This is a genomic window from Streptococcus australis (assembly GCF_040226615.1).
Lineage (GTDB): Bacteria > Bacillota > Bacilli > Lactobacillales > Streptococcaceae > Streptococcus > Streptococcus australis_E.
In genome coordinates this window covers 57,672-115,342 of the sequence record NZ_JBCOAT010000003.1, presented here as the reverse complement: position 1 = coordinate 115,342, position 57,671 = coordinate 57,672, and the positions used below count along the sequence as shown (strand labels likewise).

The window sequence follows — 57,671 nt, the reverse complement described above, 5'->3', positions numbered from 1 at the left end:
GGGGATTGCCAAGCTGATACACCTGATCCGCTTGCTGGCTCAAAACATCCCAAGGTTCCTTACCAATCCGCGTTACCAAGTCCACTTGACCTTTTAGTGACTTGAGGTGGGCCCGGCCCTTTTCAGTGAAACCCAAGACATGGATAGCGGTCGGCAAGATTTCTTCTCTCGCACCTACTAAAATATAAGTCAAAATGCGGCGGACACGCGCCTTGGTATAGCGCTTGGTTGCCACTTTCTCCACCAAGTCTTCCACAGAACTCGCGCTTCGAATGGCATCCCTTATCCGATTAGCCAACTCTTCATTGACCTGAAAAATCTGTGTCAGATCCGGATGGGTTAGGATTTGATAACGGAGCAATTGATAGTAATCCTCCCAAGATACCTTTGGAGCCGATTGAAAGAGTTGGCTATTGGGCATGAACTGATCCACAAAAGCGTGGTCCTCTTTATGAAGACGAAGGCTGGTGGCAGAAGCATAGGCCACCTCTTTTTCTTCTGAATGGTAGCCCGCACCTTGACGTTGGATAGGCTTGAGCGCAATCCCCTTCCCAGCACAAGCCTTGGCATAAGCCAAGCCCAGGATATGGTTGGGAGTATCCCCTGTGAACTCCACTCCAGCAAAGGTTTCCCACATTTTTTGGGTCTTCTGTGGATAGGATAAATCGTCAGGAAGGCTTCGCAAGAGAACTTCCATTTCCACTTCTTTCTCAGAGTAAATAGTTGCAATCGCTTGGTAATCTATGACCTCTTCTGTCCCAAAGGTCAATTGGTCGATTCCCAGACGGGACAAGATCTCTACCGCTCCCTTGGCAAAATGATCCGCCGACTGAACAGCCACGAGAAAGGGGAGCTCGACCACCAGGTCTGCTCCATTTTCCAAAGCCATCTGCGCGCGAATCCACTTGTCTACAATGGCAGGCTCACCACGTTGGACAAAATTCCCAGACATGGCAACGATTTTCAGCCCTTCTGCCTGTTCCAGCAGGTACTTGTGCCCATTGTGAAAAGGATTAAATTCTGCAATAATTCCTGTAACTGTCATGCTGGCCTACTTCTGTGCTACGAAGAACCAACGTTTGCTGGTCTTTGTTGGCTCCTTATCTTCAAAGTCTGCGAACAATTTGAAAGATTTAAAGCCAGCCTGCTCCAATAAGATGTCATAGGTTAAAACTTCATAAGTGCGTTCCTCATGGACTTCATCGTGCCGACTAAAGGATCCATCTTCTTCTTGGACAAAGAAGGTCAGCTCATGGACGATCGAGTGAGGGGCTTCATCCTCGTAGGTATCCCAAAGCATGGCAAAGTCTTCCGCATTTTCATGATAAGAATAACCTGGGAAGACCTCATCTGTCTGGTAGGTCGAATGGACATCAAAAATAAAGACTCCGCCTTCATTGAGGACATTATAGACTTCCTTAAAGACGTCTCCAACTTCTACCTCGTCCTGCATATAGCAGATAGAATCCGAGTAGCAGGTCACGAAATCATAAGTGCCTGCTTGCGACAGGTCCAGCATATTGCCCTCGATAAAATCAATCTTCTGCTTAGCTGAAGCCGCTCTTTTTTCAGCAATTTTCAGCATGTCAGCACTCAGGTCTAATCCTGTCACATCAAACCCAGCCTGGGAAAAGCGAACAGATTGAATCCCTGTCCCACAAGCCAATTCCAGTAATTTTTTCTTATCTTTTGTCTTTGGGAGATGCCGGAGAGAAAAATCCGTCCACAAATCATACAGACTGTCATCCATGACCGCATCATAGACCGCCGCAAAGGTTTCATAAGTCGCCATATTCATGATACCAAGTCCGCCCGTAATCCGATAGAAAATTAGGAGCACAACGATGGAGCTAAACTCCAAGGAGTGCTATCTATTTTCCGAGGATTACAGGACGGGTTCAAATCCTTTCTAAGATACAAAGAGCGTTAAAAGCAAAGAGAAAATTTTTCTTTTTCTCACAGCTTTTAGCTCGTGTTCAGTTAGAAACCTAACCAAGCACAAGGCTCCATCCTTTCTTTCCATAGAATTTTCAATTTAACCAACAAAACTCAGTTGCTACCAACTGAGTTTACCTGCTTATGCTAGGGCTGCTGAAAGATCGACAGCACTTGCTTCGTGCCATAGCTTTTCTAGGTTATAGTGGGTACGCATTTCTTCTGAGAAGACATGGACCACCACACCACCTAAGTCAAGAAGGACCCAACCTCCAGCTGAGTCACCTTCGACATGGCTAGCATTGCCACCAGCTTCAACGACTTTCTCACGAATATTCTCTGCGATTGCTTCCAACTGACGGCTATTCATAGAGCTTGCGATGACAAAGTAATCTGTCACGCTGGTTAAGCTTTGAACATCCAAAGCCACAATGTCTTCTGCACGTTTTTCATCGGCAGCTTTAACAACAAGTTCAAGTAATTCTTTTTCTTTCATTTAGTCCTCTTTCAAATACTTCACAAAGGCGTTATAGGTTTCAAGGGTTTGGGGATAAATAGGCAATCCTTGATGGGCCAAGTGTTCGATTGTGCGAGCCGTCTCATAGGCCACGGCACGATCCAAAGAGACTTGGGCGATGTCACGTGCTTGCTCTACTCCTGGGAAGGCCCGGTTGTGCTCAATGTAATCTGCCACATAGACAATCTTATCTAAGGTCGACATCTGTCCACTCCCCACGGTGTGAATCTCAATACTGCGAAGAATGGCTGGATCTGTCAGTCCGAGATCTTCCTGAATCTTATAAATGCCGACCATTCCATGCCAGACGTTATTTCCCCAGTTTTTTAATGCTGGATCAAGACTATAGCGATCAATCAAATCGAGAAATTCCTGATCCGATAATTTCTTGGCATAGTCATGCAACAAACCTGCTAGTCCAGCCTGCTCTTCATCTGCTCCATAGCGTTTGGCCAAGTCACGCGCAGCTTTCTCAACCCCTAAACAGTGGGTTAGGCGTTTTTCTGGCAAGATTTGACCCATTTTTTCAAGCAAGACCTCACGAGAAAAGCCTAGATAGTTTTCATAGGTCATTAATACAAACCTTCTTTCTTGATGTAGTCCAAAACTGGTTTTGGCAACATAAAGTTTGGCGTCCGACCTTGGGCGATAAATTCTCGCACCATGCTAGAAGAGATGTCCATAAGAGGAACATCGACCCAGATCACAGGATAGGAGGTTCCCGCCTTGTAACGGGGACGTTGAACACCGACAAACTGCACCATCTCCACTAATTCGTCAATCCGATACCATTTTGGCAGGTAGTCCACCATATCCGCTCCAATGATGAAGTAATAGTCTGTATCTGGGTCTCGCTCATTGAGCAACTTCATCGTATCGTAGGTATAGGAGATCCCTTTACGCTCTAGCTCAATCGTCTCGATCTCCAGACCTTCAATACCCTCAATGGCTAGTTCGAGCATTTTCAGACGATGACCTTCATCTATGGTTTCTTTTTTATCCACATGCGGAGGCTCATATTCTGGCATGAGAAGAACCTTGTCCAAGCCTAATTGCTGGCGGACTTGATCTGCAACTACAAGATGGGCATTATGGACGGGATTGAAATTCCCTCCGAGGATTCCCACTTGTTTGCGTTTCTTATCTTTGATCTCTGGCTCTAACTCCACCTTGGTAAAGGGGGTTAATAGTTCAATGGCCATATACCTGCTCTCCTGTGTCTCTTAGATTTCTTTTACTTTGACTGAAATCTTCCGGTTTTCTTTTTTGCTTGATTGTTTGTATAAGATGAGGATGCGTCCAATTTTTTGAACCGTATCCACACCGATTTCTTCTTCCAAGATTTCCGCTACTTCATGGATATTCTCATCCGTATTTTGAAGAAGGGTCACCTTGATCAGTTCACGCGCATCTAGCGCTTGACGCACACTTGTTTTGATCTGGTCATTGAGACCGTTTTTCCCGATTTGGATAATGGGTTTGAGGCTGTGGGCTTGGCTGTTGAGGAAAGCCCGTTGTTTGGATGTTAATGTCATGCTTTTTTCATTGTTTCTTTTTTGATACTTTTCTGATGTGGTGGCGGTCGTCAGCGACCTCCTAGCGGAGTTCCATGACTTAAATTTGAGCCTAAAGTCTCAAATTTTCCGCGCCTAAGTAGTAAAATATCTACTTAGGCTTTCACCACAGCGAAAAGTATCCTTTCTAGGCTCGTTGCACTCGCCCAGTCTATAAAGAAACTATTTCCTTTCAAATTTTTAAATAATAGCTTTGCGGGTAACGACGGCAACGCCTTCTGGTGCCCAGACGGCTACTTTGGCTTCTCCATTGACGCGGATCCAGCCGAGTCCAGAGATGACCAGGTCTGTCTTGTCCTTAATGGTAAACTCATGAGAAACCAAGGGTGGGAACTCTTCTTTTTCCTTGCTATTAGGAGGCGTTAGTAAGCCACCGACATGCTTGTCATAAAAGGCGGTTGCTCCTTCGAGCTTGGTTCTGTGAAGCTTAAGTTCGTTGTCAAAGAAGGCGGTGAAGCCTTGCTTTTCTCCCTTGATAAAGTCAAAGCGTCCCAAGCCACCCAAGAAGAGGGTTTGCTCTGGATTGAGCTGATAAGTCTTGGGTTTGATTTCCTTTTTAGGGCTGACATACTTGAGGTTTTTTGCCGTCAAGTAATGAGCCATTTGGTGGCGATGGATAATCCCTGGTGTATCGTAGATATAGGACCCATCGTCCAGTGGAATTTCGATCTTGTCCAGTGTCGTTCCTGGGAAGCGAGAGGTCGTGATAATATCCTTATCCCCAGTGATTTCTTGGATAATCGCATTGATGAGGGTCGATTTCCCAACGTTGGTCACCCCCACCACATAGACGTCACGGCCTTTGCGGTACTGCTCAATCTTTTCCATCAAGTCCTTGATCGCACTCTTGTTTTGGGCAGAGGTGAGAACTACATCGACAGGACGCATGCCTTCTTCGTGGGCCCGCTCCATCAACCAATGGGTCACCTTGCTATCTTTAACAGACTTGGGCAAGATGTCTTTTTTATTTCCTACTAAAAGGACATCATTTCCTGCTACAAAGCGTGGTAGGCCAGGAATGACGGATCCGTTAAAGTCAAAAATATCGACTACATTGACCACGAGAGCATCACTATCTCCTACTTCGTGAAGGAGTTTTAGGAAATCATCATCTGTCAGATGCACATCTGTGATTTCATTGTAGTGACGTAGACGGAAACAGCGTTGGCAATAGACTTCGCCTGTTTCCAAGCCCTTTTCAAGAGCTGATTGGGGAGTATAGCCTAGCCCCTCTTTGTTTTCTGTCTGAATGGGCGCTCCACAGCCAATACAGAATAATTCTTCCATTCTTAAATTCCTTTTTTGTATACAATCGGACCATATTTTTCGGCCATTTGCTTCATGACACGGCGTTCACGCGCCCGGTTGATCTGGGTCTTGATGGAGTCATGCTCGACCAAAGGTTTGACCAAAATCGAGCGAATGCCTGCACGATGGGCAGCCCGGATATCCGTCATCAGTTGATCCCCGACCATGACCACTTCATTTTTCTCATAGTGGAAACGTTTGAGGGCCCGATCAATCCCAAAAGTAAAGGGCTTAAGCGACCAGGCTTCATAGTCAATATCAAATTTCTCAACCGCGCGCTTGACCCGTTTGGGGCTATTATTAGACACCACGATGACCCGAATCCCCCCATCACGAAGGTCATGCAACCACTGGCGCATCTCGGGAGTCCCATCCGGATTATTCCAAGCAATCAAGGTGTTATCCAAATCCACAAGGACCGCCTTAATACCCTGTTTTTTCAAATCTGCAACGGTGAGATCATAGGCTGCTTCCACCGCAAAATCTGGTTTGTAATTTTCGATTGACACGTTTTTCTCCATTTTTTATATTCTCTTCATTGTAGCATAAATAGACGTATTTTGCACTTGCTTCGTTGTCTCCCCTTTGTAAGAGGACCCATTCTATCTCTGTGATATTCCCTAAAATAGACAAAATCGTTACAAAGTTCCAAAAACGTGGTATAGTAGAAGAAAAAAATACGCGGAAGAGTTATGATAACAAAAGAAAAAAAATTGAGGGAGGTCTCACCTCTCCTCCAAAAGATCATTAATTGGTCCTCCATCGTTGGAGCCCTGGCAACCCTTGCTTTCTGTATCTGGGCCTACTTTGCTGGTATTCTCCAATCCAAGGAAACCTTGTCGGCTTTTATTCTCCAAGCAGGTATCTTCGGGCCACCTCTCTTTATCTTTCTTCAGATCCTTCAAACAGTGGTCCCTATTATTCCTGGCGCTCTAACATCTGTTGCTGGTGTCTTTATCTATGGCCACATCATTGGGACCATCTACAACTACATCGGCATCGTCATTGGCTGTGCCATCATCTTCCACCTCGCAAGAATGTACGGGCCTAAATTTGTCCAGTCTATGGTTAACCAGAAGACTTACGATAAGTATATTAATTGGCTCAACGAAGGCAAGCGGTTTGATCGTTTCTTCGTCTTCATGATGATCTGGCCCATCAGTCCAGCGGACTTTCTCTGCATGCTAGCTGGATTAACCAATATGACCTTTAAGCGCTATATGACCATTATTATTCTCTGTAAACCGATTACTCTAGTCATCTACACTTATGGTCTCACCTATATCATCGACTATTTCTGGCAAATGACCTAAAAAAGATGTTGGGCAAACACCCAGCATCTTTTTTTATAGAATTCCTTTTTCTTTTTGAATGATGAAGTCTTTCATAGAGATCAGAAGAACTGCTAACAAAATCATCCCCATCCCTATAAAATCAATCGCATAGAACTGATCGTTCATGATCATATAGGCAAAAAATACAGCGGAAATAGGCTCGATAGAAGCTAATAAACTCCCCTTTACTGCCCCGACCATCGAGGTTCCCTTAAGAAAGACCGTATAAGCAAAGATGGTTCCTAACACAATCAAGCCAAAGAGGGCCCAGAGGTTATCCGAAGAATAGTGTCCTTGAAAGGATACCAAGCCACTAAAAGGAAGCATGAGAATCCCTGGCAAGAGCATGCCTACCCCAATGACCAGCATGCTTCCCCATTTTTTGATTAAATTGAGGGGTAAAATGATATAGAGAGCGTAGGCAAAGGCAGAAAATAGGCCCCAGCCTAGACCCTTGGGCGTAATAGCCAATTGATTCAACTGTCCATGGGTGGCAATCAGGAAGGTCCCCCCAATTGCTAACAGCATAGAAGCAATCTCTGAGACAGTAGGCCCAACGCGATCCTTAATGCAGGTATAGGCTAAAACACCAACCGGGCAAACGTATTGAAGCACTGTTGCAGTTCCAGCATTGGTTTCTGCAATAGCAATCAGATAGGTTAACTGAGTCAATAGCAATCCAAAAAAGGCGAAGAGAATCAAAGAGATATAAGAACTTTTATCCTTAAAAAAGGCAACAAACTTCTCCTTGTCAGACAGATAGGCAAAGAGAAGGAGGACGGCACCTGAAATTAGTAAACGAATATTGGTTAAAACGATAGCCGAAAAACCGTGGGCCATCAAATATTGCCCGCTCACTCCAGAAAGCCCCCAGGCAATTCCAGCAATCACAGTCATCAAGGTTCCTTTGAAAGATGTAGACATGTTGCCTCCCAAAATTAATTAATACGGTACGCTACTTCTTCTCTATTCTATCACAAAAACCAGCCCAAAAGGGCTGATTTTTGTTGGATTTATAAACTATTTTTAATCCTAGATAGAGAAGAACTTACTCTTCTTTTCTTCCTTTTTTCGTCATGCCAAATCCAAGACCAGTCAAGAGGGAGAAGCCAGCAAGACTAGCAAGCCAAGAAGATTGTTCTCCTGTAGCAGGTAACTCGTCTGTTTTCTCTGATGATGGTTTTTCTTTGACGATGAAATCTTTGATTGGTTGTTCTAGATCCTGATGAGATAGGGAATCAACTTGAGGAGTCTGATCTTGCTCTGTTATGAGAGACTCTGGTTGTTCTAGAACCTGATGAGATAGAGGATCAACTTGAGGAGTCTGATCTCGCTCTGTTGTGAGATACTCTGGCTTTTCCAAGATTGCAGGAGCTACAAAAGCACCTTGAACTGGAAGTCGCAGAACGGTAGCCGTTAATGCATCCAGTCGAAGTCCTCTTTCTGTCCAGCTAAGACCTTTTGGATCCGTTAAATTGATAACACCTGCGCGTTCCCCATCCACTAGAACATCTGCATTTCTAAAGCGTTCTAGGTCAGTTCCTAGAGCAAAGTCACGCGCTTTGGTATCTGCATTGACCAACACCAAGTATACTTCCCCATTGCTTGCAGTGATTTGGTAGCCAATCACCTGATCCTCTTCTTCCACACCATTCTCACCTGGAATCGTCAAGAGCTTGACGCGACTCTTCACTTCATCCATATTATCCATCCGGAAGGCATCTGTCGACTTACGAAGCGCAATTAACCCTTTGGTGAAGGCCCGAGAGCGTGTATTCTCTGGATAGAGGTCTCCATTGGTTGCTTTTTCCCAATCAAAGTGGTTGATGGCATCACTTGAGTCATAGGAATCATGGATAAAGTAAGGGTAGTCAAATGGTTTTCCGTTTTCATCGACCAACAAATGAGATTTGTTTGGAATCTTGTCATCGGAAACAGGCGTGCGGTAAGCTGGATCCTTGAACTGCTTGGTCCGACCATATTCTTGACCAGAATGAAGGAAAGGTGTCCCTTGAGCTGTCAAGACAAGCAGATTTCCGAGACGCAAGCGACGATGGATCTCTGCATTATTTGCTGGAATGCTTGGATCCTTCTTGATAGACTGAGCGATAATATCAAAGAGGGTCAAGTTATCATGGGCCGCAATGTATTGGATAACATCACCTGGACTATCTGCCTCAAAGTTGGTTGGTTGTGCGATGAGATTCTTAAAGATAGTCGCAATTTTCCGTTTTCCATTGGTGATAAAGGCAGGTTGCCCCTCATTTGGATAGCCAGATTTTAGATTGTTTCGAACATCATCCGAGAATACTGCAACGGTATCTGTTTTCTTCATCCAGGATTGGTCTGCTGGTTGTACAGGACTGTTTTCATCACCTGTATAGGTCACCCAGCCTTCACCCAACATGATGAGATTTGGATTCAGAGCACGGGCTGCCTTGTAGGCTTCTTCGATAGAGGCTGCATCATGGTCTCCCATCATGTCAAATCGGAAACCATCCACCTTATATGTATCCACTAAATACTTGATCGAATCAACCAAGACCCGTTTGGACATGTAGTGGGTTGTTCCCAAGCGTCCACCACCAAAGCTTGTCCGAGGCGTACCGTCCGCATCCATGAAATGATAGTAATTCGGCTCGATATCCTCAAAGATGTCTACGTTAGCTGTGTGGTTATAGACAACGTCCAGTACCACTCCCATTCCACGTTTGTGGATTTCATTGACCAAATTCTTGAATTCTTCAATCCGTTTTTGAGGATTGCTTGGATCTGTTGAATACATCCCTGACAAGGCGAAGTAGTTCTGTGGATCATAGCCCCAGTTGTAGTTGCTATTGCTTGATGCATACTCTAACAAGCGCTCGCTATTTTTTAATTCATTGACATGGTAATAAGACAGAACTGGTAAGAGTTGAACGTGCGTTACACCAAGATCTTTGAGGTAATCCAATTTTTCAACAAAGGAAGCAAAGGTCCCAAACTGGCTCTTAAGCTCTGACGCCAAAGCCGGATCAGAAGTGAAGTCGCGGACATGGGCTTCATAGATGATGGCATCTTCCCGTTTCTTGAAGTTTGGAATGGACGCATAGGTTAAGTCACTCGGACCTAATTTACTTGGATCTACAAAGGCTGCTTTAGCTACCTTATGGACATCATCTGTCTTGGCCAATTCACTGTTCCAAGCTGCTAACGATTTGGCATAAGGATCAAGGACTGTGAAGGTTTTCCCTTGGCGTTCAATTTCATACTGGTAGAAATAGCCCGTATAATCTTGGATATCCAGTCCTGAATCAGCAGAAAGGGTCTGCTTCCAAGTACCTCTCTCCCCTTTTTCTAAAGCCACACGACCAACTAGTTTTTCAGAATCATTCTTATCATAGACGACAACAGATACTTTATCTGCACTTGGTGACCAGAGGGTGAGATCCACTTTTTTCCCAGCTTCATGAAGATGAGCTCCGAGAGTTCCATCATAGCTATAAGCTTCATCCTTGAGGCGCCAGTTCATTTTGGTTGTGAAGCGGTCATTGTCGTATTGTACGGTATAGGATTGATCAACCTGAGAGAAATCCCCTGTATAGGTTACTTTCTTCCCTGCTTCATCTAAAAGAAGGTCCGAGATGGTAACTGAATTGCCCTGAGCATCCGTGATCTTGGTCCGCTTGAGCAACTCCTCTTTTTGTGCTCCTGCCAAGGTCGAGAAGCTGGCTTCAATTTTTTCTTTTCCGACATGTTGGGCACCTGTCATACGGATATCGTTGACATAGTATGGGTTAGTGTAAACAGTCGGATCATCGTCCCGTAAGAAAATCTGGCTATGGTTCTTCAAATCAGCAAATTTATAATCTTCTTGTCGAATTTTCACATCGTCTCCAGACTTGCTCTCGTCCAATAATAAGAAACCAAATTCTTTTGCAGCTTCCTTTAGGGGGATATCGATGTAACGACCATATTTCCCTGTCGCTGTAAAATCTGTCCCATCCGGCCAAGCAGCACTGCTCGGATTCTCTACATCTCCCCAATACCAGAGAGATTTTTTGTCATAGTTGCCATCTGTCCGGTAATAATTCACTCTGACAGTCCCCTCTGCTTGAGGCTGATAAGAATAGACTTTAAATTTGTCGTCCAACCAAGCTTCATTCATTTTTGGCGAGAGCAATTCAATGGACTTGTCGCCAGTGATATTGTCCCCTTTAACATTGTTGATAAGGAAGCTAATCTTCTTAGCCTGCTCATTTTTGAGCTTGACATCTAGGTAATAGCCGTAGTCATCCGTCTTAGCGTCCTTAAAGGATTGGGCACCTGTCGGCCAGTTTTCCGATGGTTTTTCAACATCATCCCAGGTCCAAAGACCTTGAGTTTCCTTGTTTTCTTCCGGTAACTTTTTCACGTGAATCCGGATAGTCTGATCAGCAATCGGCTCTTCTGCCTTCTCAGCCTTAGGAGATGCCACCTCTTCAGTGAGTGCGCTTACATTTTCGGGCGCTGTGACACTTTCATCCGCCACTTTTGGGGTTTCACTTGTCTCAGTGGTCGCAGCTGGTTTCACATCAGATGAAGAACTAACCTCTTTATTAAAAGGGGCTTTCACCACTTCTGAGGCTTGTGCAGAGGGGGTTATCCCTTCATCCGCACTGACCGGACTAGCAAAGGCTGTTAATAAAGCCAAGCTCGTCGCAATCGCCACCGAACCAACGCCATTTTTCAATCGACGAATCGCATAGACCACTTGTTTATCGCCTGTAACAGAAGGTTTCTGTTTCATAAATGTCTCCTTAAAATAATTAGTGTTCTACCAGTATAGCATGTAAAAATTATTTATGCAAGCGTTTTCGTAATTTATACTATCTTTTTATATTGTTCTCCCTCATTAAAAAAACCAGCCCAAATGGACTGGTTTCATACTATAAGTTTAGTACATTACGGCTCAACTAAAATCTTGATTTGAGATTTATCTTGCGTCAATTCAACAAAGCCATCTTGAATAATATTTTCCAATTTGATTTTCTTGGTAACCAATTTTTCAGCAGAGAAGTAGCCTTGTTCCATCAATTCCAATACTTTAGGGAAGATGTGGCGATAAGCGATAATCCCTTTGAGGGTCTTTTCTTGAATAGCGAATTCATTTGGATTGATGCTCGCTTCGCGTTCCCAGATAGATACGACCATACATTCCCCAGCTTTATGAACAGCTGCCAAGGCTTGACCTAAAACAACTGGAACTCCAGTCACTTCATAAGAAACATCTGCTCCACCACCTGTTAAACGATGGATGGCTTCGACTATTGTTTCTCCTTCTTCTGGACGAACCACAATGGCACCCAATTCTTCAGCCTTAGCTTGGCGTTCCGGAGACAATTCAACTGCATAAATTTTTGAAGCACCAGCCGCACGAAGGGCTTCAACAATCAAAAGACCGATTGGACCCAAGCCAAAGATAACGGCTGTATCCCCAGTTTTCAATGCAGATTGACGAACGGCATAAACAGCAACAGCTGCAGGTTCTGTAAGAGCCGCTTGTTCATAGCTCAAGCTATCTGGAATCACATGCACAAGATCACCATCAAGCACACAATACTTCGCAAAACCACCATCTGCTGCTAAACCAACAAAGTTCAAGTTTGGATCAAGGTTGTAGTCACCGATTAAGTTATGTTTTGCCAAAATCGGTTCAATCGTCACACGATCCCCAACTTTGACACGAGTCACATCGCTTCCAACCTCAACAATTTCTCCAGCAAACTCGTGACCAAGGGTAACGGGTGCTTTTTGACCAGAATAAACATGCTCTTCTGTTGGAATGAAGATTGGCCCATCCAAGTATTCATGCAAGTCTGTTCCACAGATTCCCGTGAATTTGACCGCAACCTTTACTTGATGAGGTTGTACTTTAGGGACTTCCACTTCCTCGATACGAACGTCCTTCTTGCCATGCCAGCGGGCAGCTTTCATTGTTTCCATATGATTCTCCTATTTTTCCATGAATTGCAATTCCCTTTCAGGAAACCCGACAAGCCTATTGTAAACCTTTTCACAAACTTTGTCAAGAAGAAATAGACGGTTAATATCTTAATTATCAGTCCGAGATGACTCTAATTTCCAACCGACAATCCAGCCCAGTACAAGAAGATAATTTTCAAAAGCTCCAATAGCATTTACTGGCAAATGATAGTTGAGATAAGCAAATAAATGATTGGTCCCAATCCCAAGCCCACCAATGATCAAGGCCAATAGTACCGTTCGAAGATAGAACCAATCATATTTGAGATTGACAGCAATGAGAATCACAAGAACTGCCACATTCCAAATCCCAATCTCTCGCTGCCAACCGACAGAAACACCATATCCCGAATGACTTCCCATATAGGATGGAAAGAATAGCTGAAAAATAATGGCTCCAGACATGGCGATGATAACTAGGACAAATAAGGCTCTTAAAAATTTGTTCATGCAACTTCTCCTAATGCTAGTTGATATGTAATGGTCTTTCCTATTCTAACACAATTTTATGGATAGAAAAAACCAACCTCTCGGCTAGTTTTTCTCTATTACTCTTCTTTCAACTTCGCCAATTCTTGTGCAAGTAACTTGAGGGCTACTTGTGGGTTGGCTTGGCCTTTGGTTGCTTTCATGAGGAAGCCGGTAAAGGCCTTGTCCGCATTCCGCTTCCCTGACTTGAAGTCAGCTACGGCTGCTTCATTGTCTGCGAAGACTTGGTGGATGATAGGGATCAAGACTTCCGGATCTGAAATCTGTACCAATCCAGCTTTTTCGACGTATTCACGCGCACCGCCACCGTTTTTCGCTAAGTGAACGAAGACTTTCTTAGCAATCTTAGATGAGATGGTTCCATCTTCGATGATGGCAATCATTTCAACCAAGTTTTCTGGTGTCAATTGGATTTCTTCAAGCGTTTTGCCTTCTGCATTCAAGAATTGTGCGACTTCACCTTGGAGCCAGTTAGACACTTGTTTAGCATCTCCGCCAAGGGCTACCGCTGCTTCAAAGAAGTCAGAAGTGACTTTCGTCGCTGTCAATTGGTTGGCATCATAGTCAGACAAGCCAAGCTCCGCCACGTAGCGAGCACGGCGATCTTTTGGAAACTCTGGCAACTCCGTACGCATTTCCTCGATCCACTCATCTGAGATTTCAAACAAGGGAAGGTCTGGTTCTGGGAAGTAACGGTAATCCGCCGCCCCTTCTTTGACACGCATAAGAATCGTGCTCTTGTTGGCCTCATCATAACGTCGTGTTTCTTGACGAATGACACCACCTGAACGCAAAATTTTTGCTTGACGCTCCACTTCGTATTCAAGACCTTTACGGACGTTTGAGAAGGAGTTCAAGTTTTTCAACTCAGTCTTGGTACCAAATTCCTCTTGACCGTATGGACGAAGGGAAATGTTGGCATCCACCCGCATCGATCCTTCTTCCATCTTGACGTCTGAAATACCTGTGTATTGGATGACTTCTTTGAGAGCTGTCAAATAAGCATAAGCTTCTTCTGGAGAACGCATATCTGCTTCAGAGACGATCTCAATCAGTGGCACCCCTTGACGGTTGAGGTCTACATAAGAGAAGCCGTCTGTTCCGTGAGTGTTCTTACCAGCATCTTCTTCCAAGTGGGCCCGTTCAATCCCGATTTTCTTAGTTGAGCCGTCTTCTAATTGCACTTCAATCCAACCGTTGTAACCGATTGGCTCGTCAAATTGTGAAATTTGGTAGGCCTTTGGATTATCAGGGTAGAAATAGTTCTTACGGTCAAAGTGCATGTGCTGATGGATATCCATATTCAGCGCCAAAGCAGCCTTGATACCAGCATCCACAACACCCTTGTTCAAGACAGGAAGCACCCCTGGGAAAGACCAGTCGATCACATTGGTATTGGCATTTTGCTCGTTCCCAAAGTGAGCAGAGGTTGGTGAGAAAATTTTTGAGTTTGTATTCAATTCAACGTGGACTTCAAGTCCGATGACTGTTTCAAAGTTCATTAATTGTCACCTCCGAAAATAAGGGGTTGTTGCTTGTGGTAATCCGTCGTTGCTTCAAAGGCAGCTGCAGCTTGGTAGATGGTCTCTTCCGAATACTTCGGACCAATCAACTGCAAACCAACTGGAAGACCTTGAGCAAATCCTGCAGGAATCGAAATTCCTGGAAGACCTGCCAAGTTAACTGGAATGGTCAACAAGTCCGCCAAGTACATAGCAACCGGATCATGGTTGAGCGAATCCAAATCAAAGGCCACGCTTGGAGCTGTAGGACCAAGGATGAGATCGTAATCCGCAAAGACTTTTTCGAAGTCTTGGATAATAAGTGTCCGGACTTGACCGGCTTTCTTGTAGTAAGCATCGTAGTAACCAGATGACAAACTGAAGGTTCCCAGCATGATCCGACGTTTGACTTCATCACCAAAGCCTTGGCTACGAGTGTTCACGTAGATGTCATCCAAGTTCTTGGCATCTTCCGCACGGAAACCATAACGAATCCCGTCAAAACGTTGCAAGTTTGAAGAAGCTTCAGATGAAGCGATGATGTAGTAGACAGCAACCCCGTATTTAGAATGAGGCAGGCTGACTTCTTCGACAGTTGCTCCCAATTTTTCAAAGTGCTTAGCTGCATTAAGAATCGTTTCTTTGACTTCAGGGTCAATTCCTTCCCCAAGGTATTCTTTCGGAAGGGCAATCTTCATACCCTTGATGTCTTGACCAATCTTAGAAGTAAAGTCTGCTACACGAACAGGTGCAGAAGTCGAATCCTTGTCATCTGCACTGGCAATCACATTAAGCAATTGCGCATTTTCCTTAACGGTTGGAGCAAACGGTCCAATTTGGTCGAGTGAGCTACCAAAGGCAATGAGACCGAAACGAGAAACTGTTCCATAGGTTGGCTTGAGTCCAACAATCCCATTGAAGGCAGCAGGCTGGCGAATAGAACCACCTGTATCTGAACCAAGAGATAAACGGACTTGCCCTGAAGCTACAGCTGCGGCAGAACCACTTGAAGATCCACCAGGCACCTTGCTATGGTCCCAAGCATTCTTGGTTGGCCCATAGTAGGAAGTCTCACCAGATCCACCCATGGCAAATTCATCCATGTTGGTTTTTCCGACAACAATCATACCTTTAGCTTTGGCGTTAGCAACTGCTGTCGCATCAAAGATAGGCTCGTAGTTGTAGAGCATTTTTGATGCCGCAGTCGTCAAGATGCCATCTGTTGAGATATTGTCTTTGACAGCGAGTGGAATCCCTGATAGAAGATTATCTGCATCGATTCCTTTTTCATCAATGGCCTTGGCTTGTGCAAGGGCTGCTTCTTCAGCCACCGTCACAAAGGCATTGACTGCTTCTTCACGCGCCTTGATATCGTCAAGTGTCGCTTGAGTCAATTCTGTTGCTGAAATTTCCTTAGAGACAAGGAGGTCGTGCAACTCTTCAATGGTTTTATGGTTGAATGACATTAGGCATCTCCTCCATCTTCTAGGATAGCTGGCACCTTGATGTAGTAATTGTCTTTTTCAGGTACATTTTTAAACAAACGGTCGCGGTCAGTGCCTTTTTCAGCGACATCCGGACGCAATACGGTCTTACGATCTGCCATGGTTGTTGTTGGGGCCACACCGGTTGTGTCCACTTCTTCCAACAATTCCACCATATCAACAATCTTCGATAAGGTTGTCGCAAACTCAGCTGTCTCTTCTGGAGAGAATTTCAATTTTGAAAGATTGGCAACGTGGGTTACCTCTTCTTGCGTAATTTTCATCTTGCTTCCTTTCGTGAAATGATGATTTTTCAATACCCTCTATTTTACCATATTTTTAGTATTTATGCGGTAGTTTGGCAAGAAAATAGAGTCCGAGGAAGGGGAGGCACTAGGCCTTTCTCCTCGAACTCTAATCTTACAATTCTTCTAATTGTTCATTCACCAGTTTTGCTCCTAAAACATGTTTGAAATGATTTAAAGCAAACTGGTGATTTTCAGGAGTAAGCGACGCCACTGCAGGCGCGACCACTTCGATCTGATAGCCTAGATTATAGGCATCCACTGCTGTATGGAGGACACAAATGTCCGTTAAAACTCCCGTTAAAATAACGGTATCTACGCCACGTTCCCGGAGGCGGATATCCAAGTCCGTTCCTGAAAAAGCAGAATAATGACGCTTGTCCATCCAAAAGACGCGTGGATCCGCTTTGTGCTCCCGATAAAAATTGGCTAAGGGGCCGTACAAATCCCGTCCACTAGTCCCAATAATATTATGGGGTGGGAAGAGCTTGCTTTCTGGATGAAAGGGATCGTCTATATCATGTGCATCAATAGCAAAAAAGACGTAGGCACCTTGGTCAAAGGCCAGCTTGGTCACCTGGGCAATACTCTCAGAAATGGCTTGGGCAGGGGCTCCTGCCGTTAACTTACCTTCATCCGCTACAAAATCAACGGTGTAGTCAATCGAAATTAACGCTTTAGTCATTAGTAATCTCTTTTCTTAATTTCTTCAAAAATATCTGGGATCAAGACTTTGAGGTAGGTTCCCTTCATCCCAAGAGAGCGGCTTTCAATAATACCGGCCGACTCCAGTTTCCGAAGTGCATTGACAATCACAGAGCGGGTAATACCAATCCGATCCGCAATCACGGAAGCAGTTAACTGACCTTCATTTCCCTTCAATTCACCAAGGATAGCAGAAACTGCCCGTAATTCTGAATAAGACAAAGTGTTTACAGCCATATTGACTGCAGTCCGGCGACGAATATTTTTCTCATCTTCCTCTCGTTGGAAGTTCAACATTTGAATCCCAACAACGGTACTAGCAATCTCAACCAAAATCAAATCATCATCCGCAAATTCCTTATCATTGCGCCAAATAATCAAAGACCCCAAACGAATCCCAGATACATGGATGGGAGCAATGGTCGTCAAGCCTTCTGGAAAATCAGACTTTGTCTCTACTGGAAAGATACTTAAATCGTGATCTACATCTAAATTCGCCTCTGTATCATAGACTAAACTGGCCGCTTTCGCATAATCTTCAGGTAATTTTTTATTGTCAAAAAAAGCCTCAACCCGGTCATTATTGGTTTTATAGCGCATGAAATAACCTAGAAGAGTTCCCTTGCTATTAATAATACAAGCGTTACAATGAATGATATCAGCCAGTTGACGGGCAATTGCATTATAAGGCATTTCATCTTGCAACTGTTCTTCAGAACGCTTCAAGATAGACGTAATTTTTCTTGTTTTTTCTAATAATTTAGCCATAATAAACCTCGCATATAGTCAGCTAAAGTATATCATATAAGAGGGGGAATTTCAATCGAATTATCTGAAAATTATTTATTTTTTCTACAATTATATGCAATTCAGAAAAATTAGCCTTACGTAACAAAATATTCGCTGGATTCATTCAAAAAAGAAACCGCCTATTAGCGATTTCTCTTACACTTATCGTTTGTATTGTTTTAAGAAACGGGTCATCTTCTCTTGTATTTGAGCCAATTCTTCCACTCGTGGAAGGTAAACAATCCGGAAATGATCTGGTTCTTTCCAGTTGAATCCACGTCCGTGAACCAAGAGAACCTTTTCTTGTTTCAAGAAATTCAAGACAAACTGCTCATCATCATCCACTCGGTACATCTCGCGATCAATCTTAGGGAAGATATAGAGACCAGCTTTTGGTTTGACAGCTGAAAGTCCTGGAATATCATTGATGGCCTTGTAGATAAAGTTCCGTTGTTCGTAAATTCTACCACCTGGGAGCAAGAGTTCATCCACTGACTGGTAGCCTCCCAAAGAAGTCTGTACCACTTGTTGGGCCAAGACGTTTGAACACAGGCGCATATTAGAAAGCATGTTCAAACCTTCGATATAGCCCTTCACGTGGTGTTTTGGTCCAGACAAGACCATCCAGCCGACACGGAAGCCCGCAATGCGGTGTGATTTGGACAAACCGTTCATGCTGACACAGAACAAATCTGGCGCGAGACTAGCAATGGCTGTGTGTTTAGCTCCATCCATGACCAAGCGATCATAGATTTCATCTGCAAAGATAATCAAGCCATGTTGGCGAGCAATCTCGACAATTTCCAACAACACCTCATCTGGATAAAGAGCTCCAGTCGGGTTGTTAGGGTTGATCACGACGATAGCCTTGGTGTTCGATGTGATTTTTGACTTGATATCATCAATATCAGGATACCACTCAGCCTCCTCATCACAGACATAGTGCACTGCATTACCACCTGCTAGGCTGACCGCTGCTGTCCAAAGAGGATAGTCTGGCATTGGTACAAGTACTTCATCCCCATTATCCAGCAAGCCTTGCATAGACATCACGATTAGCTCACTAACACCATTTCCGATATAGATATCATCAATCTCAACATTCGGAATCTTTTTCAATTGGCTATACTGCATAATGGCCTTACGAGCAGAAAAAATTCCTTTTGAATCCGAATACCCTTCACTATCCCGAGCATTCATAATCAAATCATGAATGACTTCGTCGGGAGCCGTGAACCCAAATTCAGCCGGATTTCCTGTATTTAAGCGAAGGATTTTCTCCCCGTTTGCCCGCATGCGCATCGCTTCTTCTAAGACTGGACCACGAATATCGTAAGCAACGTGCTCTAGCTTGACGGACTTATTGTATTCTTTCATGATTTTTTCCTCACTTTATCAAACTGCTTCCATTATACCACTAGTTAATCTGGAGTACAACTGAGCAACCTCTTTCATTCTCAATGAAATCCTATAGATATCTGATTTGACCTTTACTTTCTATGGTAAAAGGTTTAAAATATAATTATAGGTAACATAAATGGGTTCTTCCATTTCTTTTCACGTTTTCAAGCAGTAAAGGAGGACGGAACATGTCTCAAAAATACGAAAACATCATGGTTGCAGTTGATGGATCTCGCGAAGCTGAACTCGCTTTTGAGAAAGGGGTCAATGTTGCGTTGCGAAACGGATCAAAGCTTACTCTCGCTCATGTCGTTGATACACGTGCCTTACAAAGTGTCTCTAGCTTTGATGCCGAGGTGTATGAAGGATTCCAAACAGAAGCTAATGAACTTTTGGAAGGTTATATCAAACGTGCAAAAGAAGCCGGTGTCCAAAACATTGCTTCGGTGATTGAAATGGGGAATCCAAAAGTCCTCTTAGCGACTGATATCCCAGAAGAAGAGGGAGTTGACCTCATCATGGTTGGGGCAACTGGTCTCAATGCTTTTGAACGTTTACTAGTCGGATCTTCATCTGAATACATTCTCCGCCATGCCAAAGTCGATTTGTTAGTGGTTCGTGAGACAGAAAAGACCCTATAAGCTTTATAAAAACCAAAAGGTGTGAAGGAAAACGAATTTCCTCACACCTTTTTATTTTCTTCCGATTCTGCTGTTTTTTCAGAGCAGTGTTTTTGATAAGCTTTGACTTGCCGTTCCAACTCTTTTTGAATGGCTGGCTCAGGTGCATACTTTTCTTCCCAGTCGTCCGGTTTTAAAATTTTATGCGTGACTTCATCAAAGTGAGCCTGACCATCTGGGAAAATCTTCCCCATGTTTGCGCGGTGTACAATCTCAAAGACCTCTTCAGGATCGACCCCCATTAGAACAAAACTACCATAAGTCAGATAGAGCGTATCAATCAAGGCATCGACCTGCCCCACCATGGAGATCTCAGCTGGATGCTTGCTACGAACCTTATTGGCTGCCTCATCTAGGGCTTGATGCAAGCTTTCGATTGAACGATCAAAGGTTGCTTCATCCTTGCTCGCTGCCCGAATAAATTCAACCAATTCCTCCTGCTTAAACATGGTTCGGTAAAGAGCCTCTTGATTGTCCCAGGCCTTTGGTTCTTCCTGAGTTTGACCATCCATGAGTTGATGGAAGGCTTTGACCTTATTAAAGTGATCGTCGCGACTAACAAACAGTGACTGATCCGTGATAATGCCAAAATGTTCCAGCGCTTTTTGGATCCCGTCTTTGGTATTACTGGTCGTCGTATGCTGAGCTACTTCTTTGACCCTGCTGGTTCCATTGCCCATCGCAATCGATAAGCCAACACCCGAGAGCATTTCCAAGTCATTATCTGAATCTCCAAAGGCCATCACCTGGTCCATTGAAAATCCAAATTCTTCTCCTACGATCCGAATCCCTTCCAATTTTGAGTTGTCTGGATTGATAACGTCCGCCGCAAAGGGGCTGGAACGCGTAAATTTTAATTCAGGAAAAGCTTGCTCAACTTTTTGAGTGTCTTTAGGACTAGCTAATAAGAGAACCTGATAAACCGGTCCTTGGGCAATTTGTAGCAGTTGCTTTTGATCCTGAGGGACAGCCTTGCTAACCACCTTGTTGAAGCCCTGACTCACTGCCTTCGAAAAGCCTTTTGGTACAAATCGTGCAGACCATAGAGAAATCGGACTCAGACCAAAACTCATAATGCGAGAGCCTTCAACTCCATCTTCTGTCCCTAAGGCGATTTCGATGCGATGTTTTTTTGCGTAGTCAATTAAGTCATGCAGATTCTTCTTATCAATTGGAGAAGCAGATAAGACCTTATCCTTGGTAAAAATATACTGACCATTATAGGTAACCGCAAAATCAAAGTCATAGCGCTCTATAAAAGGACGGACAAAGAATGGTCCGCGCCCCGTTGCCAAACCAACAAAAATTCCTTGTTCCTTTAAGGCGCGAATGGCTTTTTCAGTTGACTTCAAGACCATTCGACTATCATTGACCAAAGTTCCGTCAATGTCAAAAAAGACCGCTTTTATTTCCATGATAACTGCTTTCTTTCCTTTTTATGATACAATAAATTATAACACACATTCCAAGGAGACACACATGATTAAGAAAATTTTGGCCCTTCATACAGGAGGGACCATCTCCATGCAGGCGGATGCCTCTGGAGCTGTCGTGACCAATTCATCCAATCCTATGAACCATGTTGATCTGTCACTGGCAGGAATTGAGCTTACTTCAGAAGATTTTTTAAATCTACCTAGCCCTCATGTAACTCCTCAGCATATGTTGCAGCTCTATCATAAGATTCAGAAAGAGGCTTCCCAGTATGATGGGATTGTCATTACCCATGGTACCGATACTCTTGAAGAAACAGCCTACTTCTTAGATACCATGGACTTGCCAACCATTTCGGTAGTCCTGACAGGAGCCATGAGAAGCTCCAATGAATTAGGAAGCGACGGCGTCTATAACTATCTGACTGCCATCCGAGTGGCAGCAGATCCCAAGTCACAAGACAAGGGTGTCTTAGTCGTGATGAATGATGAAGTCCATGCAGCCAAGTACGTGACCAAAACCCATACCACCAATGTCAGTACTTTTCAAACACCAACTCACGGTCCTCTAGGCTTGGTCATGAAAAAAGAAGTTCTCTATTTCAAAACAGCTGAACCTCGTGTTCGATTTGATTTGCAAGAGATTAAGGGAGTCGTCCCCATTGTTTCCGCCTATGCTGGCATGAAGACTGACCTTCTTGATATGCTAAATGTCCGACAAATGGATGGCTTAATTATCGAAGCCTTTGGAGCAGGAAATCTTCCTAGGGAGGTTGCGGAAAAACTCTTTGAATTTCAGGAAGCCGGTCTTCCCATTGCTTTAGTTTCTCGTTGCTTCAATGGGATTGCGGAACCAGTTTATGCCTACGACGGTGGCGGAGTTCAACTTCACCAACATGGCATCTTCTTTGTCAAAGAGCTCAATGCCGCCAAGGCTCGGCTAAAACTCTTGATCGCAATCAATGCTGGCTTAAAAGATAAAGAATTAAGAGATTATATGGAAGGTTAAAATAAGAATAGAAGGCGTGATGGTTGATACATCCGCCTTTTGAATTTAAAAATAGCTTTGATGGACTGAGATAATGACTGACAAAATAAATTTCAACATGGTTCGCATAGCTAGGACCTCTTTTCTGTTTTTTACGATTATAGGTCCACAAACTTAAAAAAAGATAAAAAGAGAGTGGGACAGAAATCGGTAATTCGTTAGAATTCGATTTCGTCGTCCCACCTCCGCACAATTGAGTAGGGCTGTAAAAGCTGATGAAATGCCCACTCAACCACTGCGTGTTGCTCGACAATCCAAAGACAATTGAGAGGCTAGGACTTTTGTCCCAGCCTCTTTTTCTTATCACTTCTTAATCCAGGTGTTCTTTCTGTTCCAAATGTAGAGACAGACAGTGCCAGTCTGGATGCTCTCGCCAATTAGGAGTTGTCACCACTTGAACAGCTACCTTTCGCGCTTCCTCTAAAATCGGATAATCTTCAATGAGGTTGGCCACTTGAAATTCTGGTATACCTGATTGACGCGTTCCAAAGATTTCTCCAGAGCCTCGTAGCTTGAGGTCTTCTTCTGCCAAGACAAACCCATTGGTTGTTTCGGTCATGATTTTCATTCGACGCTTGCCTGATTCTGTTTTAGGATTGGCAACTAATACTGCGTAAGACTGCTTATCACCACGTCCTACCCGACCTCTCAGCTGGTGCAATTGGCTCAATCCAAAGCGGTCTGCATCCATGATAATCATGACGGTGGCATTGGGAACATTAACTCCAACCTCGATAACAGTTGTAGAAACTAGTAAGTCAATTTCTCCTCGCTTAAAGGCCTGCATAATGGCCTCTTTTTCTTCCCCCTTCATCTTACCATGGAGGAGGGCAATACGGGCACGATCCCCGAAGTAAGCAATCAATTCTTCCTCTAAGGCAATAGCGTTTTTGAGGTCCAAGGCTTCAGATTCTTCAATCAAAGGAGAAATAACATAGGCTTGGGAACCTTTTTGAATTTCTTTAACCAACCAGTCCAAAACCAAGTTTAACTGTTGGTGCTTGACCCATCGGGTGATGATTTCTTTTCGACCAGCTGGCATTTGGTCGATGATGGAAACATCCATATCTCCAAAAGCAGTGATTGCCAGGGTCCGAGGAATTGGGGTCGCTGTCATCATCAAGACATCAGGATTTTGGCCCTTTTCACGCAGGATCCGTCTTTGGGCCACACCAAAGCGGTGCTGCTCATCAATAATGACCAAGCCTAAATCATGAAAATGAACTCCTTCTTGAATCAAGGCATGGGTTCCCACAATCAGGTCTACTTGACCTGTCTTAATCAACTCCAACCGTTCTCGTCTCTCCGCAGCTTTTAGACTTCCTGTCAAAAGAAGGATTCTAAGATTAGGAAAAAGAGAGGTCAAACTTTGTAAATGCTGCTCGGCCAAAATTTCTGTCGGTACCATCAAAGCTGCTTGCTTGCCAGCTGTCACAGCAGCATACATGGCTAGTCCAGCAACGACAGTTTTTCCACTTCCAACATCCCCTTGCAAGAGACGATTCATATGGTAAGGAGAGCACATATCTGTAAGAATTTCCTTCAGGCTTCTCTCCTGGGCCTCTGTCAAAGCAAAGGGAAGACTGGCTTGAAGAGCTTTTAACTTCTTCTCATCCCAATCCAGTACGATTCCCTGCCCGACAGAACGATTTTCTTCCTTCAAGACCTGCAGTTGCAATTGGAAAAAGAGCAGTTCTTCAAATTTCACTCGTCTCAGGGCCTGCTTGTATTCCTTAAGATCCTTGGGAAAATGCATAGCCCTGACCGCTTGTCTGCGAGAAAGCAACTGATACTTGTCCATTAGGACTTGGGGTAAATTTTCTTCTAATAGTTGGTCCAAGCCTGCTTCAAAAGCTGTTTTGATAACCTTCACTAGAGCAGACTGACTCACCCCTTGAGCCAAGCGGTAGACCGGTTGAAGGTCATCTTCGACTTGCGCGAGTAGCTTCATCCCTGTCAAGGCTCCCTTGGCCTTGTCCCATTTACCAAAGACAGCCACCGTTTGCCCCAGTTCAATCTTGTCCGCTAGATAGGGCTGGTTAAAGAAACTAACTGCTAACACCAGCTCCCCTTGTTTAATGGTGAAGCGAAGACGGTTGCGTTTGTAGCCGTAATATTGAACATTGGCTGGAGTTGCGACAAGTCCAGAAACGACCGCTTTTTCTCCATCTTCCAAGTCTAAAACATTTTTTGATTTAAAATCTTCATATCGAAATGGAAAGTAGAGCAAGAGATCTTCAACCGTTTCGATTCCCAATTTCTTGTATTTCTCTGCTGATTTTGGTCCAATTCCTGGTAAGACAGAGAGTGGTTGGTGTAAGTTCATTCATTCCTCCTAGATAAGAAAGGAGGCTGGGACCTCCGTCATCAACCTCTTTCATCTCGAACTTTTTATGAAAGGAAGCTAGGAAAACTTAAACAGCTTACTTCCCACTGACTTCCTTTGTTGGACGATAAACTCTTGGTACGCGATCGCTCAAGACACAAACCACCTCATAGTTGATCGTGCCTCTATAGGCTGCTACATCCGTTGCCGTGATAGCTAGATTACCATCCGATCCGATCAATACCACCTTGGTCCCAATCGGATAGGCCTTGGGTAGGCGAATGGTGATTTGGTCCATGGATACGCGACCGACAATTGGACAGAATTGACCATCAATAAGGACATGAAAACCTTGCATATCTCTAGTCCAGCCATCTGCATAGCCAATCGGAATCGTCCCAATCCACTCTTCCTCAGTAGTCTGATAGGTCGCTCCATAGCCAACTGTCTGCCCCACCTCTAGTGGCTTGACATGCACCAATTCTGTTTCCAAACTTAAAGCAGGACGGATATTGTAAGGTAGTTCTAACTCTCTTCCACTTGGATTGAGGCCATACATGACATCGCCCAGTCGGACAGCATTAAAAATGGTATCAGCATGCCATAAAGTCGTTGCTGAATTGCTAGCATGAACGATTTTCGGAGTAAAGGGCAAGAGCTCCAGTAAGCTCTTAAATCGTTGCAATTGGTTTTGAAAATGGCGGTCATCTTTCTCATCAGCTGTTGCAAAATGAGTAAAGATCCCTTCCACTTCTGCTCCATGGTCTCTTAATAAAATCATGGCTTCTTGCAGGTCTTCTGCTGAACGGAAACCAATTCGTCCCATTCCTGAATCCACTTTTATATGAACCTTCAACCCACTCAAATCAGTCTTTTTAGCTAACAAAGCTTTCAACCACTCGAGACTAGCCACTGTATAGCGAATTCCCTCTTTGATGGCGATCGCAACGTGTTCCACTGGTGCAACACCCAAAATTAAAATCGGCTTTTCACCTGCTACTTGGCGAACTTCCAAGGCTTCATCTAGGTTGGAGACACAAAAAGCATCTACTAGTGGCAATAAACGTTCTACCACTGGGACAACCCCATGGCCGTAGGCATTAGCCTTGACAACTGCAAAAGTCAAGGTCTCTTTCCGAATATGGGCTTGTATTTGTTGAACATTATAGGCAATAGCCTCTACATCCACATATGCTCGCGTTGGTCTATGTATACTAGCTTTCATTTCTTTCCTCCAAAATGACACTGGTCGAAACTAAATCGCCTGAGTGACTAATCGATACCCAAATCTTTCCACTAAAAGGAGCTTTTGAAAAATAGGGCGCTCCTTTTTGATTGGTTAGAATTTCCAAATCCTGAAATCCTACTGGACCAATTCCTGTTCCCCAAGCCTTGGAAAAGGCTTCTTTGGCAGACCATCGACCTGCCAGGTACTCCATTTTCCGTTTTCCAGATAATTGGTCGAACCGTTCTCGTTCCGTCTCTGTCAATACCTTGGAAGCAAATCTCGGATGTCTCTGGTAGGCTTGTTCAATGGATTGGATCGATTCGATATCTATCCCATGTCCAACAATCATATCTTTTCCTCTTTAATGATTCTCTATCAGCAACTCTATTTAAGAAGGAAAGGGCTGAGAATGTTTTCTCCAGCCCTCTCCTCTTATTCAGCTACATACTGATAAATTTCTCGTACTAAGCTTTCTGTCTTTTCCCAACCCAAGCATGGGTCTGTGATCGATTGACCAAATACTTCTGGTTGATCTTGACGACCGTCCTCTATATAAGATTCAATCATAAATCCACGGACAACATCATGGATAATTGGATTCCAGCTACGATTTGTAAGGGTTTCTCTGACAATGCGAATCTGCTCAGCAAATTTTTTCCCTGAATTATCATGATTGGTATCAACCAGGATAAATGGATGTTGCAATCCCAAGGCTTGGTAGCGATGCGCAGCTTCTAACAGATCTTCATAGTGGTAGTTTGGAATATTTTTCCCATTCGCATCTAAGGCCCCACGCAGAATAGCGTGTCCGAATGGATTTCCGCTTGTCTCCACAGAACGACCATTATAGAAGAAATTATGCCCATGCTGTGCAGCATAAATCGCATTAAACATGACAGACAGATTTCCAGATGTCGGATTTTTCAATCCAGTTGGGACTGAAATTCCACTCGCTACAAATCGATGGCCTTGATCTTCTACAGAACGTGCCCCAATAGCAACATAGGAAAGTAAATCCTCAACAAATGGGTAGGTCTCTGGATACAACAATTCGTCTGCTGTTGTCAATCCGGTTTCTGTAATCACTCGATGATGCAAGCGACGAACAGCCTTTAAACCAGCTACAAAACTTGGTTCTGAAGCAGTATCAGGCTGATGCATCAAGCCTTTATAGCCATCACCATTGGTCCGAGGCTTAGCAGTATAGACCCGCATCACAATGAAGACCCGATCTTTGACTTCTTCTTGAAGGGCCGCAAGTCGACGAGCATATTCCATCACCGCTTCCTCATTATCTGATGAGCATGGTCCCATCACAAGCAAGATCCGCTTGTCTTCCCCCTTTAAAATAGAGGTTAGTTCACGATCACGCGCTTCTTTGCGAGCCAAATGTTCCCCTTCTAAGCGATAAAGAGAAGTCACCGTTGTTTCATCAATGATTGGGCTAGTAGCTGTAAAAGACATAGGTAAATCCTTTCATACGATTAGAGTTTTTTACCGTGACAGTTTTTAAATTTCTTACCAGATCCACATGGACAAATATCATTGCGTTTGATTTGACTCAAATCAAGATCTTCTGGTAAATCAGTTTTTTGAGCGGCAATGTTGCGAGTCGCTGTCGTTGAAATACTGTGTTCTGTACGTGGACGCTCTTGTTCATGAATTTGAGCTTTCATCATCAAACGAGTCACATCAAACTCGATAGAACCAATCATATCGTTGAACATACGGAATCCTTCAGATTGGTATTCAACTACAGGATTGTTTTGTGCATAGCCACGAAGACCGACAGCATTACGCAATTGATCTAAAGCATCGATATGATCGGTCCATTTGCTATCCACAACACGAAGGATCAAGACCTTTTGGAATTCTCTGACTGCTTCTTCATCACGTAGTTTCGCTACTTGGTTTTCATAAACCTCTTCAGCGCGTTTATACAAGTAATCAATCACATCTTTATCCGATTTGCCTTCAATATCGCTCTCTGAAATCGTATCTTCAGGGACCAAATTGTATTTGGCAAAGTTCAGAATAGCTTCGATCCGTTCTTCCTTGCTTGAGTGACTTGCTCCTTCAACGATCCGTTTAATGGTCCGTTTGATCATGGCCTTGATTTCTGGAGCTAAATCACGATCCGCTGTAATAACATCATAGCGTTGAGAGTAGATAATCTCGCGTTGTTCCCGCATAACATCATCATACTGAAGGACTTGCTTACGAGTGTCATAGTTGTTCCCTTCCACTCGTTTTTGAGCTGCTTCAACTTGGCGTGTAAACATGTTGGATCTGATAACAGATTCTTCTTCGCTTAGTTTGAAACGGTCTAGTAAGGCCTTGATGCGCTCTGAACCGAAACGACGCATCAACTCATCTTCAAGAGAAAGGTAGAATTGAGATTCACCTGGATCTCCTTGACGTCCAGAACGTCCACGCAACTGGTTATCAATACGACGGCTTTCATGACGCTCTGTACCAATGACACAAAGTCCACCGAGTTCACGAACTCCTTCGCCGAGCTTGATATCGGTACCACGTCCGGCCATGTTGGTCGCGATCGTAACGGCACCACGTTGACCAGCGTTCATGATGATTTGTGCTTCTTTGTAGTGGTTTTTCGCATTCAAGACTTCGTGAGGAACGCCCGCTTCAACCAAGAGACTAGATAGGTAGTCACTGGTTTCAACGGCAACGGTACCCACCAAGACTGGTTGTCCTTTTTCATAGCGAGCTTTTACATCTTCTACTACAGCTTTAAACTTCGATTTCAAGCTTGGGTAGAGAAGGTCTGGATGGTCGATACGAGCAATCGGACGGTTAGTTGGAATTGGAATAACGCGAATGTTGTAGATTTCACGGAATTCTTCTTCTTCTGTCTTACCAGTACCTGTCATCCCTGAAAGTTTCTTGTACATCCGGAACAAGTTTTGGTAAGTAATAGAAGCGGATGTTTTGGTTTCTTCTTGTACTGGTACACCTTCTTTAGCCTCAATCGCTTGGTGCAAGCCGTCTGAATAACGACGACCTTCCATGGTACGACCTGTAAATTGATCGACGATCAAGATTTCTTGATCCTCACTGACCACATAGTCGATATCCAAAATCATGATGTAGTTGGCACGGAGGGCATTGTCAATGTAGTGTGTCAAAGCAACATTTTCAATGTCATACAAGTTTTCAAGCTTAAAGTAGCTTTCAGCCTTATCAATCCCAGAATCTGACAAACCAATGGTTTTTGAAGGGACATCAATAATGTAGTCTTCTTCCTCCAAAGATTTCACAAAGGCATCCGCCATGTGATAAAGTTGGCTAGTTTCTGTAGAAGTCTGACCTGAGACAATCAATGGCGTACGGGCTTCATCGATTAAGATGGAGTCTACCTCATCGACCAAGGCGTAGTTTAAAGGACGTTGTACCATGTTTTCAGCACGAACAACCATGTTATCACGCAAGTAGTCGAAACCGATTTCCGCGTTGGTTGAATAGGTGATATCACAAGCGTAAGCTTCTTGTTTTTCAGACGGTGATTTCGCAGCCAAGTTAATCCCAACTGAAAGACCTAGCCATGAGTACAATTCCCCCATCTCTGTCGCGTCACGTTCTGTCAGGTATTCGTTGACAGTGACAACGTGAACTCCTTTACCAGATAGGGCATTCAAATATACCGGCATGGTCGCAGTCAAGGTTTTCCCTTCCCCTGTACGCATTTCTGGAACGTCACCATGGTGAAGAACAATCCCACCCATGACCTGTACTTTATAAGGGAACAAGCCCAAGACACGCTTGGCACCTTCGCGAACTACCGCAAAAGCTTCATAGAGGAGATCATCCAATGATTCGCCATCTTGATAGCGTTGCTTGAACTCTTCTGTTTTCGCTTTCAGTTCATCATCTGACAAGGCAGCCATTTTATCTTCGTATGAGAAGACCTTGTCTGCCATCTTTTCCAATCGTCTTAATTCACCTTTATCATTTTCGATAATTGTTTTTAATAAATTAGCCATTAGTTTCCTTACTTTTCAAATTTCTTAAATTTTAAACGTTCTTTTTATTATAGCATTTTTTAAATATTTTTTCAAGATAAAGGCTGTATCTTACAAGACTTTCGAGTGGGTTTTTCGTGTGAGAAAATTCAAAAAGATGCCTGCTCAAGCAGACATCTGAAAGTGGAGACAAACTGTTCATTGATACAAATCTAATAAATTCTATAAAAATTATACTCGTTAGAATTATTCAATCATCTACTAAAACTTTGTTTTTAATCCGAATCACCTCTATAGTAGACATCTCTTCTTTATGCGGTAGCTATTCAGACAAATGGTAAGAATAGCTTGCCACAACCACTTCTTCATGCCAACGAAGGGCATACTTCAATTTCAAACTCATTTGGTTGTGGAGAATATTTTGCCAATGTTTTTTAGGGATGAATTGAGGAACTAAGACTGTGACGGTGTTGCCTTTTTCCTTGGCCTCCTCAGCTACTTTTGAGACAAATTCAACCGTTGGCTGGATAATATCCCGGTAACTCGTCATGACATTTTCAAAGCGAATATGAGGGAAATAATGCTTAAATTCTTCTGCTACCTCAGCATCCTTGACCTTGGTTTCTTCCGTTGAGACGTGCATCGCTATAACATCGTTTCCTAGACTATTTGCATAACTCATAGCTCCCACACTTACCTGAGTGACATTCCCAACAAGGACAATCACGGTATTGCCCGCATAACTTGTCTTTTCGATCTGACCTCCCAAGCGCAATTGGGCCGCAACTTTATCATAGTGATTACGGATGCTCAAGAACATCCAAAGCAAGAGACCAATAATAGGGAAGAAGGGCCAGATCTCACCCAAACGGAATAATAAGAGGATCAAGACAATCCCATAACAGATGGCTGCCCCCAGGATATTGGCAAGGGAATACTTAAGAAATCCTTTTTGATATTGGCGTTTCCAGTGGATCACCATCCCTGTTTGAGAAAGGGCAAAAGGAATGAAGACCCCAATGGTATAAAGCGGAATCAAGCTTTCTGTTTGCCCATCAAAAATCAAGAGCAAGACGATGGCACCAATCGCCAAGGTCAAAATCCCATTAGAATAGCCCAGACGATCCCCTTTTTCCATATACATGTGTGGCATGTATTTATTTTTAGCCATGTTAAAGGCCAACATTGGAAAGGCTGAGAAACCGGTATTAGCCGCAACTGCCAAGATCAAGGCTGTTGATAATTGGAAGACGTAAAAGAAGGCTTGTCCGACTGGGGAATTCCCTAAGATGGCTTGGGCCATTTGGGCTAGAGTTGTCACCCCTTTTGCTGGAACGACACCCACCCAGTAATTGAGGAAGGTAATCCCTGCAAACATGATCCCCAAAATCAAAGCCATAATGGTCAAAGTAGAGGCAGCGTTCTTTGCTTTTGGTTTCTTAAAAAAGGGAACCGAATTGGAGATGGCTTCAACCCCTGTTAGGGAAGCGGATCCACTCGTAAAGGCCCGCAACAAGAGAATAATGCTAACCCCTGAAATAGTTTGGCCAACATGCGCAGTCGCGTTATAGGCCAAATGCCCTGTCAAAATTTGGATCACGCCATAGCCGATTAAGGCAATGGTACTGACGATGAACAGGTAGACCGGACTCATCAAGGATGTGGCCGATTCGCGCAGTCCCCGAAGGTTCATCAGCATCAAAAGCAAGACCAACAAAATGGAAATGTGAAGATTATAAGGATGAAGAGAGGGAATCGCTGACGTGATAGCATCTGCACCGGAAGAAACAGATACCGCTACTGTCAGCATGTAGTCGACCAAGAGGCTCCCTCCAGCGATCAACCCTGCTTTGGGAGACAAGTTCTCCGTAGTCACCATATAGGCCCCTCCCCCTTGAGGGTAGGCATGAATGACCTGGCGATAAGAAATCGTTAAACTAGCTAGGAGAACCAAGACCACAATCCCAATTGGAATGGACCACCAAATAGCTCCTGCTGATACAGTCATCAAGACCAGTATGACTTGCTCTGGACCATAGGCAATAGAAGAAAGCGCGTCACTAGAGAGCATGGCCAAGGCCTGCATTTTCCCTAGCAATCCGCCTTCACCTTCTGCACCAGATTTCAACGGACGGCCAATGAACCATTTTTTCAATGTTGAAAACATAAAAAACTCCTTGAAAAAAGATTATGAGGCCGGGAATTCCCTGCCTCTTTTTCATAAAACAGGGGCTATTCTACTCCTTTTTTTCAAGACTGTCAACCGAAATTATGAAATTTTCATAAAGTTTTCATTGCGTTCATTCATTCAACCTCTCTTAGATCGGTCGGCTTCTTTTCAAATTGATCCAAGCAAAAAACGAGGCTGGGACAAAAATCCTAGCCTCTCAATTATTTTTGGATTGTCGAGCAAGACGCAGTGGTTGAGTGGGCTCTACTACGCTGATTTCATCAGCTTTTACAGCCCTACTCAACTTGTGCGGAGGTGGGACGACGAAATCGAATTCTAACGAAATACCGATTTCTGTCCTACTCTCACTTTTTTATTTTGCTTGATTTTCGACATAAAAGGCAATGACATCCGAAGTGTACTGGGCTGTGCCAACTCCAAACTTGTCGATGTTTTCCTTGAATTCTGGATTATAGACATAGCCTTTGCCGATATGGCCAAAAACCTCTATAGAGCAGTCAAATCCATACGTTCGAATCGCGTCTAAAAGTTTGGCGGCTTCTTCTTGGTTTTCCGATGCTGTTACTGGCAAACCAGCCTGGATGTTTTTCGCCAAGACTTGGAAGACTTGATTAAAGGCTCTTGTCGCCTCCTCTTCTCGACCTTTTTGGCGTTCAAGCGCTTGGTCCATGACTTCTTGACCGTACTTATCTACCGCCTCTTGATGGTATTTTTTAGTATCTTGGTAGCTAAATCCAGTAAATTTTTCCTCAATGGTCATTTTTCTTTCTCCTTTTTGTTCCTGAATGGTTTTTTGCAAGGTGGAAATCAAGGTATCCAGGCGTTGCCTTTCTTGAGTCAAAAAGTCCAACTGTTTGGTCAAATGGGGCAATAAGTTAGATTTTTCTTCCGCTAAGAGTTCTACTATTTGCACTAAGGAAAATCCTAGATATTTGTAGTAGAGAATCACCTGTAATCGTTCTAAATCTTCTTGACTGTATGTTCGATAGCCATTTTCAGATTTCACAGGGACGAGAAGTCCTATCTTGTCATAGTGGTGCAAGGTCTTGACAGAGACACCCGACAGCTCTGCAGCTTCTTTGATATGGTACATGATTTCCTCCTTACAAAGATAGTATAATCCCTCCCCTTAGGTCAGAGTCAAGACTTAACATAAAAATAGTTTTCAGATAAAAAAGGGTTGAGTTGTCCACAGCTTTTAACTCAAACCCTTTCTTTTTTATGGATGACTCACGATCAATTCTAAATCTTGCCCTTCCAAAGTCCAAGATTCAACATCGCTCGTTAAGATAAAGTGGTCTCCTTTTCCAATCGGATAATCTACCCCATCCACCTGAAGGCTTCCTTGCCCTGAGAGAACGCTCAACAAGCTATAATCATGGGTCTTTTCAAATCGAACTTCCCCATTGACTACCCACTTGTGAACCCCAAAGAAGTCATTGGCCACTAACAAAGTAGACGACAAGTGATCGACTTTTTCCTCAACCGGTCGGCTATTCGCTGGAGCCCCTAAGTTCAGCACATCAATGGACTGTTCAATGTGCAACTCACGTAAATTTCCTTGATCATCTTTGCGATCAAAGTCGTAAACTCGATAAGTTGTATCGCTCGATTGCTGGGTTTCCAAGATTAAGATACCCGAACCGATGGCATGCATGGTACCACTTGGCACATAGAAGAAATCTCCCGCTTTCACAGGAACCCGCGCTAAAAGATCATCCCATTCTTTGGCTTCGATCATTTGGCGCAATTCTTCCTTAGACTGGGCGTGGTGACCATAGATAATTTCTGCCCCTTCATCAGCGGCAATAATGTACCAGCATTCAGTTTTCCCAAGTTCTCCTTCATGCTCCATTCCATAGGCATCATCTGGGTGAACCTGAACACTGAGCCAGTCATTAGCATCTAGAATCTTTGTCAACAAAGGAAAGACCGGTTCTGGTCGATTCCCAAACAATTCGCGATGCTCAGCATATAGTTGGTCTAAGCCCATTCCAGCATAAGGTCCGTTCTTAACAACAGAAACACCATGTGGATGGGCCGAAATAGCCCAGTATTCACCTACATGATCGCTCGGGATTTCATAGCCAAACTCATCTCGTAATCTAGTTCCACCCCAAATCTTTTCCTGCATAACTGATTGCAAAAATAGCGGTTGTGACATACCTGCCTCCATATATCCTTGTATTCAATACCTTATTATACCAAATTCCACTCTTTTTTGAAAGCCCTGCCAAGCTCTTTAGCCTCTTTTTAATTTTTTGCACGTTTTTCGCATTTTTACCGGCTTTCCGCTATAATAGGAATATGAACCTCAAAGAATCCATTATCGAATTGGCTCACTCCATTGGTATTTCAAAAATCGGCTTTACCACTGCGGATGATTTTTCCTATTTAGAAAAATCCCTCCGCCTAGCTGTGGAAGAAGGCCGAAATTCTGGTTTTGAGCACAAAAATATTGAAGAACGAATTCAACCACGCTTAAGTTTAGCTTCTGCTAAAACGATTATCTCCATTGCCGTCGCCTATCCCCACAAGTTAAAACAACAACCTCAGAAGACGGCCTATAAACGCGGAAAATTCACCCCCAATAGCTGGGGCCTTGATTATCACTATGTCTTGCAGGATAAATTAGACCGCCTAGCACGAGGGATTGAAGAATTGACCGCCGACTTCGAATACAAAGGCATGGTGGATACCGGTGCCTTAGTGGATACCGCGGTTGCTCAACGAGCTGGGATTGGCTTTATCGGAAAGAACGGCCTCGTCATCTCGAAAGAATACGGTTCTTATATGTTTTTAGGGGAGCTTATCACCAACCTAGAGATTGAACCCGATCAAGCCGTTGACTATGGTTGCGGAGATTGTAACCGCTGTGTAGAAGCCTGCCCGACTTCTTGTTTAATCGGAGATGGCTCTATGAATGCCCGACGTTGCCTTTCCTTTCAGACCCAAGACAAGGGGATGATGGATATGGAATTCCGTAAAAAGATTAAAACGGTCATCTACGGCTGTGATATCTGTCAAATCTGTTGTCCCTACAACCGTGGTTTGGATAATCCACTAGCCACTGACATTGATCCGGAACTCGCTCACCCAGAATTAATCCCCTTTATCGAGCTATCCAATGGACAATTCAAAGAAAAATTCGGAATGGTCGCTGGTAGTTGGCGGGGGAAAAATATCCTTCAGCGCAATGCCATCATTGCATTGGCCAATGCTAACGACCGGTCTGCCATTCCTAAACTGTTAGAAATTATCGAAACCTCGCAAAACCAGATTCATATTGCAACCGCCATTTGGTCACTGGGAGAGCTGATTCGAGAAGTCACACCTGACTTGGTTGATTTATTAACTTCCCTCAAAAACCCTAGTCCAGCTATTATAGAAGAACGCGAACGATTTTTCCAAAAATTCCAACACCAAATCTCACATAATTAAAACTGCCTAACTAAGTTAGGCAGTTTCAGATTTAAGATAAAGTCTTCAGAAAAACTTTCCTTAGGTGAGTACGGACGTTCGGTGAAATTATCCAGTGGATGATTTCAGCAATCCAGGAAGTTCCATGACTAATTATTGAGCCTAAGGTCTCAATAATTCCGAATGCCTGAAACAATTATGTTTCAGGCATTTTCTCACAGCGGAAAGTTTTTATCTTCTTAAATAACTAAACAATAAAAGTCATTTTTTGGTAATCATCTAACTGTTTTATGTAAAACACTAGTTTGTCTACATTCAAAAACTTCTCCCATCCAACCTCTATCAGAAAATTCCTAATAGAGAAAAACTGACGATTCCCCATAGGAGTGCAACGACAAATCCGACCACAACATCACGGACAAAATGAAGTCCAGCCAGAACACGAACTCCTGCCAATAGAAGAGCCAAGGACAGGCCAAGGATAGATAGGATAGGATTTACGCCCCAAGCTACTATAGAAATAATCGCTGCAGAAAAGACATGACGACTTGGCATGGAACTCCCCTTGCCTTCTCTCTCTAAAAGAGGCGGAAACGCGCCAAGCTCATAAGGACGGGGCCAATTGATTTCTTTTCGAATGACACTCAGTAACATAAAGCCAGACGCCGGAACCAACAGATAGGCAAGAACAACCCAAATCTCGGAAGCTTTAAGATAAGCTGCCCAAAGAACATAAACATAAAGGAGTGGCATCAGGAGGGTGACGAGGCGGTTGACCCACTTTAATAAAGAAAGATAATAGGGATGGGACACCAAAAATGGTCTAACCCGTTCATAGAACAAATATTCTTTTTTCATCAACAATTTCTCTTCGATCGATTCCTTAACAAGCAGCAACTGGACCTATATCAAAATCCCTTCCAGGTGATCTAGCTCATGCTGGCAAATTTGGGCCGCAAAACCTTCTAAGCTTATGAGCTGAGGCTTCCAATTCATGTCGCGGTAGGAGACTTGAATCTTTTCAAGGCGGCTCGTTTTTCGGCTCCCTGCCAAAGAAAGGCACCCCTCTTCTGTCTCATAAACTCCTTCTTTCTTGACTAGAACAGGGTTAAAGAGAACCAAGGGCATCAAACCAAATTGGATAATGATCACTCGCTTGCGTACACCAATCATATTAGCCGCCATGCCAACACAGGAATCTTGGTGAGCTCGTAAGGTATCTTGTAAGTCTTGCGCCAGATATAAATCCTCTTTTGTCGCTTCTTCAGATACTTGACTCAAAAAGAAGGGATCCTTCATAATGGCTTTTTCCATCATTTCTCCTCTCTTGCTTAAAAAAGAGAAGGTCATTCATCCATCTTCCCGACGAAGAACTCCCTCCCCTAACATTTTGATACTTTCTGTTGTTTCAGCCTTACCTGATTAGTCTTTTTTGCCGACTTGTTTTGCTAAGACAAAGTTACCCAAGGTTGCTGAACCATTTCCAGCCACCGCAGGAGTCACGATGTAGTCACGAACATCTGGAACTGGTAAGTAGCCGTTCAATAATACTGTGAATTTTTCACGAACGCGATCCAACATGTGCTGTTGTGCCATCACTCCTCCACCAAATACAATCACATCTGGGCGGAAGGTTACAGTAGCATTGACAGCAGCTTGAGCAATATAGTAGGCTTGGATATCCCATACAGAGCTATTGAGTTCGATATTTTCCCCACGAATACCAGTACGAGCTTCCAGGCTTGGACCAGCCGCAAGACCCTCTAAACAGCCTCTGTGGAATGGGCACACACCATTAAATTCTTTTTCAACATCCATTGGGTGTTTAGCAACATAGTAATGGCCCATTTCAGGATGTCCCACTCCACCAATGAATTCACCACGCTGAATGACACCTGCACCAATCCCTGTACCAATTGTATAGTAGACTAGGTTTTCAATCCGAGCACCCGCATTATTACGAGCGACAACTTCACCATATGCCGAGCTATTTACGTCCGTTGTAAAGTAAATCGGTACATTTAATGCACGACGGAAAGCCCCTACCACATCAATATTCGCCCAATGGGGTTTGGGAGTTGTTGTAATAAAACCATATGTTTTTGAATTTTTATCAATATCAATCGGTCCAAATGAACCAATCGCTAAACCAGCAAGGCTTTCAAATTTAGAGAAAAACTCAATACATTTATCAAGGGTTTCAATAGGGGTTGTTGTTGGAAACTGTGTCTTTTCAATGACGTTATTATTTTCGTCACCTACAGCACAAACAAACTTTGTTCCACCAGCTTCAAGACTTCCATATAATTTAGTCATATCAAACCTCTTTTTCAATTCTGTTTTTTTTCTATTATATCACAAAGGGAAACGGTACACTTCTATTCCTTATAGAAAAAACTACTCTTATTTATGTTTAAACATTAGGTGAGCGGCTTTTTTATTCCAAGCCTCACCTCCAAACAAAATTCAAGGACTGGAGGAAGCCCTAACCAGTCCTTGAGTAATCCTATTTTAGATTATGCTTTTACTTCAATAATCGCATCGCCTTTGGCAACTGCACCAGTAGCTACTGGAGTTACTGAAGCATAATCAGCTGTGTTTGTGACGATGACCATTGTTGTATCATCCAGACCAGCTGCTGCAATTTTAGCAGAATCAAATGTTCCAAGAACATCTCCAGCTTTAACCTTGTCACCTTGAGCAACTTTCTGATCAAATCCTTCACCGTTCATTGAAACTGTATCAATCCCAACGTGGATCAAAACTTCAGCACCATTGGCTGTCTTCAAGCCGAAAGCATGTCCAGTTGCAAAAGCAATGGTTACTTCTGCATCTGCAGGAGCATAAACAACACCTTCAGATGGCTTCACTGCAATCCCTTGCCCCATCGCACCGCTTGAGAAGACAGGGTCATTCACATTTTCTAAAGCAACCGCTTGTCCAACGATTGGAGAGATAATCGTTTCATCTTGAAGAGTTTCTGGAACAGTTCCAGTTGTTTCTTCTTCAACTAATTTTTCCGTTTCGTTATTTTCTTTATCAAGAGCCACTCGCAATGCAACACTTGGGATTGTAGCTTTAGAAAGAACATCTGTCATTTGATCTTGCCATTCATCTTGTTCATCTTCAAAACCAAACATGTAAGTAAGAGCAAATCCAAGAGCAAACGATACAGCTACCATTAAAATGTATTGTAAGAGTTGTCCATTACCAATGTAAAGGAGTGTCCCTGGAATAATTGTGATACCATTTCCTGTACCAGCAAGTCCAAGAAGTGAAGCTAATCCACCACCAATAGCACCACCAATCAATGAAAGGAAGAATGGTTTACGATAACGTAAGTTAACCCCAAAGATCGCAGGCTCGGTAATACCAAGGAAGGCAGATAAAGCAGCTGAGAATGAAAGTGCTTTTAGTTTAGGATTTTTAGTTTTCACACCAACCGCTACGGTAGCAGCACCTTGCGCTGTCATGGCAGCTGTGATAATAGCATTAAATGGATTTGCGTGATCAGCTGCAAGCAGTTGAACTTCAAGCAAGTTAAAGATATGGTGAACACCTGATACGACAATAACTTGGTGTACCCCACCAATAACTAATCCACCAAAACCAAATGGTAAGTTAAGAATTGCCTTTGTAGCAAATAAAATATAGGTTTCAACTACGTGGAAAACCGGTCCAATGACGAAGAGTCCAAGAATAGACATTACAAAGAGGGTTACGAATGGTGTTACCAAAAGATCAAGGACATCTGGAACAACTTTTCGAAGTGATTTCTCAAATTTCGCACCAAGAACCCCGATAATAAAGGCCGGAAGAACGGATCCTTGCAAGCCTACGACTGGAATAAAGCCGAAGAATTTCATAGCAGTCACTTCACCACCAGATGCAACAGCCCAGGCATTTGGAAGTGAACCAGAAACAAGCATCATACCAAGAACGATACCAACTGCTGGATTCCCACCGAAGACACGGAAGGTTGACCACACGACAAGACCTGGCAAGATGATAAAGGCCGTATCTGTCAAAATTTGAGTATAAGTCGTAACATCATCTGGAAGAGTTACACCTAGGGCATTCAAGAGACCACGAACACCCATGAAGAGACCTGTCGCAACGATAACTGGAATAATCGGTACAAAGACATCACCAAAAGTACGGATGGCACGTTGGAACCAATTTCCTTGTTTAGCGGCTTCAGCTTTCATTTCATCTTTTGATGAAGTTGGCAAGCCTAGAGCTACTACCTCATCATAAATCTTGTTTACAGTACCAGTACCAAAGATGATTTGGTATTGACCTGAGTTAAAGAAAGCTCCTTGAACTTTTTCAATATTTTCGACAGCATCTTTGTCGACTTTTGCTTCATCTTTGACCATCACACGAAGACGAGTCGCACAGTGAGCAACACTGCTAACGTTCTCAACTCCACCGATCGCATCGATGACTTTTTTTGCAATTTCTGTATTTGACATTTGCAAAAATCTCCTTATTTTTTATTGTTTTGAAAACGGTTAAACCATCTCTACGCTCTTAATTGTACCACGTATTAAAAATATGTCAACCGTTTTGCAGAAAGTTTTTGGTATTTATTTGCGATTTTTGATTGTTTGAAATATGAATTTTTCATTTTCACTCACCGAAAAGACCATACACTCTATATCAAAGTCTATACCCTATTTTAAAATTTTCAAAAACTTTCATACTTTCATTTGTTTTCATAAACCAAATCTAGGATTGACTCCAATATTTTATGACAAACGTTTGACATTTTTTCTCAATTCTTTGGCCAAAGTCTTGCTTTTTTTTATAGAAATCGGTACTATGGAAGTAAGAAAAATTTTGGAGGAGTCAAATGGAATGGACAACCGAACTTCGGTACAAACGGTATGAAGACTGGACCGAAGAAGAAAAGAAACGAATTAAAGAAAAGATGGCCAAATCCCCTTGGCATACTCACTACCATATTGAACCAACATCTGGTCTCTTGAATGACCCAAATGGTTTCTCTTATTTTGATGGCAAATGGATCCTCTTTTACCAAAACTTTCCGTTTGGAGCCGCTCATGGGTTGAAGTCTTGGGTACAACTCGAAAGTGACGATTTAGTCCATTTTAATGAAACCGGAGTGAAGGTCTTGCCTGACACACCTTTAGATAGCCATGGAGCCTATTCTGGTTCTGCTATGCAGTTTGATGACAAACTATTCTTATTCTATACTGGAAATGTTCGCGATGAAGAATGGGTCCGTCATCCCTACCAAGTCGGCGCTTTGATGGACAAAGAAGGAAAGATTGAAAAAATTAACAAAATCTTGATTGATCAACCCGCTGATTCTACTGATCACTTCCGCGACCCACAGATTTTTAATTTCAAAGGCCAATACTACGCCATTGTCGGTGGACAAGACCTTGAGAAAAAAGGATTCGTTCGTCTTTACAAAGCAGTGAATAACGATTATACCAACTGGGTTGAAGTAGGAGATCTTGATTTCAACAATGATCGTACAGCTTATATGATGGAATGTCCTAACTTGGTCTTCGTCGGCGAACAACCTATCCTTCTTTATTGCCCTCAAGGTTTGGACAAAGCGGTCCTCGATTACGACAATATCTACCCAAATATGTATAAGATTGGGGCTTCTTTTGATCCTGAACAGGCTCGTTTAGTTGACGTATCTGAATTGCAAAATTTGGATTACGGCTTCGAAGCTTATGCAACTCAAGGCTTCAATGCCCCTGATGGAAGAGCCTTAACGGTTAGCTGGTTAGGTTTACCAGATGTCGCTTACCCATCCGATCGCTATGACCACCAAGGAGCCTTCTCTTTGGTCAAAGAGCTAACTATTCAGGATGGTAAACTTTATCAATATCCGGTCGAAGCTGTAAAAGAGCTCCGCTCCACCTCTTCCGAATTTACAAACAAGGAAACAACCAATAATTGCTACGAGTTAGAATTAGCCTTTGAAGCCAATAGCAAAAGCGAGATTATTCTCCTAGCCGATAAAGAAGGCAAAGGACTTTCTATTACTTTTGATATTGCAAATGGTCAAGTCATTGTCGACCGTAGCCAAGCCGGCGAACAGTATGCCCAAGAGTTTGGAACTACTCGTACTTGCCCGATCGAAAATCAAGCGACAACAGCTACAATTTTCATCGATAACTCGATTTTTGAAATTTTTATCAACAAAGGAGAAAAAGTATTCTCTGGTCGCGTCTTCCCGCATGCTGATCAAACTGGTATCTTGATCAAATCCGGAACACCTACTGGAACATACTACGAACTAGACTATGGTCGCAAAGCTCACTGATGTCGCCAAACTAGCTGGTGTCAGCCCCACGACAGTTTCACGAGTCATTAACAAAAAGGGCTATTTATCTGAAAAAACTGTCTCAAAGGTTAAAGAGGCTATGAGGGAATTGGGCTACAAGCCGAATACGATTGCTCGGAGCCTACAAGGAAAATCAGCCAAGTTAATCGGCTTAATCTTCCCAAAAATCAGCCATGTCTTCTATGCAGAATTAATCGATAAACTGGAAGAAGAACTGTTTAAACATGGGTATAAAACCATTATTTGTAATAGCGAGCATGATTCGGAAAAAGAACGTGAATACATCGAAATGCTAGAAGCCAATCAAGTGGATGGGATTATTTCTGGTAGTCATAATCTAGGGATTGAAGATTATAACCGGGTCACAGCTCCTATCATCGCCTTTGACCGGAACCTCTCCCCTGAGATTCCAGTCGTCTCTTCAGATAACTACGCTGGGGGCGTCCTTGCTGCAGAAACCCTTGCCAAGACTGGGGCAAAAAAGATTATCATGATTACAGGGAATGATAACTCCAATTCCCCAACTGGTCTTCGCCATGCTGGCTTTGCTTCCGTCCTACCAGAAGCACAAATCATCAATGTTTCCAGTGATTATTCACCTATTCGCAAAGAAATGGAAATCAAGTCCATCTTGACCCAGCAAAAACCGGATGCCATCTTTGCGTCTGACGATCTAACGGCTATTTTGGTAATGAAAATCGCTGACGAACTCGGCATTGCTATTCCGGAGGACCTGAAGATCATTGGCTACGATGGGACCTACTTTATTGAAAATTATTTCCCCCGTCTCACCACCATCAAGCAACCCTTACAAGAGATTGCTCGTCTGACGGTCGACCTTCTTCTTCAAAAAATTGAAGGAAAAGACGTAAAAACAACAGGCTATTTTCTCCCTGTTAGTGTTTTACCCGGCAAAAGTGTTTAAAAGAGAGTGGGACAGAAATCGGTAATTCGTTAGAATTCGATTTCGTCGTCCCACCTCCGCACAGTTGAGTAGGGCTGTAAAAGCTGATAAAATCAGCGCAGTAGAGCCCACTCAACCACTGCGTCTTGTTAGACAATCCAAAGTCAATTAAAAGGCCGGACTTTTGTACCAGTCTTTTTCCTTATCATGATTAAGCAAAGCTCTATACTCAAAAAGAAACCACCCGTGAAGGTGGTTTCTTTTCTATCTTATTCTGCTTCTGTCACAAATTGGCTTAAGACACCATTCACAAACCGAGCAGATTTTTCATCTGAAAATGTTTTAGCTAATTCAATTGCTTCATTCACTGCAACCAGCTGAGGGGTATCAAAAGAAGTGATTTCGAACACACCCAAACGAAGAATGTTTTTCTCCACTAGAGTCAAACGTTCAACGGTCCATCCAGTTTTCAAGTGTTGGGCAATCTGTTGATCCAATTCATCCTTTGATTGACGAACACCAGATACCAAATTGAGTAGAAAAGCTGGAATTTCCACTTCCTGGTCTGTTTCCTCTTTGTCATGAGTAAAAGCAAATCGACACGCTTCTACAACATCCCCTTCATACTCTAAACTCATTAGAGCTTGAAAGGCACGCTCCCGTAGATCACGACGTGATTCAAATAAAATATCAGTCATTGAGGAAATCCTCATTAAACAAATCTTTCAAATCAGGTTTCGCCGCTTTTTCAGTCACGATCCCAACCACATGGATATTGACATCATCCAAGGTCACATCTGCCATATTGTAGACAGCTGTTTTTACTGCTTTTTGGATCGCAACCGCTACTTTAGGGACTGCTACACCATACTCTAGATAGAGGTAAATATCAACAGAGATTTGACCATCTTCTTGTGTACGAAGGTAAACCCCACGTCCAAGAGCACGTTTTGAAAGGCTATCCGATACACTCTTATTTTCAAGAGAATGAACACCATCCACTTTTGCAGTCGCAATCGCAATAATTTTTTCTAGCACACGAGGTGCAATGACGATTTCACCGTATTGTTCAGTTGCCATAGAAGTTCCTTTCTATCAGACCAATTTTTAGAGCTGATTAGGCACGAGAAACGTAAGTTCCTTCAGCTGTATTGATAATCAATTTTTGTCCTGCTTCGATGAAGTCTGGAACGTTAACGACAAGTCCAGTTTCCATTGTAGCTGGTTTACCAGAACCTGTAACTGTAGCACCTTTAATAGATGGTTGCGTTTCAGCAACTGTCAATTCAACAGTTGTAGGAACAGTCACCCCAATCACTTCGCTTCCATAGAATTGGATTTTCACTTCTGAGTTTTCAAGGATGTAAAGCAATTCGTTCTCAACATTGACAACAGGAATTTCATATTGATCGTATGTTTCAGTATTCATGAAGTAAGCTGTGTCATCCATTTTGTACAAGTATTGAGCTGGCACAGTTTCAATAATGGCTTGCTCAAATTTTTCTTCTGGACGGTAGCTTGTATCAAAAGTTGAACCAGTACGAACATCACGCAATTTCATACGCATGATAGTATTTCCTTTACCTGGTTTGTGGTGGCTAGCTTCCAAAACGCGGATCAATTTCCCGTCAGCTGTTTCAAAGGTCATACCAGCTTTCAACTTACTTGCTTCAATCATGTTTTCATACCTCTTTTTAAAAATATATTACTCTTTATTTTACAGCTTATATCTCGTTTTGTCAATTTGTAACTTCAAAACCCTTGATTTTACTAGCTTTTTAGCAAATTATTATCTTTTCATTACCAAATAGTTTTTTCCAAAAGTTCCTAAAAAAGTTCACAAAAAATACCCGTTAGGGTATCTATCAATTTACGAGTTCAGCAGGTAAGATCTAGCACCCTCACATGGTGCTTTTTTTATCTACAAAAATGGTAGGCGTCCGCGTACCAATGGGTACTCGAAGGCCTACCACTAGTTAAATTATAGCATATTTTATACACTTTTTCACATTTTAAAAGCTTTTAAAGAATTTATAATGAAAAAGATGGCACTTACTTTTTATGTCAAAAACAGCTCAGATTTCTCAAATCTCTCTCTGCAAAATTCCTTAGATCACAATCAATTCTTTCGGTGCAAGGGTCAAGACTTCACAGCCACTTTCTGTAATCAAGAGATCATCTTCAATCCGGACACCTGATAGACCTTCAATGTAGATCCCTGGCTCATCTGTTAAGACCATTCCCGCCTTGATAACTTCTTTAGATGTTTGACTGAAATAAGGCTCTTCATGGATGTCCAAGCCAATACCATGTCCAATGCCATGAGTAAAGTACTGGCCGTATCCTGCCGCCTCGATAATGTCTCGAGGAATTTTATCAAACTCACGGAAACCTAGTCCAGCCTTGGCTTCAGAAATGAGAGCTTGGTTGGCTTTCAAGACTGTTTCGTAAATCTCTCTTTCCTTATCACTGACATGACCTGCATAAATGGTCCGTGTCATATCACTCACGTAATGGTTGTAAAGACAGCCAAAGTCCAAGGTCAAGGCATCCCCCACAGAGATAATGCGATCACTAGGAGTCGCATGGGGCATAGCAGAGCGCTCTCCCGCAGCGGAGATGATATCAAAGGATACACCTGACGCTCCCAATTCCCGCATTCTGAAATCCAGGAAGGTCGCAGCTTCTAACTCTGTTGTTTGACCAATCTTGATAAACTCGAGCACATCTAGGAAGGCTTGATCTGAAATACTGCAGGCCTTGCGGATGGTTGCCACTTCTGTCTCATCCTTAATCAAACGAAACTCCATCACAAAATCAGACAAGGCTCTTAGAGAGACTCCTGAGAAAGCTGTCGCCAGACGGGTATGATAGGCAACTGTGATCTCATCCTCAAAGCCAAGTTCTTGGATCGCTGCGTCTTTGATAATTTTTGATGCTTCTTCTAATTCATTGCGGGTTTCAACAATCTCCACAAAGGGGAAACAAGTCGCATGGGCATGAATGGTATAGCGAGAATCTGTAAAGAGGACCACGCGCTCTTCTGTCACCAAAACAGTCCCATTTGATCCCCAGAAACCTGTCAAATAGTAGACATTTTTTAAGTTGTTAATGAGGACAGCTTTTAGATCCTGTGCCTTCATTTTAGTTCGTAGATTTGTAATTCGTTGGTTCATTGTAATTTCCCTTTCAAATACTGTCCTGTAAAGCTAGCTGGATTGCTAGCTACCTCTTCTGGTGTTCCTGTCGCAATAATGGTACCACCACCGACTCCACCTTCAGGTCCTAAGTCGATGATATGGTCCGCTGTCTTAATCACGTCCAAGTTGTGCTCAATGACCAAAACGGTATTGCCATCATCTACAAAGCGTTCCAAGACCTTGAGCAAACGAGAGATGTCTTCGGTATGAAGGCCTGTTGTCGGCTCATCCAAAATATAAAAAGACTTACCTGTCGAACGCTTATGAAGCTCAGAAGCCAACTTCATCCGCTGGGCTTCTCCTCCTGAAAGTGTCGTTGCTGGCTGTCCCAGGGTCACATAGCCCAAGCCAACATCCTTGATGGTTTGTAATTTGCGATTAATCTTTGGAATATGTTTAAAGAAATCCACCGCATCATTGACGGTCATGTCCAAAATCTGGGAGATATTCTTTTCTTTATAGTGAACTTCTAAGGTTTCACTGTTGTAGCGTCGCCCATGGCAGACTTCACACGGTACATAGACATCCGGTAGGAAATGCATCTCAATCTTGATAATACCATCTCCCGAACAAGCCTCACATCGGCCACCTTTGACATTGAAACTAAAGCGGCCTTTTTTGTAGCCTCTAATCTTGGCTTCATTGGTTTGGGCAAAGAGATCGCGAATGTCATCAAATACACCTGTATAGGTAGCTGGATTGGAGCGTGGAGTGCGGCCAATCGGACTTTGGTCGATATCGATCAGTCGATCAATGTGCTCGACACCTGAAATGGTTTTGTATTTCCCTGGTTTCTCTGAATTGCGATTCAATTTTTGCGCTAGCGTTTTTTTCAAAATACTGTTGACCAAGGTTGACTTCCCTGAGCCAGAAACGCCCGTGACAGCAATGAACTTGCCCAGCGGGAAGCGTGCTGTCACCTCTTTTAAGTTATTTTCAGCGGCCCCTGTCAGCTCGATAAAGCGTCCGTTGCCTACCCGTCGTTCCGTTGGTACTGGAATGGCCCGTTTGCCAGAAAGATACTGACCAGTGATGGATTTGCTATTGCGGGCTACCTGCTTAGGCGTTCCAGCCGCAACAATCTCTCCTCCAAAGACACCGGCTCCTGGACCGACGTCGATTAGGTAGTCCGCCTCCCTCATAGTATCTTCATCGTGTTCGACGACGATCAAGGTATTGCCTAAATCACGCATCTTTTTAAGGCTGGCAATCAAGCGGTCATTGTCCCTTTGATGGAGACCAATCGAAGGCTCATCCAAGATATAGAGGACACCTGAGAGATTGGAGCCAATCTGGGTAGCTAAGCGAATCCGCTGACTCTCTCCCCCAGATAGAGTCCCGGCTGAGCGAGATAGGGTCAGATAGCTCAAACCAACATTGTTCAGGAAGCTCAAGCGATCTTTCACCTCTTTGAGAATCGGACGAGCAATGGTCTCCTCATTCTTGGTTAATTTGAGATCAGCTATCACCTTAAGATGGTCCTCAATAGACAAGTCAGAGATTTGCCCGATATGGAGTCCCTTCTCTCCTCCTACTCGGACAGACAAGGCCTGGTCATTCAAGCGATAACCATGGCATGTAGCACAAGTTAATTCATTCATGTAGGACAACATCTGATTACGGGTGAAGTCACTAGACGTTTCATGGTAGCGGCGATTGATGTTGGTAACGACCCCTTCAAAAGGAATGTCAATATCGCGAACCCCACCAAATTCATTCTCATAATGGAAATGGAATTCCTTGCCCTCAGAACCATAAAAAACCAAGTGGCGGTCTTCTGGAGACAAGTCTTCAAATGGCTTGTCCATATCAATCCCAAACTGGATCATTGCCTGCTCCAACATCTGAGGATAGTAGTTAGAAGAAATTGGATTCCAGGGTGCCAGCGCTCCTTCACGGAGAGTCTTACTAGCATCTGGAACAACCAAATCCAAGTCCACCTCTAGCTTGATCCCTAGTCCATCACAATCTGGACAAGAGCCAAAGGGGGCATTAAATGAAAAGAGACGAGGTTCCAACTCAGGGACGGTAAAGCCACAAACCGGGCAAGCGTAGTGCTCTGAAAAAAGCAGTTCATTATCGTCCATGGTATCGATGACCACGTAGCCATCCGCAATTCGAAGGGCAGCTTCTACCGAATCAAAGAGACGAGAACGAATGCCGTCTTTGATGACAATCCGGTCTACGACAACCTCGATGGTGTGCTGTTGGCTTTTGGATAATTCTGTGACCTCTGTCACATCAAAGATCTCGCCATCCACACGCACCCGGACATAGCCGTCTTTTTGCACCTTTTCGATGATATTCTTATGCTGGCCTTTTTTCTTGCGAACAATGGGCGCTAAGATTTGCAGGCGTTGGCGCTCTGGCAGTTCCAAAACTTGGTCAACAATCTGCTCGACTGAAGAAGCGGTAATCGCTCCATGGCCATTGATACAGTATGGAGTCCCCACACGAGCATATAAAAGACGTAAGTAATCGTTGATTTCAGTTGTCGTTCCAACTGTTGACCGCGGATTTTTGCTGGTTGTTTTTTGGTCAATAGAAATGGCTGGACTTAGGCCATCAATCGAGTCCACATCGGGTTTTTCCATATTTCCTAAAAACTGACGAGCATAGGCTGACAGACTCTCTACATAACGTCTTTGCCCTTCCGCATAGAGAGTGTCAAAGGCTAAGCTCGATTTCCCAGAACCTGATAGACCAGTGACCACCACTAGCTTATCTCGAGGGATTTCAACATCAATATTTTTTAAATTATGAGCACGCGCTCCATGAATGACAATTTTATCGAGCATTTCTTCCACTTTTCATCAATTTATTTATCCTTCATTATATCAAATTTTTCAGCATTCTTTTATCCAAAAGCGTGCTTTTTCTGTTATAATGTTAAGGTGTAAAAAAACAAGGGGAGGCACCATGAAACAGGTCTTTTTATCAACCACAACTGAATTTAAAGAAATAGAGACACTGGAACCCGGTAGCTGGATCAACCTTGTCAATCCTTCACAAAGTGAATCGATGGAAATCGCCTCTGCTTTTAATATTGATATTGCCGACTTACGGGCACCACTCGATGCGGAAGAAATGTCTCGTATGACCATTGAAGATGAGTATACCTTGATCATCGTAGACGTTCCAATCAAGGAAGAGCGGAACAATCAGACCTACTATGTCACCATCCCTTTGGGAATCATCCTAACAGAAGAGGCCATCATCACTACTTGCTTGGAAGAGTTGCCTCTCCTAGATACCTTTATCAATCGTCGCTTGCGAAATTTCTATACTTTCATGCGGTCGCGCTTCATCTTCCAGATCCTTTATCGCAATGCTGAGCTTTATTTGACTGCGCTTCGTACCTTGGATCGCAAAAGCGAACAGATCGAGAGTCAATTGCACAAATCAACGCGTAATGAAGAGTTGATTGAACTGATGGAGTTGGAAAAGACCATTGTCTACTTCAAGGCCTCTCTGAAAACCAATGAGCGCGTGATCAAGAAATTGACCAGTGCCACTAGTAACATTAAGAAATACCTGGAAGACGAGGATCTGTTGGAAGATACCTTGATCGAAACCCAACAGGCGATTGAGATGGCGGATATTTACGGAAACATCCTCCACTCTATGACCGATACCTTCGCATCGATCATCTCCAACAACCAGAATAATATCATGAAGACCTTGGCCATGGTGACCATCGTCATGTCCATCCCAACTATGATTTTCTCGGCCTATGGGATGAACTTCAAGAACAATGACCTACCCCTCAATGGAGAAGCTAATGCTTTCTGGCTCATTATCTTCATCGCCTTTGCCATGACCGGATCGCTCGTTGTCTACCTCATCCATAAAAAATGGTTCTAACACCTACTAATAACACTAAGGAGTATTTATGTCTCAATTTGATTTGACCCAATTAAGTAAAAAAAATCAAGAATTCATTCGCATCGCTAAACACCAATTGATTGAAAACGGCAAAACAGAAGAAGAGGCTACTAGCCTGATTGAAGAAATTCTTCCAGCTATCTTTGAAAACCAACCAAAAGGAGTAACGGCGCGAACTCTCTTTGGAGCGCCAACTGTTTGGGCCAATGCTTTTAGTGATAAGGAACGCTACGAAAAAGAGCATCCAAAAGAAAATGATACTCCTCTTCTCATGATTACGGATTCTTTCCTTCTCGTCTTTGGTCTCTTTGCTGCCATTTCAGCCTTCATGAACCTTTTTGCACCTCAGGGAACCACTTATGGACTTCTCACTTTAACTCTTGGTAGCTTGGCTGGTGGGGTTGTGCTCTATTTGATGTATTACTACTTCTACCAATACTACGAAGTTTCTAAACGTGGAATGAAACGACCTGCTTTAACCAAGTCACTTCCTATCCTAATGTTAGCCATGATCCTTTGGGTTGTGATCCTCATGGTCACTGCTCTGCTCCCACAATTCCTCAACCCTCGTGTACCAAACTGGTTCATGCTCTTACTCGGTGGTGGGGCTCTTCTCCTCCGCTACTACTTGAAGAAAAAATACAATATCAAGAGCGCCAATACGGCACCTCAACGACGCTAAAAAGAAACGGATGAACACTTCATCCGTTTTTGTTTTACTGCATGTCCTTGTTCAACCTTTTTGAAAAATAGAGGACTAAGTCATCATTGTTTTCACAAGAACTGTAAGGGTTCAAGGGCTGATCCCTAAACCAAACCCCAGATCCATCTGGGATATAGCCCCGTTTAACATACAGTCTTTGAGCCGGGCCATAACCCGAGTGTAAACCAACCCCTAAAGTCACAATCTCTGAAAGTAGCCAGACTCTTTTTTCCGCCTCTTCTAAGAGTTGATTCCCAATTCCTCGATTTCTAAATGGCTCAAAAACATTAAAATCAGTTAGTTCAGGATAGACTCCCACGAAAGGACCGTGCTTGGCATCAGGCAATATAGTGATATAACCTGCCACAAATCCATCCGACTCAGCTACTAATACATCCCTTTCTCCATTCTCCTGATCCTGAAAATAGCTGGTCAAGATATCCTTTCTACCCGGCCACCCTTGGTGGATAAAGGCTTGAGAGATTTGCTCAATATCTGCCTTTATCATCCTCCTGATGATTACACCTTCCTTCATAGTTCCCTCCTTGATACATTTCTTCCCACATTATAACACGATTAGAGCTAGGGAAAGGTCAAATAGGTCCACCCGAACCTCAACTCGCTATCACATTTCTAAGCTCGTGAAAAAAAGACCCGAAAGGGTCTTAATTCGCTTTCTTGTTTTCAAGCTCATGAAAAAGAGGTCCATTGGACCTCAACTCGCTATCACATTTCCAAGCTCGTGAAAAAAAGACCCGTAAGGGTCTTACTCGCTTTCTTGTTTTCAAGCTTGTGAAAAAGAGGTCCATTGGACCTGAAAAAAAGACCCACCCGGGTCTTAATTCGCTCTCTTATTTTCAAGCTCATGAAAAAGAGGTCCACCGGACCTCTTTTTTAATCTTCGTTTACGAAAGGCATCAAAGCCATTACGCGAGCGCGTTTGATAGCTGTTGTTACTTTACGTTGGTTCTTCGCTGAAGTTCCAGTTACACGACGAGGAAGGATTTTCCCACGTTCTGAAACGAAACGGCTAAGAAGCTCAGTATCTTTGTAATCAACATATTCAATTTTGTTTGCTGCGATGTAATCAACTTTTTTACGGCGTTTGAATCCGCCACGACGTTGTTGAGCCATGTTTATTTCTCCTTTATAGTTTTAATTCGTTAAACCCATTCTTAGAATGGTAGATCGTCATCCGAGATGTCCATTGGATTAGCTCCGAATGGATTGTCATCACGTCCAAAGTTTGGTGTTGCGTTCGATGGTTCAGATCCTCCAAAGCTTGGAGCTGCATTTCCTGCAAATCCTCCACCTGAAGAATAACCTCCACCAGCTTGTCCTTCACGATTCGCGCGGCTTTCCAACAATTGGAAGCTGTCCGCTACGACTTCAGTGACATAAACACGTTGACCTTGCTGATTCTCATAATTACGAGTCTGGATACGACCTGTAATCCCAACTAAGGCACCCTTTTTAGCCCAATTTGCTAAATTTTCAGCTTGTTGACGCCAAATCACACAGTTGATAAAGTCCGCATCTCGTTCACCATTTTGGTTTTTAAAATTACGGTTAACAGCAAGTGAGAATGTCGCAACAGCCTGATTTTGAGGGGTATAACGAAGTTCAGCATCTCGAGTCATACGACCTACAAGTACAACATTGTTAATCATTAGTCACCTTCTTTATTCGTTAGGGCTTACGCGTCAACTTTTACGATCATGTGACGAAGAATGTCACCGTTGATTTTTGAAAGACGGTCGAACTCGTTAAGAGCTGCATCGTCGTTCGCTTCAACGTTTACGATGTGGTAAAGTCCTTCACGGAAATCTTGGATTTCGTATGCAAGACGACGTTTTTCCCAATCTTTTGATTCAACAACAGTTGCACCGTTGTCAGTCAAGATAGAGTCAAAGCGTGCTACCAAAGCGTTTTTAGCTTCTTCTTCAATGTTTGGACGAATAATATAAAGAATTTCGTATTTAGCCATTGATATGTTCCTCCTTTTGGTCTAATGACCCCAAGTCTTTGCAAGGGGTAAGTGAGGTTTGCTCACAAGTAACTATTATACCAGACTTCGGTATAGAAGGCAAGTAAAAATACCTTCTCTTGATTCTTTTTGAGAAGATTTATTTTTCTTCTATTATTTTCTCTAGTTTTTATACAGCAAGGAAATCTCTCCCTTTCCTTAAAGAAAACTGATATCAGTTAGCTTTAAGAATGGGCCGTTATACTACCTTCATCACAAACAAGAAACGAGGAACGGTTATGAATTATTTAGTCATCCCCGCTTATCAACCCGATCAAAAACTTCTCAAACTGGTGAAAAAACTGAGAGAAAAATGTGACTTCTCCATTATCGTTGTGGACGATGGTAGTTCTGAGGAATGCCAGGCTATTTTTGAAAAATTAGACGGATTAGCTACAGTCCTTCACCACGAAGTGAACCTTGGAAAAGGAGGAGCTCTCAAAACAGCCTACACCTACATTCAAGAGCAAGGGCAATACGGAACAGTCATCACTGCCGATGCCGATGGCCAACATAAGGTTTGGGATATCTTCCGCGTGGCCAACCAATCGCAAGATAATCCGAATCAATTGATTCTAGGGGCACGCGCCTTTTCAGGCAAGGTTCCTTTGCGTTCTGCTTTTGGAAATAAATTGACCCGCTTCTTGTTCAAGCAACAAACAGGGGTCGCTGTGACAGATACGCAGACTGGCCTTCGAGCCTTTACAACGAACATGATTCCTTTTATGTTAGAAATTGAGGGTCAACGGTATGAGTACGAAATGAATGTGCTTCTTGCAGCTAGCAAGGCCTTCCCCATCTTGGAAGTTCCGATCGAAACAGTCTATATCAATGACAATGAAGGGTCCCACTTCCGTCCTGTTCGAGACGGTCTCATGATCTACAAGGACATGTTTAAATTTGCCCTTTCTTCCCTGAGTAGCTTTATCGTTGACTACCTGGTCTACGCCTTCTTCCTTTTCGTGATGATGGCTGTGCCGATTAGCCTTCGGATCCTCCTTGCCAACGGGATTGCTCGTGTGGCTAGCTCTATCTTTAACTACTCGACGAACAAACGTTTCGTCTTTAAGAACAAAGACAGCCTGGCTCGAACCGGAAGTGGTTACTTGGGACTTGCGATTGGACTCTTTATTCTCGATACCCTCTTGATTCGACTCTTCTATACAAGCTTCGGTCTCCATTTGCTCCTCAGCAAGGTAATCGTTGGACTCTTGCTTTTCGTCGTCTCATGGTTGATTCAGAAAAAAATCATTTTCAAGGAAAGGACTGCACCTACTCATGAAATTCTTTAAAAAATCGTATACCTATGCTGCTTGTTTTGGTATCCTGCTAACAAGCTCCTTCAGCTATTCTATGCTCAAAACCTTTGTCTTATCCGATGCTATCCAAACAGTCAAAGCTACGACCACTGATACCAAAGCTGCTGAACAAGCTGCCGCAACTGCTACTACAACAGATACCAGTTACTCCGATGACAATATCCAGGTGAGCCTGACAGAAAAAACAGTTGAAAACACTCAAGTTTACATTGCAGATATTACGGTTAGCTCTTCTGACTATCTAAAAACTGCTTTTGCTCAAAATACCTATGGGACCAATGTGACGGCTAAAACTTCCGTCACTGCAGCTGAGAACAATGCTATTCTAGCCGTCAATGGAGACTACTACGGAGCTAATAGCACCGGCTATGTCATCCGAAACGGAGTGGTCTACCGCGATACGGTTCGCGAAGACTATAGCAATGGCGACTTAGCGATTTATAAAGATGGTTCCTTCAAGGTTATCTACGAAGATGAAATCTCTGCGGATCAGTTGGTCAAAGACGGGGTTGTTAATCTCCTTGCCTTCGGACCTTCCTTGGTTGAAGATGGAGAAATTACAGTCGATACTAACTCAGAGGTGGGACAATCCATGTCTTCTAACCCACGAACTGCCATTGGGATCATCGATGAAAATCACTACATCATTGTCGTCTCGGACGGCCGGACTTCAGAGAGTGAAGGGCTTTCTCTCTATCAATTAGCGGAAGTGATGAAATCGTATGGCGTTAAAACAGCCTACAACCTGGATGGTGGTGGATCTTCTACTCTTTACTTCAATGGCCAGGTTATTAACAAACCAACAACAAATGGTACTATCTCAGAAAGGGCGGTGAGTGACATTGTCTACATCGGTTACTAATCCTATTAAACAACGGTTGAAAAAGACCATCCTCTGGTACACTCTAATCTCAGCATTTTTCTTTGTCGGAAGTCGCATCTACGAACACTTTAGTTTTGGGGAAACCTCTGCCTTCATGCACTATCTCTTCATGATACCTTTAATTGGTGGTGCCTTGCTAGTGACTCTGCAACTAGTGGTAAAAGGCCTTTCTCGAATCACTCTTAATCTTTGGAACTCAGCTGTTGCCACGGCAACTGGTGGAGCCCTCTACCGAGGCATTGTGAACCTCTCTGGTCGTTCAACAACTCTCGACCAACCCTACTATTATGTTGCAGGGATCTTCCTAGTCCTTGCCCTCATCAGCCTCTTCTTTGTCCGCAGTGTTTGGGTGGAAGAGACAAAAATGACTATTTAATATTAAAAGCTCTTATCCAAAATAATTGGATAAGAGCTTTTAGATTTTTTCAATACTATCTATCAAAAAAAGAAACCAGAATAACTTCTGATTTCTTTTGGAATAAACTTATTTATTTACATTTTCCCATTTCCAGTTGTGTACTTCTGGAATATCATCACCATGTTCACGGATGTAAGCGTTGTGGAAGGCAATTGTTTCGTCCATTTGAGCTGCGAATTCAGCTGCTTCTGCTCCAAGAGCTGCATTGGCTGCATCTTGTGCCAAGTGGAAGCGATCCAATTCAGACATCACACGCATATCGAATGGTGTTGTGATATCTCCGTTTTCACGGTAACCATGTACACGAAGGTTATGGTTGTGACGGTTAAAGAAGATGTCACGGATCATACCTTCGTAACCGTGGAAGGCAAAGATTACTGGTTTATCAGTTGTGAAGACTTTGTCGAACTCTTCATCTGAAAGTCCACGCGCATCGACGGATGGGTGACGCAATTTCAAGATATCTACCACATTGACAAAGCGGATCTTCAATTCTGGGAAGGCCTTGTGCAAGATTGTGATGGCAGCAAGAGCTTCTAAGTTTGGCTCTGTACCTGCAGCTGCAATGACAAGATCTGGCTCTTCATCTGCTGAAACAGTTGATGCCCAATCGATCACCTTGTATCCTTCATGAACCAATTCTTCTGCTTCATCAGCTGAGTAGAATTGAGGACGTGGGTGTTTTGAAGTAACGATCAAGTTTACCTTGTCTTCTGCCTTGAAGGCTTTATCCATCACTGCAAGCAAGCTATTGGTATCTGCTGGCAAGTATTCACGGATGTATTCAGGAGTTTTCTCAGCCAAGTGAGTCAAAATACCTGGATCTTGGTGAGTATAACCATTGTGGTCTTGTTGGAAAACAGTTGAAGTCGCAATCAGGTTCAAGGCTGGGTAGTTTTTACGCCATGTCGTATGTGTCTTCGATTTACGCAACCATTTGAAGTGTTGAGTAATCATAGAGTCTACGACACGAAGGAATGATTCGTAAGAAGCGAAGAATCCATGACGACCTGTCAAGACATATCCTTCGAGCATTCCTTCTGCTTGGTGCTCTGACAATTGAGAGTCAATGACACGTCCAGCAGGGCTCAAAGCTTCATCGTAGTCTGGTTTCGTACGTCCTAACCATTGACGGCTTGTACGAGTGAAGACTTCTTGAAGACGGTTTGATTTGGTTTCATCTGGTCCAAAGATACGGAAGTTATCTGGGTTCGCATCCACAAGATCTGCTGCATACTTACCAAACTCGATCATATCTTGCGCCATGATGGCACCTGGTGTTTCGATCTTGAAGGCATGTTTCTTCCAATCAGCAGTGTCCATTGGTTTGATAACACCTGCGTTTGTGATTGGGTTCATAGCCATACGACGGTCACCTTTTGGTGCGATTTCAGCAATTTCAGGAACTAGTTTACCAGTTTCATCAAACAACTCTGCTGGGCGGTAAGATTCCAACCATGAAAGAAGGGCATCTACATGCTCCATGTGGTGAGCATCTACTGGGATTGGCACTTGGTGCGCACGGAATCCACCTTCGATTGGTGTTCCTTCCCAAGCTTTTGGTCCAGTCCAACCTTTAGGAATACGAGCAATCAAGACAGGGTATACTGGTTGAGTTGCTTCTTCTGCAGAACCTTTACGAGCTTCTGCTTGGACTTTCTTGATTTCTTCAATCGCTTCGTCCAATTTTTCTGCAAACAAAGCATGAGCTGCTTCATGGTCGTCAGAAATAGCCGTTACGTCTGCAAAAATTGGTTTCCATCCAAGACCTTCAAAGAAGAGGGCCAATTCTTCGTCTGTTTTGCGTTCGAAGATTGTTGGATTGTGGATCTTTCCACCGTTGAGGTAGAAGATTGGAAGAACAGCACCATCATTGACTGGGTTCAAGAAGGTATTGGCCAACCAACCAGCCATCAATGGACCAGTTTCCCCTTCACCATCACCGATTACGGTTGCAGCAATCACATCTGGATTGTCCAAAACAGCTCCAGCTGCGTGAGAAAGAGCATAACCAAGCTCTCCACCTTCATGGATAGATCCTGGAGTTTCAGGTGCCGCGTGAGAGGCAATCCCTCCTGGGAATGAGAAGATTTTACATAGGTGTTTAAATCCTTCTTCATTTTGTGGGATATTTGGATTCAATTCTGTGTAAGAACCATCTAAGTAAGAGTTGGACACCATAACTTGTCCACCATGACCTGGTCCTTCAATGTAGAACATATCCAAGTCGTATTTGTTGATTGCACGGTTCAAGTGTGCGTAAATAAAGTTTTGTCCAGGTACAGTTCCCCAATGTCCGATTGGGTGAGCTTTCAAATCGTTTTCAACCACTTCACGTTTCAACAAC

Annotated in this window: 52 protein-coding genes (2 of these 52 cut by a window edge); 11 read left to right on the top strand and 41 right to left on the bottom strand. The window is 43.3% G+C overall.

Annotation, left to right across the window (positions count from 1 at the left end; translation table 11 throughout):
• The 8 genes from ABT997_RS04335 to ABT997_RS04300 form a co-directional block, all read right to left on the bottom strand.
• On the bottom strand, positions 1-1,045 hold the 5' portion of the coding sequence (locus ABT997_RS04335) for a nucleotidyltransferase (RefSeq protein ID WP_350018836.1). The gene continues 50 nt to the left of window position 1, outside the view; the window shows 1,045 of its 1,095 coding nt (coding positions 1-1,045); it begins with the start codon at positions 1,043-1,045; its stop codon lies off the left edge, out of view.
• A 6-nt stretch (positions 1,046-1,051) separates the two neighbouring features.
• Complete coding sequence (locus ABT997_RS04330; protein ID WP_343094017.1) at positions 1,052-1,792, bottom strand: class I SAM-dependent DNA methyltransferase; 741 nt, start codon at positions 1,790-1,792, stop codon at positions 1,052-1,054.
• A 285-nt stretch (positions 1,793-2,077) separates the two neighbouring features.
• Positions 2,078-2,431 carry a ribosome silencing factor gene (gene rsfS, locus ABT997_RS04325; RefSeq protein ID WP_049483439.1) on the bottom strand — a complete coding sequence of 118 codons (354 nt, stop codon included), beginning with the start codon at positions 2,429-2,431 and terminating at the stop codon, positions 2,078-2,080.
• Positions 2,432-3,025: a bis(5'-nucleosyl)-tetraphosphatase (symmetrical) YqeK gene (gene yqeK / locus ABT997_RS04320; protein WP_350018835.1), complete on the bottom strand. Its 594-nt coding sequence runs from the start codon at positions 3,023-3,025 to the stop codon at positions 2,432-2,434.
• Positions 3,025-3,654, bottom strand: a complete 630-nt coding sequence (locus ABT997_RS04315; RefSeq protein WP_285338261.1) for a nicotinate-nucleotide adenylyltransferase — start codon at positions 3,652-3,654, stop codon at positions 3,025-3,027. The genes yqeK and ABT997_RS04315 overlap by 1 nt, the downstream gene beginning before the upstream one ends.
• A 21-nt stretch (positions 3,655-3,675) precedes the next feature.
• A complete protein-coding gene (gene yhbY / locus ABT997_RS04310) occupies positions 3,676-3,987 on the bottom strand; it encodes a ribosome assembly RNA-binding protein YhbY (protein ID WP_006595720.1) in 312 nt (103 codons plus the stop codon).
• A gap of 219 nt (positions 3,988-4,206) precedes the next feature.
• Positions 4,207-5,313, bottom strand: a complete 1,107-nt coding sequence (gene yqeH / locus ABT997_RS04305) for a ribosome biogenesis GTPase YqeH (RefSeq protein ID WP_049472983.1) — start codon at positions 5,311-5,313, stop codon at positions 4,207-4,209.
• A 2-nt stretch (positions 5,314-5,315) separates the two neighbouring features.
• Complete coding sequence (locus ABT997_RS04300) at positions 5,316-5,843, bottom strand: YqeG family HAD IIIA-type phosphatase (protein WP_045759146.1); 528 nt, start codon at positions 5,841-5,843, stop codon at positions 5,316-5,318.
• Between the two features lie 183 nt (positions 5,844-6,026).
• On the opposite strand from ABT997_RS04300, the gene ABT997_RS04295 reads away from it, so the two are divergent.
• Positions 6,027-6,647 carry a TVP38/TMEM64 family protein gene (locus ABT997_RS04295; RefSeq protein WP_350018834.1) on the top strand — a complete coding sequence of 207 codons (621 nt, stop codon included), beginning with the start codon at positions 6,027-6,029 and terminating at the stop codon, positions 6,645-6,647.
• Positions 6,648-6,680: 33 nt separating this feature from the next.
• On the opposite strand, the gene ABT997_RS04290 is transcribed toward ABT997_RS04295, so the two are convergent.
• The 10 genes from ABT997_RS04290 to ABT997_RS04245 form a co-directional block, all read right to left on the bottom strand.
• Positions 6,681-7,592: a DMT family transporter gene (locus ABT997_RS04290; RefSeq protein ID WP_350018833.1), complete on the bottom strand. Its 912-nt coding sequence runs from the start codon at positions 7,590-7,592 to the stop codon at positions 6,681-6,683.
• Between the two features lie 124 nt (positions 7,593-7,716).
• Positions 7,717-11,436: a pullulanase gene (locus ABT997_RS04285; RefSeq protein WP_350018832.1), complete on the bottom strand. Its 3,720-nt coding sequence runs from the start codon at positions 11,434-11,436 to the stop codon at positions 7,717-7,719.
• A 155-nt stretch (positions 11,437-11,591) separates the two neighbouring features.
• Positions 11,592-12,632, bottom strand: coding sequence for a 2,3-butanediol dehydrogenase (locus tag ABT997_RS04280; protein WP_350018831.1), 1,041 nt, complete (start codon positions 12,630-12,632; stop codon positions 11,592-11,594).
• A 108-nt stretch (positions 12,633-12,740) separates the two neighbouring features.
• On the bottom strand, positions 12,741-13,121 hold the full coding sequence (locus ABT997_RS04275; RefSeq protein ID WP_009731562.1) for a hypothetical protein: 381 nt from the start codon (positions 13,119-13,121) through the stop codon (positions 12,741-12,743).
• 98 nt (positions 13,122-13,219) lie between these two features.
• Positions 13,220-14,662, bottom strand: a complete 1,443-nt coding sequence (gatB, locus tag ABT997_RS04270; RefSeq protein ID WP_003005611.1) for an Asp-tRNA(Asn)/Glu-tRNA(Gln) amidotransferase subunit GatB — start codon at positions 14,660-14,662, stop codon at positions 13,220-13,222.
• Positions 14,662-16,128, bottom strand: coding sequence for an Asp-tRNA(Asn)/Glu-tRNA(Gln) amidotransferase subunit GatA (gene gatA / locus ABT997_RS04265; protein ID WP_126404748.1), 1,467 nt, complete (start codon positions 16,126-16,128; stop codon positions 14,662-14,664). Before gatA ends, gatB begins: the two co-directional genes overlap by 1 nt.
• Positions 16,128-16,430: an Asp-tRNA(Asn)/Glu-tRNA(Gln) amidotransferase subunit GatC gene (gene gatC / locus ABT997_RS04260; protein ID WP_002884769.1), complete on the bottom strand. Its 303-nt coding sequence runs from the start codon at positions 16,428-16,430 to the stop codon at positions 16,128-16,130. The genes gatA and gatC overlap by 1 nt, the downstream gene beginning before the upstream one ends.
• A 136-nt stretch (positions 16,431-16,566) precedes the next feature.
• The gene (locus ABT997_RS04255) at positions 16,567-17,136 is read right to left on the bottom strand and encodes a cysteine hydrolase family protein (RefSeq protein WP_350018830.1); all 570 of its coding nucleotides are present in this window, start codon (positions 17,134-17,136) and stop codon (positions 16,567-16,569) included.
• Complete coding sequence (gene codY, locus ABT997_RS04250; protein ID WP_006595706.1) at positions 17,136-17,924, bottom strand: GTP-sensing pleiotropic transcriptional regulator CodY; 789 nt, start codon at positions 17,922-17,924, stop codon at positions 17,136-17,138. The genes ABT997_RS04255 and codY overlap by 1 nt, the downstream gene beginning before the upstream one ends.
• 183 nt (positions 17,925-18,107) lie before the next feature.
• Positions 18,108-19,322, bottom strand: coding sequence for a pyridoxal phosphate-dependent aminotransferase (locus ABT997_RS04245; protein ID WP_126404751.1), 1,215 nt, complete (start codon positions 19,320-19,322; stop codon positions 18,108-18,110).
• Positions 19,323-19,534: 212 nt separating this feature from the next.
• On the opposite strand from ABT997_RS04245, the gene ABT997_RS04240 reads away from it, so the two are divergent.
• Positions 19,535-19,987 (top strand): universal stress protein, encoded by a 453-nt coding sequence (locus tag ABT997_RS04240; RefSeq protein ID WP_048716469.1) that lies wholly within the window; start codon positions 19,535-19,537, stop codon positions 19,985-19,987.
• Between the two features lie 41 nt (positions 19,988-20,028).
• Here the strand turns inward: ABT997_RS04240 and ABT997_RS04235 are convergent, their stop codons facing one another.
• Positions 20,029-21,441, bottom strand: coding sequence for a Cof-type HAD-IIB family hydrolase (locus tag ABT997_RS04235; protein ID WP_350018829.1), 1,413 nt, complete (start codon positions 21,439-21,441; stop codon positions 20,029-20,031).
• Positions 21,442-21,505: 64 nt separating this feature from the next.
• Between ABT997_RS04235 and ABT997_RS04230 the strand changes: the two genes are divergently transcribed.
• Positions 21,506-22,468, top strand: a complete 963-nt coding sequence (locus ABT997_RS04230) for an asparaginase (protein ID WP_350018828.1) — start codon at positions 21,506-21,508, stop codon at positions 22,466-22,468.
• A gap of 349 nt (positions 22,469-22,817) precedes the next feature.
• On the opposite strand, the gene recG is transcribed toward ABT997_RS04230, so the two are convergent.
• From recG to manA, 8 genes are all read right to left on the bottom strand, one after another.
• Positions 22,818-24,833 (bottom strand): ATP-dependent DNA helicase RecG, encoded by a 2,016-nt coding sequence (gene recG / locus ABT997_RS04225; RefSeq protein WP_350018827.1) that lies wholly within the window; start codon positions 24,831-24,833, stop codon positions 22,818-22,820.
• 97 nt (positions 24,834-24,930) lie between these two features.
• A complete protein-coding gene (gene alr, locus ABT997_RS04220; RefSeq protein ID WP_350018826.1) occupies positions 24,931-26,058 on the bottom strand; it encodes an alanine racemase in 1,128 nt (375 codons plus the stop codon).
• The gene (acpS, locus tag ABT997_RS04215; protein WP_006595699.1) at positions 26,048-26,410 is read right to left on the bottom strand and encodes a holo-ACP synthase; all 363 of its coding nucleotides are present in this window, start codon (positions 26,408-26,410) and stop codon (positions 26,048-26,050) included. The genes alr and acpS overlap by 11 nt, the downstream gene beginning before the upstream one ends.
• 83 nt (positions 26,411-26,493) lie before the next feature.
• Complete coding sequence (locus ABT997_RS04210; protein WP_350018825.1) at positions 26,494-27,525, bottom strand: 3-deoxy-7-phosphoheptulonate synthase; 1,032 nt, start codon at positions 27,523-27,525, stop codon at positions 26,494-26,496.
• 20 nt (positions 27,526-27,545) lie between these two features.
• A complete protein-coding gene (gene secA / locus ABT997_RS04205; RefSeq protein ID WP_350018824.1) occupies positions 27,546-30,065 on the bottom strand; it encodes a preprotein translocase subunit SecA in 2,520 nt (839 codons plus the stop codon).
• Positions 30,066-30,366: 301 nt separating this feature from the next.
• Entirely contained in the window at positions 30,367-32,211 is a 1,845-nt protein-coding gene (locus ABT997_RS04200; protein WP_350018823.1) for an APC family permease, read from the bottom strand.
• 376 nt (positions 32,212-32,587) lie between these two features.
• Positions 32,588-33,328: a MerR family transcriptional regulator gene (locus ABT997_RS04195; RefSeq protein WP_350018822.1), complete on the bottom strand. Its 741-nt coding sequence runs from the start codon at positions 33,326-33,328 to the stop codon at positions 32,588-32,590.
• A gap of 126 nt (positions 33,329-33,454) precedes the next feature.
• Positions 33,455-34,399, bottom strand: coding sequence for a mannose-6-phosphate isomerase, class I (manA, locus tag ABT997_RS04190; protein WP_350018821.1), 945 nt, complete (start codon positions 34,397-34,399; stop codon positions 33,455-33,457).
• 143 nt (positions 34,400-34,542) lie between these two features.
• Here manA and queG point away from each other — a divergent pair, with 143 nt between their 5' ends.
• Entirely contained in the window at positions 34,543-35,676 is a 1,134-nt protein-coding gene (gene queG / locus ABT997_RS04185) for a tRNA epoxyqueuosine(34) reductase QueG (protein ID WP_350018820.1), read from the top strand.
• Positions 35,677-35,997: 321 nt separating this feature from the next.
• Here queG and ABT997_RS04180 read toward each other — a convergent pair whose 3' ends face one another.
• The 4 genes from ABT997_RS04180 to ABT997_RS04165 form a co-directional block, all read right to left on the bottom strand.
• The gene (locus ABT997_RS04180; protein WP_350018819.1) at positions 35,998-36,513 is read right to left on the bottom strand and encodes a phosphatase PAP2 family protein; all 516 of its coding nucleotides are present in this window, start codon (positions 36,511-36,513) and stop codon (positions 35,998-36,000) included.
• A gap of 45 nt (positions 36,514-36,558) precedes the next feature.
• A complete protein-coding gene (locus tag ABT997_RS04175; protein ID WP_350018818.1) occupies positions 36,559-36,969 on the bottom strand; it encodes a peptide deformylase in 411 nt (136 codons plus the stop codon).
• 108 nt (positions 36,970-37,077) lie between these two features.
• The gene (gene scrK, locus ABT997_RS04170; RefSeq protein WP_350018817.1) at positions 37,078-37,971 is read right to left on the bottom strand and encodes a fructokinase ScrK; all 894 of its coding nucleotides are present in this window, start codon (positions 37,969-37,971) and stop codon (positions 37,078-37,080) included.
• Between the two features lie 200 nt (positions 37,972-38,171).
• Positions 38,172-40,130: a sucrose-specific PTS transporter subunit IIBC gene (locus ABT997_RS04165; protein ID WP_350018816.1), complete on the bottom strand. Its 1,959-nt coding sequence runs from the start codon at positions 40,128-40,130 to the stop codon at positions 38,172-38,174.
• Positions 40,131-40,510: 380 nt separating this feature from the next.
• On the opposite strand from ABT997_RS04165, the gene ABT997_RS04160 reads away from it, so the two are divergent.
• Entirely contained in the window at positions 40,511-41,965 is a 1,455-nt protein-coding gene (locus ABT997_RS04160) for a sucrose-6-phosphate hydrolase (protein WP_314369396.1), read from the top strand.
• Positions 41,946-42,911 carry a LacI family DNA-binding transcriptional regulator gene (locus tag ABT997_RS04155; RefSeq protein ID WP_140814284.1) on the top strand — a complete coding sequence of 322 codons (966 nt, stop codon included), beginning with the start codon at positions 41,946-41,948 and terminating at the stop codon, positions 42,909-42,911. Before ABT997_RS04160 ends, ABT997_RS04155 begins: the two co-directional genes overlap by 20 nt.
• A 248-nt stretch (positions 42,912-43,159) precedes the next feature.
• Here the strand turns inward: ABT997_RS04155 and nusB are convergent, their stop codons facing one another.
• The 5 genes from nusB to uvrA form a co-directional block, all read right to left on the bottom strand.
• Positions 43,160-43,588, bottom strand: a complete 429-nt coding sequence (gene nusB / locus ABT997_RS04150; RefSeq protein WP_048716428.1) for a transcription antitermination factor NusB — start codon at positions 43,586-43,588, stop codon at positions 43,160-43,162.
• Positions 43,581-43,970, bottom strand: coding sequence for an Asp23/Gls24 family envelope stress response protein (locus tag ABT997_RS04145; RefSeq protein WP_006595687.1), 390 nt, complete (start codon positions 43,968-43,970; stop codon positions 43,581-43,583). The genes nusB and ABT997_RS04145 overlap by 8 nt, the downstream gene beginning before the upstream one ends.
• A 37-nt stretch (positions 43,971-44,007) precedes the next feature.
• Positions 44,008-44,568 (bottom strand): elongation factor P, encoded by a 561-nt coding sequence (gene efp, locus ABT997_RS04140; protein WP_006595686.1) that lies wholly within the window; start codon positions 44,566-44,568, stop codon positions 44,008-44,010.
• Positions 44,569-44,998: 430 nt separating this feature from the next.
• Positions 44,999-46,066 carry a M24 family metallopeptidase gene (locus tag ABT997_RS04135; RefSeq protein ID WP_314369393.1) on the bottom strand — a complete coding sequence of 356 codons (1,068 nt, stop codon included), beginning with the start codon at positions 46,064-46,066 and terminating at the stop codon, positions 44,999-45,001.
• Entirely contained in the window at positions 46,063-48,888 is a 2,826-nt protein-coding gene (gene uvrA / locus ABT997_RS04130; RefSeq protein WP_314369391.1) for an excinuclease ABC subunit UvrA, read from the bottom strand. Before uvrA ends, ABT997_RS04135 begins: the two co-directional genes overlap by 4 nt.
• Before the next feature lie 121 nt (positions 48,889-49,009).
• Here uvrA and ABT997_RS04125 point away from each other — a divergent pair, with 121 nt between their 5' ends.
• Positions 49,010-49,954, top strand: a complete 945-nt coding sequence (locus ABT997_RS04125; protein WP_314369389.1) for a magnesium transporter CorA family protein — start codon at positions 49,010-49,012, stop codon at positions 49,952-49,954.
• A gap of 28 nt (positions 49,955-49,982) precedes the next feature.
• Entirely contained in the window at positions 49,983-50,657 is a 675-nt protein-coding gene (locus tag ABT997_RS04120; protein WP_154853696.1) for a DUF1129 family protein, read from the top strand.
• A 34-nt stretch (positions 50,658-50,691) separates the two neighbouring features.
• Here ABT997_RS04120 and ABT997_RS04115 read toward each other — a convergent pair whose 3' ends face one another.
• From ABT997_RS04115 to rpsF, 4 genes are all read right to left on the bottom strand, one after another.
• Complete coding sequence (locus ABT997_RS04115) at positions 50,692-51,213, bottom strand: GNAT family N-acetyltransferase (protein WP_048691145.1); 522 nt, start codon at positions 51,211-51,213, stop codon at positions 50,692-50,694.
• Positions 51,214-51,572: 359 nt separating this feature from the next.
• Positions 51,573-51,812, bottom strand: coding sequence for a 30S ribosomal protein S18 (gene rpsR, locus ABT997_RS04110; protein WP_000068664.1), 240 nt, complete (start codon positions 51,810-51,812; stop codon positions 51,573-51,575).
• 41 nt (positions 51,813-51,853) lie between these two features.
• Positions 51,854-52,348: a single-stranded DNA-binding protein gene (locus tag ABT997_RS04105; RefSeq protein WP_126404770.1), complete on the bottom strand. Its 495-nt coding sequence runs from the start codon at positions 52,346-52,348 to the stop codon at positions 51,854-51,856.
• A gap of 26 nt (positions 52,349-52,374) precedes the next feature.
• Positions 52,375-52,665, bottom strand: a complete 291-nt coding sequence (rpsF, locus tag ABT997_RS04100) for a 30S ribosomal protein S6 (protein WP_006595679.1) — start codon at positions 52,663-52,665, stop codon at positions 52,375-52,377.
• A gap of 278 nt (positions 52,666-52,943) precedes the next feature.
• Between rpsF and ABT997_RS04095 the strand changes: the two genes are divergently transcribed.
• From ABT997_RS04095 to ABT997_RS04085, 3 genes are read left to right on the top strand one after another with little or no spacing between them, the layout of a single operon-like run.
• Positions 52,944-53,996, top strand: a complete 1,053-nt coding sequence (locus ABT997_RS04095) for a bifunctional glycosyltransferase family 2/GtrA family protein (RefSeq protein WP_126404771.1) — start codon at positions 52,944-52,946, stop codon at positions 53,994-53,996.
• Positions 53,983-54,885 carry a phosphodiester glycosidase family protein gene (locus tag ABT997_RS04090; RefSeq protein ID WP_314369385.1) on the top strand — a complete coding sequence of 301 codons (903 nt, stop codon included), beginning with the start codon at positions 53,983-53,985 and terminating at the stop codon, positions 54,883-54,885. Before ABT997_RS04095 ends, ABT997_RS04090 begins: the two co-directional genes overlap by 14 nt.
• Complete coding sequence (locus tag ABT997_RS04085; protein WP_314369383.1) at positions 54,860-55,282, top strand: hypothetical protein; 423 nt, start codon at positions 54,860-54,862, stop codon at positions 55,280-55,282. Before ABT997_RS04090 ends, ABT997_RS04085 begins: the two co-directional genes overlap by 26 nt.
• 108 nt (positions 55,283-55,390) lie before the next feature.
• Here the strand turns inward: ABT997_RS04085 and ABT997_RS04080 are convergent, their stop codons facing one another.
• A protein-coding gene (locus ABT997_RS04080; protein WP_350018815.1) for a phosphoketolase family protein crosses the window boundary here: on the bottom strand, positions 55,391-57,671 show its 3' portion. Its footprint extends 104 nt past the window's final position; 2,281 of the gene's 2,385 nt are visible here — the last part of the coding sequence; its start codon lies off the right edge, out of view; it ends in the stop codon at positions 55,391-55,393.

Coding starts and splice junctions, on each gene's coding strand:
- ABT997_RS04330 (WP_343094017.1), bottom strand. CDS start 1,792: ATGGCGACTTATGAAACCTTTGCGGCGGTCTATGATGCGGTCATGGAT.
- rsfS (WP_049483439.1), bottom strand. CDS start 2,431: ATGAAAGAAAAAGAATTACTTGAACTTGTTGTTAAAGCTGCCGATGAA.
- yqeK (WP_350018835.1), bottom strand. CDS start 3,025: ATGACCTATGAAAACTATCTAGGCTTTTCTCGTGAGGTCTTGCTTGAA.
- ABT997_RS04315 (WP_285338261.1), bottom strand. CDS start 3,654: ATGGCCATTGAACTATTAACCCCCTTTACCAAGGTGGAGTTAGAGCCA.
- yhbY (WP_006595720.1), bottom strand. CDS start 3,987: ATGACATTAACATCCAAACAACGGGCTTTCCTCAACAGCCAAGCCCAC.
- yqeH (WP_049472983.1), bottom strand. CDS start 5,313: ATGGAAGAATTATTCTGTATTGGCTGTGGAGCGCCCATTCAGACAGAA.
- ABT997_RS04295 (WP_350018834.1), top strand. CDS start 6,027: ATGATAACAAAAGAAAAAAAATTGAGGGAGGTCTCACCTCTCCTCCAA.
- ABT997_RS04290 (WP_350018833.1), bottom strand. CDS start 7,592: ATGTCTACATCTTTCAAAGGAACCTTGATGACTGTGATTGCTGGAATT.
- ABT997_RS04285 (WP_350018832.1), bottom strand. CDS start 11,436: ATGAAACAGAAACCTTCTGTTACAGGCGATAAACAAGTGGTCTATGCG.
- ABT997_RS04280 (WP_350018831.1), bottom strand. CDS start 12,632: ATGGAAACAATGAAAGCTGCCCGCTGGCATGGCAAGAAGGACGTTCGT.
- ABT997_RS04275 (WP_009731562.1), bottom strand. CDS start 13,121: ATGAACAAATTTTTAAGAGCCTTATTTGTCCTAGTTATCATCGCCATG.
- gatB (WP_003005611.1), bottom strand. CDS start 14,662: ATGAACTTTGAAACAGTCATCGGACTTGAAGTCCACGTTGAATTGAAT.
- gatA (WP_126404748.1), bottom strand. CDS start 16,128: ATGTCATTCAACCATAAAACCATTGAAGAGTTGCACGACCTCCTTGTC.
- gatC (WP_002884769.1), bottom strand. CDS start 16,430: ATGAAAATTACGCAAGAAGAGGTAACCCACGTTGCCAATCTTTCAAAA.
- ABT997_RS04255 (WP_350018830.1), bottom strand. CDS start 17,136: ATGACTAAAGCGTTAATTTCGATTGACTACACCGTTGATTTTGTAGCG.
- codY (WP_006595706.1), bottom strand. CDS start 17,924: ATGGCTAAATTATTAGAAAAAACAAGAAAAATTACGTCTATCTTGAAG.
- ABT997_RS04245 (WP_126404751.1), bottom strand. CDS start 19,322: ATGAAAGAATACAATAAGTCCGTCAAGCTAGAGCACGTTGCTTACGAT.
- ABT997_RS04240 (WP_048716469.1), top strand. CDS start 19,535: ATGTCTCAAAAATACGAAAACATCATGGTTGCAGTTGATGGATCTCGC.
- ABT997_RS04235 (WP_350018829.1), bottom strand. CDS start 21,441: ATGGAAATAAAAGCGGTCTTTTTTGACATTGACGGAACTTTGGTCAAT.
- ABT997_RS04230 (WP_350018828.1), top strand. CDS start 21,506: ATGATTAAGAAAATTTTGGCCCTTCATACAGGAGGGACCATCTCCATG.
- recG (WP_350018827.1), bottom strand. CDS start 24,833: ATGAACTTACACCAACCACTCTCTGTCTTACCAGGAATTGGACCAAAA.
- alr (WP_350018826.1), bottom strand. CDS start 26,058: ATGAAAGCTAGTATACATAGACCAACGCGAGCATATGTGGATGTAGAG.
- acpS (WP_006595699.1), bottom strand. CDS start 26,410: ATGATTGTTGGACATGGGATAGATATCGAATCGATCCAATCCATTGAA.
- ABT997_RS04210 (WP_350018825.1), bottom strand. CDS start 27,525: ATGTCTTTTACAGCTACTAGCCCAATCATTGATGAAACAACGGTGACT.
- secA (WP_350018824.1), bottom strand. CDS start 30,065: ATGGCTAATTTATTAAAAACAATTATCGAAAATGATAAAGGTGAATTA.
- ABT997_RS04200 (WP_350018823.1), bottom strand. CDS start 32,211: ATGTTTTCAACATTGAAAAAATGGTTCATTGGCCGTCCGTTGAAATCT.
- ABT997_RS04195 (WP_350018822.1), bottom strand. CDS start 33,328: ATGTACCATATCAAAGAAGCTGCAGAGCTGTCGGGTGTCTCTGTCAAG.
- manA (WP_350018821.1), bottom strand. CDS start 34,399: ATGTCACAACCGCTATTTTTGCAATCAGTTATGCAGGAAAAGATTTGG.
- queG (WP_350018820.1), top strand. CDS start 34,543: ATGAACCTCAAAGAATCCATTATCGAATTGGCTCACTCCATTGGTATT.
- ABT997_RS04180 (WP_350018819.1), bottom strand. CDS start 36,513: ATGAAAAAAGAATATTTGTTCTATGAACGGGTTAGACCATTTTTGGTG.
- ABT997_RS04175 (WP_350018818.1), bottom strand. CDS start 36,969: ATGGAAAAAGCCATTATGAAGGATCCCTTCTTTTTGAGTCAAGTATCT.
- scrK (WP_350018817.1), bottom strand. CDS start 37,971: ATGACTAAATTATATGGAAGTCTTGAAGCTGGTGGAACAAAGTTTGTT.
- ABT997_RS04165 (WP_350018816.1), bottom strand. CDS start 40,130: ATGTCAAATACAGAAATTGCAAAAAAAGTCATCGATGCGATCGGTGGA.
- ABT997_RS04160 (WP_314369396.1), top strand. CDS start 40,511: ATGGAATGGACAACCGAACTTCGGTACAAACGGTATGAAGACTGGACC.
- ABT997_RS04155 (WP_140814284.1), top strand. CDS start 41,946: ATGGTCGCAAAGCTCACTGATGTCGCCAAACTAGCTGGTGTCAGCCCC.
- nusB (WP_048716428.1), bottom strand. CDS start 43,588: ATGACTGATATTTTATTTGAATCACGTCGTGATCTACGGGAGCGTGCC.
- ABT997_RS04145 (WP_006595687.1), bottom strand. CDS start 43,970: ATGGCAACTGAACAATACGGTGAAATCGTCATTGCACCTCGTGTGCTA.
- efp (WP_006595686.1), bottom strand. CDS start 44,568: ATGATTGAAGCAAGTAAGTTGAAAGCTGGTATGACCTTTGAAACAGCT.
- ABT997_RS04135 (WP_314369393.1), bottom strand. CDS start 46,066: ATGAACCAACGAATTACAAATCTACGAACTAAAATGAAGGCACAGGAT.
- uvrA (WP_314369391.1), bottom strand. CDS start 48,888: ATGCTCGATAAAATTGTCATTCATGGAGCGCGTGCTCATAATTTAAAA.
- ABT997_RS04125 (WP_314369389.1), top strand. CDS start 49,010: ATGAAACAGGTCTTTTTATCAACCACAACTGAATTTAAAGAAATAGAG.
- ABT997_RS04120 (WP_154853696.1), top strand. CDS start 49,983: ATGTCTCAATTTGATTTGACCCAATTAAGTAAAAAAAATCAAGAATTC.
- ABT997_RS04115 (WP_048691145.1), bottom strand. CDS start 51,213: ATGAAGGAAGGTGTAATCATCAGGAGGATGATAAAGGCAGATATTGAG.
- rpsR (WP_000068664.1), bottom strand. CDS start 51,812: ATGGCTCAACAACGTCGTGGCGGATTCAAACGCCGTAAAAAAGTTGAT.
- ABT997_RS04105 (WP_126404770.1), bottom strand. CDS start 52,348: ATGATTAACAATGTTGTACTTGTAGGTCGTATGACTCGAGATGCTGAA.
- rpsF (WP_006595679.1), bottom strand. CDS start 52,665: ATGGCTAAATACGAAATTCTTTATATTATTCGTCCAAACATTGAAGAA.
- ABT997_RS04095 (WP_126404771.1), top strand. CDS start 52,944: ATGAATTATTTAGTCATCCCCGCTTATCAACCCGATCAAAAACTTCTC.
- ABT997_RS04090 (WP_314369385.1), top strand. CDS start 53,983: ATGAAATTCTTTAAAAAATCGTATACCTATGCTGCTTGTTTTGGTATC.